Origin of the sequence: Micromonospora sp. NPDC048830, assembly GCF_043198215.1 — a bacterium.
GTDB lineage: Bacteria > Actinomycetota > Actinomycetes > Mycobacteriales > Micromonosporaceae > Micromonospora.
Genome location: NZ_JBICUP010000024.1, coordinates 1 through 56,866, shown reverse-complemented (window position 1 = coordinate 56,866; position 56,866 = coordinate 1). Strand labels below are relative to the sequence as shown.

The window sequence follows — 56,866 nt, the reverse complement described above, 5'->3', positions numbered from 1 at the left end:
CTGCGACACCCGCAACCGCGCCGCGATCTCCGGCACCGACACCCCCTCGGCGAACCACCCAGCCGCCCGCCGCCGCACCGCCTCACGCTTCGTCCGCCCCCGCGCCGACAGACCACCACCATCGGGATACCTCATACCAACGGGCACTACCCCAGATCGGCGTGACCACGCATCACAGTGGACCAAGCTGACCATTCAAGATCTGTAGCCGCAACACACTGTGATCAGCGGACAGGGAATACAGGACAGTCGGGCTACCGCACCCTGCCAGTCGGACAGGCCAGTTGGCCCGCCGCGGTGGCGATAGGTTGGCGGGTAAAGGACTGGACGGGATGATGCTCAGGCTTGTAGCTTGCAGTTGCCCGTGACGCCGCCCGAGGAGGTGAGACCCATGAACGCTGGATCGATGTGGGTGCTCCCCCTTCCCGTCACGGTCGGGCGACTGACGTAGGTGTCGCCGGGAGCGCCTCGCCAACAAGGCACTCCCGAAAGGCAACACCTGTGCACTCTCTACAGTTCACCGCCGAGCCGTCGTCGACCGAGACGGCCGAGCGCGACTTCACCGCGGGCGACGTCCCCGGACTCCCATCGCCGGCCTCCGGCGCCGACCGTGCGCCCCTCATGTTCGACGTGATCATTGCCGGGTGCGGGCCGACCGGTGCGATGCTGGCCGCCGAACTGCGGCTGCACGATGTGCGGGTACTCGTCCTGGAGAAGGAAACCGAGCCCGCATCGTTCGTCCGCATCGTCGGCCTGCATGTTCGCAGCATCGAGCTGATGGCAATGCGCGGGCTGCTGGAGCGCATTCGCGAACGCGCAAGACAGCGTCCGGCCGGCGGCTTCTTCGCCGCCATCGACAAACCCGCGCCCGGGGGCCTGGACTCCGCGCACGCCTATCTGCTGGGCATCCCGCAGCCGGTCATCGTTCACCTGCTCGAAGAACATGCGGTCGAACTGGGTGCGCAGGTCCGGCGCGGTTGTGCGGTGGCCGGCTTCGAGCAGGACGACGACGGTGTGACCGTCGAGCTGGCCGACGGGGAACAGCTGCGTTCACGCTATCTCGTCGGCTGCGACGGCGGGCGCAGTACGGTGCGCAAACTGCTCGGCGTCGGCTTCCCCGGCGAGCCCTCGCGGACCGAGACGCTGATGGGCGAGATGGAAGTGGGTGTGCCGCAGGAGGAGATCGCCGCCAAGGTGACCGAGATTCGCGAGACCCATAAGCGATTCTGGCTCCGGCCCTTCGGCGCAGGGGTCTACAGCGTCGTGGTCCCCGCCGCGGGGGTCAGCGATCGCACGGAGCCGCCCACCCTGGAGGATTTCAGACGACAGTTGCGCGCCATCGCCGGAACGGATTTCGGCGTGCACTCCCCGCGCTGGTTGTCCCGCTTCGGGGACGCCACCCGGCTGGCCGAGCGTTACCGGGTCGGGCGGGTGCTGCTGGCCGGCGATGCGGCGCACATCCATCCGCCCGCCGGCGGTCAGGGCCTCAACCTGGGCGTCCAGGACGCGTTCAACCTCGGCTGGAAACTGGCCGCACAGATCCGCGGTTGGGCGCCGGAAACACTGCTGGACACCTACCAGGCCGAACGTCGCCCGGTCGCCGAGGACGTGCTGGACAACACCCGCGCCCAGATGGAACTGTCGTCCCCCGAACCGGGCCCGCAGGCCGTGCGCAGGCTCCTCACCGAACTGATGGACTTCGACGAGGTGAACCGCTATCTGATCAAGAAGATCACCGCGATCGGCATCCGCTACGACTTCGGCGCAGGCCCCGACCTGCTCGGCCGGCGCCTGCGTGACATCGACGTGGAACAGGGCCGCCTGTACGGTCTGCTGCACCGCGGCCGCGGCCTGCTGCTGGACCGCACCCAACGCCTGACCGTCGGCGGCTGGTCGGACCGGGTCGACTACCTCGGGGATCCCACGGCGGCACTGGATGTTCCGTGCGTCCTGCTTCGCCCCGACGGCCACGTCGCCTGGATCGGCGACGATCAGCAGGACCTGGACGACCACCTCTCCCGCTGGTTCGGCAAACCCAACTAGCCCATCGCGGCCCCTGGGCACGCCCGTGCGGTGGGCGGCCAGAGCGGTAGGTTTGCGAGTGGGCAGCGTGGCCGGGTCCCGAGGGGCGGGCGTGGTAGCGGCTGCGGCGATCGTGGAAGCGGAGGGACGCGTTGACGGGGCTCGCGCAGGACGGCACCGAGATGTCACGCGGTGCACGCCTGGCCAGGTACAGCGAGGCGTGCACCGCGTTGGCGCTACCGAGCGACCGCCGGCTCGGACCAACTCGTGGACGGTGCCCGCATCGTCGGGTCCGGTACAACGATGAGTTGCGTGAGCGTGCGACTCGGTTGGCCGTCGAGGCTCGCCGGGATCCAGCCAGCGCGGTCGGAGCGATCCGGCGGATCGCCGTTCAGCTCTGGCGGACCGATGTGACCCTCGACAAGTCCCATCATCCCAGCCCAGAGGGCACTTTCACGTTCACGCCTCGCCACCACAGCTAGCCCTCGTGAAGGCGCGAGGTTAGTGAGCCAATTGACGGTCACTCACCTTCGATCCGTCCGAGTGGGGCCAACGGCTTGTGGACAACCATGCCCCTCCTGAGTTGGCCGGGGAGAGGCTGTTCGCTGGCCCAACTGCCGGCCTGCATGGCGTTGTCGTCTTCGGTCGTGGTGGTCAGTTGCGAGTACTGCTGCATGCTCTGGTTGAGCTTGTCCAGGCCCTGCTGGACCTTCCGGAAGCCGGCCAGCCACTGCTGGACGGCCTCAAGGAACCGCGGCGCGGCCGTGTCGCTCGACCACGAGCGGATCAGCGCCTCGGTTGCGGCCACGACGTTCCGGTGGCTGTCCCTGGCCTAGATCTGGGCCTGAGCGAACGCCACGACCATGCCGGTGATGGTCGCCTCGCCGGCCATCAGGCCGAACTCGCCACCCACGACCCCTCTGTTGGGTGCTGCCATAATGACTCTCTCCTTGTCTGTCATCCGGCGGCTGTCGCGCCGGAAGGTCCGTAACGTGGTCGCGCCCGCCACGTCCGTCCGGTGGGTCGGGCCGCGGCGGCAGCAGCCGGGCCGGGACTCCGGGTCGGGGTACCGCCAGGCCAGCGCGTCCTGCTGTTCCGCCGCGTGCTGGCGGATCTGCCCCCTGGTCTGGGACAGGTAGCGGAAGTAGTCGCGCCGGTCGCCGTTGATCTGCTGGTTGCGGTTGCCGTTGTTCATCGTCATCTGGAACACGGCCATACGCGGCATGCCGCCGCCCATCTCGACCAGCATGACCATGCCCATCAGGCCTCTGAGCGAGTTGCTCATCATCATGAACGTGAACCCGCCGGTCATCAGCAGACTCGGCAGGATCATCCCGAGCGAGCGGAACCCGGCGGGCTGGACCGCCGGAACGACCGGCGGCTCCCGCAGGGTGATCTCGCCGTGCGGCAGCTCGGGCCCGTTGCGGCGGGCCGGCCGCCGGATAGTCTGGTGCTCACATCCCTTACACGGCTGCGAGCCGGAAAGGGTTCACCGGTGAGCGTACCCTCCGAGCCGCGCTCGCCGAGTTCATCCGCGAGCTCATCGTCGCGGGGACGAACGGGGGCCTGGCCGCCGCCCGCGCCCGGACCGGCGGGCGCCCCTCGGGCATCACGCCCGAGCTCTTGTGCGCGGCCCGCGACATGCTCCCCAACCCGGAGAGCAGCATCGAGTCCATCGCGAAACTCCTCGGCGTTTCCGCCGGCACCCTCTACAACCACATCCCCGACCTGCGTGAACTACGCGCCTCCCGCGTTCCGCGCCAACTCGAAGGCAGTACCTCGCAGCTCACGGCGGAGCCGTTGTGGCCTTTGGCCTCACCTTGGCTGGACTATGGTGCAGGGCCGCCAGCGGCCGTTGTCAGTGACCGGGTCTACCGTGGGGCCTGTCGATCGCCCACGTCGCGGGCGGGTTCATCAGAGGAGCGCTGACCTGGGGTCGGCGTGGGTCCGAGGAAGGGGCGGCCGTGCGGCGCTGGGAGTTGGCTGACGGGGGAGAAAACAGTCCGACCATGTTCTGGGAGGTTGGGTCGGACGGCGCGATGGTGATTGTCCGTCACGGAGAGGCCGGTGCACCGGGGCGTACGCGGGTCGAGGACTGCGGCTCGGCGACGGCCGCGGAGGCGTACGTGGCCGAGGCCGTGCGAGAGAAGGAACGCGAGGGGTACGCGCCCGTGGGCGCCGGCCACACGCCGGACGCCGGGGGCACCGGAAACGCCGAAGATGCTGCGACGACACCCGACGAGGACTCCTTCGTGATGCCCGTCGCCTGGCGGCACAGGGTCCGCCCGCGCTGGGGCGGCATCGAGCGGTTCACGCACGTCCCCCATGGGGCGGCTCTCGACCACTGGGACAGGCGGCTCGCGGCGGCGAAGGAGGAGTGGACCGGCACGGTCCTCGACGGGGACGTCCCGGGCGTCGACCCTGAGCTGGCAGCCGCCGCACGCCGCTACTTGAAGGGGACGGCGGATCCGGTCGGCGCCGCGGTCCTGGCCGTGATCACCGACCGCGGGAAGTTGCTGTACGAAGAGGTCGTCGACGCCTGGGATCTGCGGCACGGGCTGGTCTTCGCGGCCCGTGCCACGGTGGAGCTGTTCGAGCTCGACCACGAGAGCGGCCAGGACCGGACCACCAGGCTGGCCGTCCTGCCCGAGGGCGACTCGCCGCCGCGGCAACGGCTGTGGTTGCGCCGGAGCGCCGCCGACCGGGTGCGGACGCTGCTGTCGATGGCCGGTGAGGACCAGTACCGCGAGGTGGTGGCGGCTCTGGCCGCGCACCGCGGCGGTGCGCGGCGCCGAATTGTGGTGTCGTATCTGGTCCCGGGCGAGACCGACTGGGTCGCGGAGTGCTGCGCCGACCCGGGGGAGAGCGGCCGGGAAGATCATGTCGTACGCGCCATGCTGTTCGAGTCGCTGAACGACGAGGAGCAGCTGCGTGCTCTGCTGCGGGCGGGCGGCGTGCCCGCCTACGACGGCAGGCTCTCCACCGCGGCCACCGTCGCCGAGGGCGTCGGCCCGGCCGTCGCCGCGCTGATCGCGGAGATCTGGCAGCACCGTACGCCTTCCTACGGGGCATCGGCGGAAGAACAGGCGGGCATCTTGGCGGAGCTGCCGACGGACGAGGCGTTCGAGCTGCTGATGTCCCACGCGGACGACAAACAGGTGCGTCCGGCGCTGCTGGAGGCGGTGCGCCGGTATCCGGTGCGCGCGGCCCGCCTGCTGGCCGGCCGGGCGGCGCCCGCCCCGGGCCGCAACTCCTTCCTGCTGGGCCAGTTGCTGACCGCGCATGTGGCCACGCACGGTGAGCTGCTGAAGTCGCGGATCGCACAGTTCCCGCCCAAGGCCGCCGAGGTGGTGCGGGAGCTGCTGCACCCGGCCGCCGCCGACGCCCCCGCCGCCGCGCTGCCCGAGCTGCTGGTGAGCCCGCCGTGGACAGGCAGGCGGACGGCGCCGAAGCCGAGAATCGTCAAGGGGCTCGTCGCCGGGGAGGAGACCCGCATGCTGTGGCAGCCCGGCGAGCGCGAGGCATGGGCTGCCGCCGTCGAGGAGCCCACGCGGCGGGTGCGGCGCCGGCAGAACGAGCCGTATCCCGACGTCCGAACCCTGTGGGAGCAGTTCACGGACCTCGACAACTATCGTCTGGCCGCCCTGTTCGCCGACGGCCCGGATACGTACCGCCCGCTGCTGGCGCAGTGGACTCCCCAGCACATGTGGGAGCTCGTCAAGGAGCTGAAGCCGGTGGCCGCCCGATGGGAGGAGGACGCGCTGCCGCCGCTGCTGCACGCCGCGTCGCGGCAGCCCGCTGTGGCCGGCGGGCTGCTCCTGCCCTATCGGCAGCTGGAGGTCGCGCGGCTGATGGCCGACTGGTTCGTGCGGCTGAAGTCCGTCGCGGCCACGACCCGCGCCTGGTTCGCCCGGCACGGCGCGGACGCCGCCGCGCTGCTGGTGCCCGACGCGGCCGGTCCGGCGGGCGCCGCCCGCCACAGCGCCGAGCACGCGCTGCGGGCCATCGCCGCCACGCACGGCAAGGACGCCGTGCTCGACGCGGCGGCCGGTCACGGCCCCAAGGCGGTCGACGCTGTCCGGGACCTGCTGTCGGCCGACGGTCTGGAGCTGGCGCTGCCGTCGAAGATGCCGCGGCCCGCCGCCTGGGCGGACCCCCGGCTGCTGCCGCGCGTGCTGCTGCGTGGCCGGGCCTCGGCGCTGCCGGCCGAGTCCGTGCGCCATCTGCTGAGCATGCTGGCGATCTCCCGGCCGGGCGCGGTCTATACGGGCGTGGAGATGGTGAAGGAGGCGTGCGATTCCGAGTCGCTGGCCGCCTTCGCCTGGTCCCTGTTCGAGCAGTGGCGGCTGTCCGGGATGCCGGCCAAGGAAAGCTGGGCGCTGCATGCCCTGGGGTGGCTCGGCGACGACGACACGGTGCGCCGGCTGGCGCCGATCCTGCGGAACTGGCCCGGCGAGGGAGCGCACCAGCGGGCCGTGGAGGGCCTGGACGTGCTGGCGGCCATCGGCAGCGACGTGGCCCTGATGCATTTGCACGGGGTGTCCCAGCGCGTGAAATTCAAGGCGCTCAGGACGCGCGCCATGGAGAAGATCGAGCAGGTGGCGGCCGATCTGGGGCTCTCCGGCGAGGAACTCGCCGACCGGCTGGTGCCGGACTTCGGGCTGGACGCCGACGGCTCGACCGTCGTGGACTACGGGCCCCGGCGCTTCACCGTGGGCTTCGACGAGCAATTGCGGCCGTACGTCCTGGACCAGGACGGCAAGCGGCGCAAGGACCTGCCCAAACCGGGTGCCCGCGACGACGCCGAGTTGGCGCTGACGGAACGCAAGCGGTTCATGGCGCTGAAGAAAGACGTGCGGACGGTGGCCTCGGACCAGGTGCGCCGGCTGGAGGGCGCGATGGTCGCGGGCCGCAGCTGGACGACCGGTGAGTTCCGCGAGCTGTTCGTCACCCATCCCCTGCTGTGGCATCTGGTGCGGCGGCTGGTGTGGCTGTGCGTCCCGGCCGGGGCTTCGGAGAGGGCTCTGTACGGGACCCCGGCCATCAGCGGCGCTGGTGCGGTGACGGCGTTCCGGGTAGCGGAGGACCGCACCTTCGCCGACGTACGGGATGAGGAGTTCACGTTGCCGGAGGACGCCTCGGTGCGGCTGGCGCACCCGCTTCACCTCGGCGAGGAGCTGACGGAGTGGAAGGAGTTGTTCGCCGACCACGAGATCCTGCAGCCTTTCCCACAGCTCGGCCGCGCCGTGCACCGGCTCACGGACGACGAGGCGGCCGGCGACCGGTTGGAGCGGTTCGAGAACATCACCGTGCCGACAGCCAAACTGCTCGGCCTGGAACGGCGCGGCTGGAAACGCGACGAGCCGATGTTCGCGGGTGTGCAGTGCTGGCTGTCCAAGCGGGTCGCGAAGGACCGCTGGATCATCGTCAGTCCGTCGGAGGGGTTCACGATCGGCGCCGTCGACGTCTCCACCGAGCAGTCGCTGGAATTCGTAGGGCTGTCCGAGCAGCCCAGTGCGTGGAACCCGCCCGGGGAGCCGTCCACGCTCGCCTTCGCCGAACTCGACCCGGTGACCGCGTCCGAGCTGCTCGCCGATCTCACGGAGCTGGTGGCGCGGTGACGACCGACGCACCACACTGCGCGGGCACAGCTCGGGGACGGCGCCGCGGCACGCGACACCACGGCCGGCACGACGCAGGAGGAGTCATCCGCACCGCCCGCGACCTGCGGCCCACCCCGGCCGCCCGATCACCTCGAACGGACCTGACACGAAGTGCCTTTCCGGCAGTGGAGACGGACAAATTTTTCGGGCCGGCGGACGACTCGCGGTCGCGGGGAGCAGCGCGGCGGCTGAGGCAACGCGGGCGCCGGTGCGCGAGGATGCGGGGATGGGTGGGGCGCAGGCGGCGGGGATGGGTGGGGCGCAGGTCCGGGAGGCGGTCGCCGAGATGATCGGCGTGCTCGGGCCGCACACGGGGCGGGACTGGACGGTGCCGGCCGGCGACCTGGACTGGAGTTGCTGGACGACGGCCGCGCACGTGGCGCACGACCTGCTCGCGTACGCCGGGCAGTTGGCCGGCCGGCCGGCTGACCGCTACCTGCCGTTCGACCTGGCCGTGTCCCCCACCGCGACCCCCGCGCAGGTGCTGACCGTCGTCGCCGCCTGCGGTGCCCTGCTCGCCGCCGCCCTCGACACCGCCGACCCCGCCCTGCGGGCCTGGCACTTCGGCCCCTGCGACCCGACCGGGTTCGCGGCCATGGGGGTCGCCGAGGCGCTGCTGCACACGGTGGACGTCACCCGGGGCCTGGGCGTTGCCTGGCAGCCGCCCGCCGCGCTCGGCGCCGGCGTGCTGGCCCGGCTGTTTCCCGACGCCCCGCCGGGGCCGCCCGCCGAGGTGCTGCTGTGGATGACCGGGCGGGGCGAGTTCGACGGGCGGCCCCGGCGCACGTCGTGGACGTGGCGTGCCGCCCTACCCGGATGAGGGACGCACAACGGGCCTACCCGCGGGGGATGACTGCGCCCGCATCTGGCCTGCCTCCGTTCGGCAGGCGAGGTAGGCGTCCAACGCGGCGGCGCCGGCGAGCATGGCGTGGCCGCGGGCCGAGAGGCGGGCGCGCCAGTCGCGCAGCATCGACTCGAGCGGGGCGACGCCCCCGGCGCAGCGGACCTGGGCGATCAGCGGGGCGATCTGTTCCAGCAGGTAGCCGCCGCGTCTGAGCTGATGGGCCAGTAGCGCGTCGCGCACGTCGGCCGCGGTGTAGACGCGGTAGCCCGTCCGCGGGTCGCGGCGTGGCTGGACCAGGCCGGCGCGTTCCCATTTGCGCAGGGTGGCCGGGCGGATGCCGAGCCTTCTCGACAGGGGGCCGACGAAGGTGTCGCCGCGTTCGGGTGGCACGGGCTCGAGGTCGCGGAGCGCGGCTTCGACGGCCTGGAGGGTGCGGCGGTCGTCGAGCAGTTGGGCGTGACTCTCGTCGATGAGCCGAAGCGCGTCCTCGGTCGCGTCCCGGTTGACCGCCTGCATGATCGACGTGGCCATCTGGTGGCCGTGTCCGGTCACGAGGGCGAGGAACGCGTTCAGGGCGCTCGCGTGCAGCGGTGTGTAGGTGCGGTAGCCGTGGGAGGTCCGCCCGGCCTCCGGGAGGATACCGGCCGCCTCGTAGTTCCTGACCGCCTGCGTGGACAGGCCGTACCCGCGCGCCAGGTCGATCGGCCTCAGCCGGTGCCCCTCTTGAAGGTTTCGCCTCACTGCCCCGCCATAACTTACGTAAAAGTCTCCACCGTTGGTTCAACGATACCGTTTACGGTATGACTGCTGGCATCACAGAAATCGCCTGTGCCGTTGACGCTGCCGCCGTCACGAGGTTGCTCCCGGCCCGGCCGCGCCTGCTCGCCGTGGGTGAGCCCACGCACGGCGAGGACGTCCTGCTCGAGGTGCGCAACGATCTGTTCCGGCAACTCGTCGAGCGGGAGGGCTACCGGACAATCACCATCGAGAGCGACTGCATGATGGGCCTGGTCGTGGACGACTACGTCGGATCGGGTACGGGCACCCTCGACGAGGTCATGGGGCGCGGCTTCAGCCACGGGTTCGGCGCGTCTGCGGCCAACCGCGAGCTGGTGCGCTGGATGCGTGCGTACAACGACGGCCGGCCCGCGTCGGCGCGGCTGCGCTTCGCCGGTTTCGACGGCCCACTGGAGATCACCGGCGCCGCGAGCCCTCGGCAGGCCCTCACCGCACTCCACGCCTACCTCGCCGCCCGGGTCGACGTCGACCTGCTCCCCTGCACCGCGGAAACGCTCGACCGCCTGCTCGGCGCCGACGACCGGTGGACCGATCCCGCCGCGATGACGGATCCGTCCCGGTCCGTGGGGCGGACGCCCGAGGCCAGGCGGTTGCGGCTGCTCGCCGACGACCTGGTGGCCCTGTTCGACACGCAGACGCCACACCTGATCGCGGCGTCCTCGCGGGACGAGTGGGACCGGGCACGCCTGTACGGCCGTACCGCCACCGGGCTGCTGCGGTACCACTTCTGGATGGCCGACACGTCACCGGGCCGCATGGCGCGGCTGCTGGGAGCCCGGGCGTCGATGATGGCCGCCAACCTGCTCGCCGTCGCCGAACGGGAGCCGGCTCTGGTGTACGCCCACAACGCGCACCTCCAGCGGGACAAGAGCAGGATGCAGATGTGGGAGGGGCCGGTGGAGTGGTGGAGCGCCGGGGCGATCGTCAGCGCCCATCTCGGCGAGGGGTACGCCTTCCTGGCCACGGCCGTCGGCACGATCCGCCACCACGGCGTGCAGACCCCACCCGCGGACACCGTCGAAGGGCTCCTGTACGCGCTCCCGGAGGACCGGTACGTCGTCGACGCCCGCCGACTGGCCGCCGTCCTCGGCGACGTGCCGCCCGCTGCCCGGGTCTCCCCCTGGTTCGGCTACGCCCCGCTGGACCCGGCGCACCTGGCCAGAACGGACGGGGTCGTGTTCGTCAGGGACGCCCCGCCCCGCTGAGCACGCCCGCGTCCTGCACCGGTCCTCCCCCGCCCCCGGTGTTCCTCCGGCGGCCGCGCCAGGGCAGCCGCCAGCGCCAACGCGCACGCCGAGGGGCGGTGGCCTCGGGCCGGGGCGTCGTCGCGGCGGCGGCGCGGGCCTCCCGGTCGGCGCGCCACCGGCGTACGGCGTCGTCGGCGTTGACGGGCCGCACGGCGACCCGCGGGCCGGTCGGGCTGCGCAGCCAGGCCATGACCTGGGCGTTGAGGTCGCCCACGTACGCCCGCACCGCCTGCTCGGTGGGCAGGTCGCGTACCTCGTCGGGGACCTGCTCGATCTTCTTGCGCAGCAGCAGCGGGGTGGGCAGCAGCAGGTCGGTGGGCAGGTCTTCCCGCTGCAGGAAGCTCTTGATCCACCACGACTCGTCGTAGGGCAGGTTCCGTCCGGGGATCGGCTTGCCCATACCGGGCAGGTTGTCGAATTCGCCGCGTTCCTGGGCGGTGCGGATCTCCGCCTCGGCCTTCGCTTCCCATCCACCGGTCACCGTCGCCACCCCCTCCGGCCCCCACCGTAACGTGCCTTCCGACTGGGCAGCGCCGTCGGCGGGGCGGGCATTCCCGGGTGGGCGGTGGGCGACCGTGGGCGCCGGGGCATAGATTGCCCCGGGGCGCGGCGCGCCCCGGTCGGCGTACGCGGCAGGGGAAGGACCACGGCGGATGCGTGACTGGCTGATCGGCCTGGCGGTGGCGGTGGGCTGCCTGCTGGCCAGTTGGGCGGTGTTGGTGCTGCTGGCCCGGCGGCTGCCGCCGGGCATCCTGCGGGACCTGGCCGCGTTCATCCCGGACTGCCTCACCACGGTGCGCCGGCTGCGCGCCGACCCGCGGGTGCCCCGCCGGGCGAAGATCGCCGTCGTGGTGGCCGGGTTGTGGGTGGCCAGCCCGATCGACCTGATCCCGGAGTTCCTGCCGGTGATCGGCCCGCTCGACGACATCGTCGTGGTCGCGCTGGCGCTGCGCTACGCCGGGCGGCAGGTCCCCCGGGAGGTGCTGCTGGCGGCGTGGCCCGGGGAACCTCGACTGCTCAACCGGCTCCTCGGCCCGCCGGGCGGGCAGGGCGCGTAGCACGACGCGCGGCCCCTCGCGTCGTCGCCGCGGGGGGCCGCGCGTCGGGTGCTCGACCCGCCGTCGGCGGTCAGTCGGTGCCGGACTCCATCGCCACGCGGTCGAGCAGTTCGTCGCCGGGGACCTCCCCGCGGGAGGCGATCGCCTCGGCGCCGCCCTCGGGCAGCGCGCCGATCAGCCCGGTCGAGGCCGGCTGCGCGGCGCCGATCAGCCGCGGGTGCCCGTTGCCGCCGAGGATCCCCAACCCGGCGTACTGCTCCAGCTTGGCCCGGGAGTCGGCGATGTCGAGGTTGCGCATGGTCAGCTGGCCGATGCGGTCGACCGGCCCGAACGCGGAGTCCTCGGTCCGCTCCATCGACAGCTTGTCGGGGTGGTAGCTGAACGTCGGCCCGGTGGTGTCCAGGACCGAGTAGTCCTCGCCGCGGCGCAGGCGCAGGGTCACCTCGCCGGTGACGGCGGAACCGACCCAGCGTTGCAGCGACTCGCGCAGCATCAGCGCCTGCGGGTCCAGCCAGCGGCCCTCGTACAGCAGCCGGCCCAGTCGCCGCCCCTCGGTGTGGTAGCTGGCCAGGGTGTCCTCGTTGTGGATGGCGTTGACCAGCCGCTCGTACGCCGCGTGCAGCAGCGCCATGCCCGGCGCCTCGTAGATGCCGCGGCTCTTGGCCTCGATGATCCGGTTCTCGATCTGGTCGGACATGCCCAGGCCGTGGCGGCCGCCGATGGCGTTGGCCTCCAGCACCAGGTCGACGGCGGAGCCGAACTCCTTGCCGTTGATCGTCACCGGGCGGCCCTGCGCGAAGCCGATCGTGACGTCCTCGGCGGCGATCTCGACGGCCGGGTCCCAGAACCGCACACCCATGATCGGCTCGACGATCTCGATGCCCGCGTCGAGGTGTTCGAGGGCCTTCGCCTCGTGGGTCGCGCCCCAGATGTTCGCGTCGGTGGAGTAGGCCTTCTCCGTGCTGTCCCGGTAGGGCAGGTCGCGGGCGAGCAGCCACTCGGACATCTCCTTGCGGCCGCCGAGCTCGCTGACGAAGTCGGCGTCCAGCCAGGGCTTGTAGATCCGCAGGGACGGGTTGGCGAGCAGGCCGTAGCGGTAGAACCGCTCGATGTCGTTGCCCTTGAAGGTGGAGCCGTCGCCCCAGACCTGCACGTCGTCCTCGAGCATCGCGCGCACCAGCAGGGTGCCGGTGACGGCGCGGCCGAGCGGGGTGGTGTTGAAGTAGGTACGGCCGCCGGAGCGGATGTGGAACGCCCCGCACGCCAGGGCCGCCAGCCCCTCCTCCACCAGTGCGGCCCGGCAGTCGACCAGGCGGGCGACCTCGGCGCCGTAGGCGGTGGCGCGTCCGGGCACGGAGGCGATGTCGAGTTCGTCGTACTGGCCGATGTCGGCGGTGTAGGTGCAGGGCACCGCGCCCTTCTCGCGCATCCACGCGACAGCTACGGAGGTGTCGAGGCCTCCGGAGAAGGCAATTCCGACACGTTCGCCGACAGGCAGGGAGGTGAGCACCTTGGACACGAGTAAGAGTATATGCACACGACTGCATGACCATGCAAGCCGGGTGGTGTTCCACCTACCTGTGACTGGTGACGTGGGCCACTTCGGTCGGTCGGCCTCGACAGGCCGTAGGGTCTGCCGCGGAGGGCGGCGAGGAACGGGGGCGGGACGTGGTCGAGGCGGCGGCGGTGCTGGGAGTCGCGCTGGTGGCGTTGGGGCTGGTGCTCACGCCCGGGCCGAACATGCTCTACCTGGTGTCGCGGTCGGTGACGCAGGGCCGCCGGGCCGGGCTGGTGTCGCTGGCCGGGGTGGCCGTCGGGTTCGGCGTGTACCTGGCCGCCGCGGTCGCCGGCATCGCCACGGTGTTCGTGCTGGTGCCGACGCTGTACGCGACGGTGAAGCTGGCCGGGGCGGCGTACCTGCTGTGGCTGGCCTGGCAGGCGGTGCGCCCGGGCGGCCGGTCGGCGTTCGCGCCGGCGCCGCTGCCCCCGGACCCGCCCCGGCGGCTGTTCACCATGGGACTGGTCACCAACCTGCTCAACCCGAAGATCGCGATCCTGTACGTGTCGCTGCTGCCGCAGTTCGTCGACCCCCAGCGCGGGCACGTGGCGACGCAGAGCCTGCTGCTGGGGCTGGTGCAGATCGCCATCGCGTTGACCGTCAACGCGCTGATCGTGCTCACCGCCGGGTCGATCGCGTCGTTCCTGGCCCGCCGCCCGACGTGGCTGCGCGTGCAGCGGTACGTGATGGGCACGGTGCTGGCCGCGCTGGCCGTACGCATCGCCGCGGACCGTTCCCGCGCCGCGGTGACCGCCGGCTGACGGCCCGAGCGCCGGCGGCGGACCCGCCACGGCACGCCGATAGACTCCCCGGTCGATGGACGCCGAGGCACCGCTGACCGAGACCCGTCCCTGCGCGCACTGCGGACGCCCGGTGCCGCAGCGGGCCGGCGCCGGCCGGCCGTTCCGCTACTGCCGGGACAACGACGGCGCCTGCCAGCGGGCCTCCCGCAACGGCCGGATGCGCCACCGCAACGCCCCCGGCCTGCCCGGCCAGGTGGCCCGCACCTGGGAGGCGGTGGACCGACTCGACCAGATCGTGCAGACCCTGACGGAGGCGCTGCACGCCGAGTTGTCCCCCGACGGCGTCGAGCGGCAGCTGGCGCAGCTGCGCGCGGAGACGGCGGCGCAGGTGGCGCGGGCGCACACCGACCGCGACGAGGCCCGCCGCGAGGCCGAGGACGCCGCCGCGACCGCGGCCCGGGCCCGGCAGGAGGCCCAGCAGGCGTACGCGCAGCGCGCCGCCGCCGAGCAGCGCGCCGCCCGGGCCGAGCAGGAGTCGGCGCAGGCCGTACAGCGCGCCGACGCCGCGGAGGCGGCGCGTGACGCCGCGCGCGGGGAGGCGGGCGCGGCGCAGGCGCTGCGAACGCAGGCCGAACGGGACCGTGACGCGGCCCGCGACGAACTACGCGCCGTACGCCAGGAGCGCGACGCGCAGCGGCGGCGGGCCGAGGACCTGGCCGCGCAGCGCGACGCCGCCCGCACCGACGCGCAGCGCACCGCCCGGGCGGCCGAGGAGGCGCGGCAGCGCGCGGAGCGGGCCGACACCGAGGCGGAACGGGCCCGCGCCGACGCCCGGCGGGCCCGCGAGCAGGCTGACGCCGCGCTCGCCGAGGCCGGCCAGGCCCGCGAGCTGGCCGAGCGGCTGCGCGTCGAGGCGACCGACGCGCGGCGGGCCGCCGACGGGGAGCAGGCGTCGGCGCGGGCGGCCCGCCAGGAGACGGCGGCGGCGTCGGCGCGGGCAGCCGAGGCGCTCGCCGCGCGCGACGCGCTTGCCGCCGAGCTGACCGCCGCCCGGCAGGCCGCCGCGGCCGTGCAGGGCCGCCTCGGTGAACTGGAGGTACGGCTGCGCGCCGCCGAGGCCGAGCGGGACGCGGCGCAGCGGCGCGCGGCGCAGCTGGTGGACCAGGTCAGCGACCTGGCGGCGGCGTTGGCCCGGCTGGGCGCCCCGACGAACCCGCCCCGCTGACCGGGCCGGCCGTACCCGCCAGGCATCGCGCCCGTTCGACGGGCGACGGCGCCAGGTTCCGTGGTACGACCATGGTCATCGCCCGCCCGAGGAAGGGGAATTAGCCTCCGCGTGGTTGGCTCACGCCGAGAATGTTGCCTTCGCTGTCCTTGAACCAGGCGCCGCGCATCGTCGCGAACTCTGCCACGCCGTTGACTGTTTTGAGACCAGGCAGGTCGTACTCCTCGAACGTCACGCCGCGCCCCCGGAGGTCCGTCATCTCGGCGTCGAGGTCGGCGACCACCCAGGCCGCCAGCGTGTGGGGCGCCTGCCCGGCATTGGAGGTGGGATAGATGAAGAACTGGGTTCCACCGGACTCAAGATGGACTGCGTCCTCGGCCTCCCTGGAGATCGTCAGGCCCAGGGTGTCGCGATAGAAGCGCTTGGCCCGCTCCATGTCGCTCGCTGGAATAGCCGCCTGCGCCGGTGCGTCTGTCAACATGATGGCTCACCTCCTGCGACAGCGTAACCAGCAGCAGGCCGGCAAGGTTCCGCTTTATCCCACTTCCGGTGTCGCCGAAACCGACCTGGATCTTGCCGCGCCAGCCGCCCCTTCCAGCGGTGATCTACAACGCCGGGCCGTGAGACGTGGCGAGCAGCCGCCGTGGGGCTGGTCGGTCGCCGCTGCGCGCGGGGTTTCGATCGGGATCCGTGGGCACTACCGCAGTTGGCCGCGGCGGCGGGTCAGGTAGGCGGTCTCGGCGGTGTTGCCCGCCAGCTCGAGGGCTTTGTCGTAGGCCGCAAGCGACTGCTGACCGCGGCCCAGCCGGCGCAGCAGGTCGGCGCGGGTGGCGTGGTAGGCGTGATATCCGGCCAACCTGTGCTCAAGGCGGTCGACGGCAGCCAGTGCCACCTCCGGGCCGTCGAGCTCGGCGACCGCGACGGCCCGATTGAGGGCGATGACCGGCGAGGGGTCGAGGCGGACGAGCTGGTCGTAGAGGGCGAGGATCTGTGACCAGTCGGTGTCGCGTACGTCGCGGGCGCAGGTGTGCACGGCGTTGATCGCCGCGAGGATCTGGTAGCGACCCGGAGCCACCCCGGCCGCCAGGCGCTCGCGCACCAGCCGATGACCCTCGGCGATCAGCGCCTTGTCCCAGGCGCCACGGTCCTGCTCGTCGAGGGCGACCAGTTCGCCGCCGGCCGAGACCCGGGCGGTGCGGCGGGCCTCGATCAGAAGCATCAGCGCCAGCAGCCCGGCCACCTCACCGTCCTCGGGCAGGAGGGCACGGATCAGGCGAGTGAGCCGGATCGCCTCGGCGGTCAGGTCGTGCCGTACGGGGTCGGTGTCGGAGCCGGTCGCCAGGTAGCCCTCGTTGAAGACGAGAAAGAGGACGCCGAGCACGCCGGTGACGCGGGCCGGGAGATCCTCGGCGGACGGCATCCGATAGGGGATGCGCGCCGCCTTGATCTTGGCCTTCGCGCGGGTGATCCGCTGCCCCATGGCACTCTCGGCGACCAGGAAGGCGCGGGCGATCTCGGGCACGGTCAGACCGCCGACCATGCGCAGCGTCAGCGCCAGGCGGGCTTCCATCGCCAGCGCCGGGTGACAGCAGGTGAAGATCAGCCGCAGCCGGTCGTCGTCGATGGCGCCGAGAGGCTCGGGTGGGGTGCTGTCGTACACCATCTGAGCCTCCTTGTGCTTGTCGTCGCGCTTGCTCTCACGCCGGATCCGGTCGATGGCCTTGCGAACGGCGGTGGTGGTCAGCCAGGCGCCGGGGTTGGGCGGCACGCCGTCGGCCGGCCACCGCTCCACGGCGGTCGCGAACGCCTCGGCCGCCGCCTCCTCGGCGATGTCAAGGTCACCGAAACGCCTGGTCAGGGCGGCCACCACCCGGGCCCACTCGTCGTGGTGGGCCCGGGTGACCGCCGTCTCTACGTCGTTCACCGGAACGGCCGCACCTCGATCTTCCGATCGCAGATTCTCGACGCCTCGGTGGCGAGCTTGAGCGCCACATCCAGATCGGGGACCTCCCACACCCAGACGCCGGCGAGGTACTCCTTCGACTCCACGAAAGGCCCGTCGCTGATTACGGCCTGCTCGCCCCGGTTGTCGACGACCGTGGCCGTGTCGGTGTCCGCGAGTCCGCCCGCGAAAACCCAGTAGCCCTCGGCGATCAGTCGTTCGTTGAACGCGCTGATGGCTGGCTGCCTGTCCGTGCTGCCGGGATTGCTCCTGTCATCGATCACGGAAACCAGGTATCGCATCTGAAGATCATCTCCTCTGGGGTCAAGACAGCGTGCTTCGGTGGTCAGGGACGTCACGCCGTTGCATACCGCGGGCGCCCGGCCGGCCGGTAGACCTGGATCGTCACGCCCTTCGAGTCGACCCGCGACTGGACCAGGTCGAGCGCAAGATCCGGACCGGTCGCCGGGAACAGTCTCGCGCCCTGGCCGAGGATCACCGGGATCACGATCAGAGTCATCTCGTCGACCAGATCGTTCTCCAGCAGCCACCGGGTCAGGGCGCCGCTGCCGTGCACCTGCAGCTCACCCCCGGGCTTGGCCTTCAGCTCACTGACGGCCGCCGCGAGGTCACCGCGGAGAACGGTCGTGTCCTCCCAGCGCGGCGCGGTGAGCGTGGTCGAGGCAACGTACTTGGGGGCCTCGGTCAGGGCCACGCCGATGGGATGTGCGCGCATCTGGTCGATCGATCCCCAGGAGCCGGCGAACAACTCGTAGGTACGCCGGCCGAACAGGAACGCCTCGGCGCGCTGGTAGGTCTGCGTGATGAACGTCCTGGTCTCGTCGTCACCCGCCCCCCGGGCCCAGCCGCCGCGCTCGAATCCGTTCCTGCGGTCCTCATCCGACGCGGCGCCGTTTCCCTGCATCACCCCGTCGAGGGTGACCTGGGTCATGGTCGTCAGCTTCATGGTCGCGGTTCCTTCACCCCGGCGCCGCCCCCTGCGGGCGGCCTCACCCCTGCTACGAACACCACCGCCCCGATCCGACACCGCCACCCGGATTCTTGACGGACTTTCCGCGACGCCGGTCGTCAGCGCACGACAGTTTCGCCCGCAACGGCTTGCGGCCGCGCCGGAGGGGCCACTGAACCGACACGCCGGACGACCCCGTCGGGTGCCTGACCCGGCCGGTTACCCTTGCCGGGGGCATCGGCCGCGCCGCGTCCCGCCGACGCGGAGACCGGGCGGCGGGAATGGCCCGGCCGGCGTGGACCGTTACACCGAGAAGACCAGCACCACCATCCAACGAGGGGAAGTCGATCATGGGCGAGCGTATGCTGCGCGGAAGCCGTCTGGGCGCGGTCAGCTACGAATCCGACCGGAACACGGAGCTCGCGCCGCGTCAGTCCCGCGAGTACCTGTGCGCCAAGGGCCACCAGTTCGAGGTGCCGTTCGCCGTCGACGCGGAGGTCCCCACCACCTGGGAGTGCAGGTTCGACGGCAGCGTCGCCCGGCTGGTCGACGGCAGCGAGCCGGAGCAGAAGAAGGCCAAGCCGCCGCGCACGCACTGGGACATGCTGCTGGAGCGGCGTTCCATCGCCGAGCTGGAGGACATCCTCGCCGAGCGGCTGCAGGAGGTCCGCACCCGCCGCGGCCGCGCCTGAGCCTGACGTCACGAAACGCCCCCGGGAGGCATCCCGGGGGCGTTTTCCGTCGGCTTCCAGAACCGTCAGCGGCCCGGTTCGACGATCTCCCCCTCGATGGCCCGGCCGCCGTCGACCACCGTCGGCTGCTGCTGCTGCTGCTGCTGCTGCGGCGGCGGCGGCGGGGTGGGCTGCGGCTCGCCGCGGCGCACCCGCACCCGGCGCGGCCCGAACAGGTCACCGGCGACCATCGACGACACCCGCCGCTCGGCGACCCGGCGCAGCCCGACCCGGGCCGCACCCCGCAGCGGCGGCACCAGCAGCAGCACCCCGAACAGGCCGCTGACCAGCCCGGGCGTGGCCAGCAGCAGCGCCCCCGCCAGACCGACCAGGCCGTCGGTGACCTGCGGGCCGGGCGGCTGGCCCGACGCCGCGGCGGCCCGGAACCCACGCCAGGCACGCATGCCCTCCCGGCGCAGCAGCACCAGACCGACCAGCGACGCGGCGAACACCAGCAGCACCGCCACGCCGAACCCGACGGCCCGGCCCACGCCGACGAACACCGCCAACTCCAGCAGCACCGCCACCAGCAGGGCCAACGGTACGAGTCTCAGTCCTCGGCGCATCTCACCCCATCGCGTCGCTCCCGGCCGGATTCCAGCATGACACGCCGACGCGTCACGGCCACCGCACCTGGCCGTCGGGGGTGCCGTGCAGGGCACGCCGCCACGCCGTACGCCGGTCCTGCACCCCCCACACGGTGATCCGCCACAGCGCCTCCGCCACGATCAGCGGGCTCATCTTGCTCGCCCCACGTTCCCGCTCCGCGAAGGTGATCGGCACCTCCACGATCCGCGCCCCCGCCCGATGCGCCAGCCGCGACAACTCCACCTGGAACGAGTAGCCCTGCGAGCACACCGACTCCAGGTCCACGGCGTCCAGCACGCCCAACCGGTACACCCGGTACCCGCCGGTGGCATCCGCCACCGGCATGCCCAACGCCAGCCGCGCGTACAGGTTCCCGCACCGCGACAGCAGCAGCCGCCGCAGCGGCCAGTTCACCACCCGCGCCCCACGCGTCCACCGGGACCCGATCACCACGTCGGCGTCGCCGGCGGCGGCCAGCAGCCGCGGCAGGTCCTCCGGGGCGTGCGAGCCGTCGGCGTCCATCTCCACCACCGCGTCGTAGCCGCGGTCGCGGGCCCACGCGAACCCCGCCAGGTACGCCGCGCCGAGGCCCTGCTTACCGGGGCGGTGCAGCACGTGCACCCGCCGGTCGGTGCCGGCCATCGCCTCGGCGATCGTCCCGGTGCCGTCGGGGCTGTTGTCGTCGGCGATCAACACGTCCACCTCGGGGGCGGCGCGGCGGACCCGCTCCACGACCGTGGTGACGTTGTCGGCCTCGTTGAAGGTGGGAATGACCACCAGCACCCGCCGCAACGCCGGCCGGCTCTCGGCCGCCGTGCCGGTGGTGCCGACCGTTCCGCTCACCGCATCCTCCGCCCCCGCGCGGCGTGCGCGCGCCTCCGCTACCCGGGCAGCCGCCGGCGGCGCACCACCACCGACGCGGCCAGGGCCGCGACGGCGAGGCCGGCCAGCACCACCTCCGGCCACACCCCGACGCGGGTGGCCAGGGTGCGCCCGTCACCGAGGCGCAGCTCACGCAGCACCACGGCGCGGGTGTTGAACCCGGTGGCGTCGGATACCCGCCCGTCCGGGGCGACGAACCCGGACACCCCGACCGTGGAGGCCATCAACGACGCACGGCCGTGCTCCACGGCCCGCAGCCGCACCATCGCCAACTGCTGGCGGGCCTCGGCCACGTCGAACGTGGCGTTGTTGGTCTGCACGACCAGCAGCTGCGCCCCGCCGGTGACGGTGTCGCGGACGAGACCGTCGTAGGCCACCTCGAAGCAGATCACCTCGCCGAGCACCGCCGGACCGGCGTCGACGACGCCCACCCGGTCGCCGGCCACGAAGTCGTTGCGGATCCGGTCGACCTGCTTGCTGACCATGCGGGCGACGCCGCGCAGCGGCACGTACTCGGCGAACGGCACCGGGTGCCGCTTGACGTACAGCTGCTCCAGGTCCGGGCCGGCGCCGGGCCGCCACAGGATGCCGGCGTTGCGGACGTGCTCACCGGGGCCCAGCAGCAGCGCCCCGACGAGGATGGGCGCGCGCACCGCGTCGGCGGCCCGGCTGATCGACTCCCCGGCCACCGGGTCGCGCAGCGGGTCGATGTCGCTGGCGTTCTCCGGCCACACCACCAGGTCCGGCTGGGGTCGGGAGCCCGCGGCGACCTGCGCCGCCAGGTCGAGGGTGGCCCGCACATGGTTGTCGAGCACCGCCCGCCGCTGGGCGTTGAAGTCCAGGCCGAGGCGCGGCACGTTGCCCTGCACCACGGCGACGGTGACACCACGGCCGGAGCCGCCGGCGACACCGACGGGCACCAGCAGCCCGACGGCGAACACGGCCACCACGCCCACCGCGGGCGCCACCGCCCACACCCGGCCGGCGCCGCGCCAGGGCCGCCACGCGGCGGTCACCAGCAGCCCACCGGCCACGGCGACGGCGAACGTCACCAGCGGCGCCCCACCGACCGCGGCCAGCCGCAGCGCCGGCGACTCGTCCTGGCTGAACGCCAGCCGCCCCCACGGGAACCCACCGAACGGGGTGCGCGACCGCAGCGCCTCCTGCCCCACCCACAGCAGCCCCGTCACCACCGGCCACGACCACCGCCACCGGTCGACAAGCGGCGAGCCGTACGCCGCCGCGGCCCCCAGCAGCGCCAGATACCCCGCCTGCGACAACGACAACAGCACCCACGGCAGGTAGCCGGTGTGCAGGTTCGTCCAGGCCAGCAGCGGCGCGAACACCGCCACCCCGGCCAGGAACCCCAACCCGGCGCCGGCGCGCAACCGACGCCGGTGCACGGCCGCGGCCAGCAACGCCACCCCGACCGCCGCGCCGGGCCACACCCCGTACGGGGGGAACGCGACCAGCAGCGCCAGCCCGGCCGCCACGGCCAGCGGCACGGCCACCCGCAGCGGCAGCGGACGCGGCCCCACCGGGGACGCGGCGGCCTCGCGCGCCGGATTCTGCTCGACGGTCGTCACCGGCACCTCACCTACGATCACACCGCCGAAGGCTACCCGGCCACGGCCGTTGCGGGCAGCCGCCGCCCGGGCCGCGCCCACGGTCCGTCGCACGCGCGGACGGATGCCGCGGCGTCGCCACCGCCCACCCCACCGTCCATCGGTACGGTCGTACCCATGACGCCCGAGCTGGACGGCCGCTCCATGCGCGAGCGGATGCTCGCCGGGGACCCGTACCTCGCCGACGACCCGGAACTGGTCGAGCTGCACCTGCGCGCCATGGACCTGACCGAGGCGTTCAACGCCACGTCGGCCCGGGATCCGCAACGGCGGCACCGGCTGCTCACCCACCTGCTCGGCGCGATCGGCGCGGACACCGAGATCCGGCCGCCGCTGCGGGTCGACTACGGCAGCCACATCCGCATCGGCGCCCGGTCGTTCGTCAACTTCGGTCTCGTCGCCCTCGACGTCGCGCCGATCACCATCGGCGACGACGTGCAGATCGGCACGAACGTGCAACTGCTCACCCCGACGCACCCGGTGGACCCCGAGTCCCGCCGGGCGAAATGGGAGGCCGCGAAACCGATCACCGTCGGCGACAACGTGTGGCTGGGCAGCGGGACGATCGTCCTGGCCGGCGTCACCATCGGGAACAACACCGTCGTCGGCGCCGGCGCGGTGGTCACCCGGGACCTCCCGGCGAACGTCGTCGCCGTCGGCAACCCCGCCAGCGTGGCCCGCACGACCGCACCGGACGCGACATGAACGGACCCACCGGCCGGGCCGGCCCCTGGACGAAAATCGGGGCACGGCGTACGCCGTGCCCCGATGCTCCCAGGCCCTCCCCGGCCGGTGGGGCGAGGATCAGGCACGCCGACCTTCGGACCGACCTGACGGTGGACTGGCTGCCCCCGCCCGGCCGTTGTCTACTGGCCGTGCACCTCACCCTGCCCGTACACCGGTAACCGTGGCCGGTTCGCGCCGCCCCGCCGACCCCCGCCCGCTGGACCTGGCCGCCGTAACCCGACAAAAAGGTCACTCGGCCAGCGGACGAAGGGACGAAGCGAACAACAGCCACTTCCCGTAGTAGGACTCAAAGACGGTACGCGCTGCACCGGGGGCCCTGTCAACCCGCCCCCGGCCTGTCGCCCAACCCCGCACGGCGTGTCGCGTCGGCGTGTCTCACCCCGCCAGCAGGTGCCGGCGCAGCAGCGCCCCCGCCGCCCGCGGCTGCTCCGCCGCCAGCAAACCCCCAGCGGCCAGCACATAGTCCACGTCCACCACCGCGCGGGCGTCCCGGGGCACCGGCCACCCCCCGGCGTGGTCGGTCAACACCGCCTCCAGCACCACCGCCGCGTCCACGCTCGGAGCGTGACGCAGCACACCCCCCGACCCGACGAGCAGCCGCACGTCCCGCAGATCCCGGCCGTCCCGCTCCCCCGTCGCCCCGCCCCGGGCATGCCGGCGCACCGCCACCGTCGCCGCGAGCGCGGCGATCCGCCCGTCCACCGCCCGACCGGCCGCATCCACCGGCAGGAACCCCGGATCCGCGGCCCGCACCGCCGCCGCCGCACCCAGAATGTCCTGCTCACCCGCCGCCAGCAGCCGCTCCTCGACCGCCGCCCGCACCACCCCCGGGGCGCTCCACCGCATCCCCAGATCCCCCTCCACCGTGCGCGCCCGCCACAGCGACCCCGCCACCTGCCGACCCGGGCCGCTGTCCCGCTCGTCCGGCGTCAGCACCGAGTACACGTCCGTGGTCGCCCCACCCACGTCCACCACCACCAGGTCACCGCCGACCACATCCGCCAGGACCTCCACCCCCGTCAGCACCGCGTCCGGGGTCGCCGCCCGCACCAGCCGCGCGAACCGCGACCCCCGCGACAACCGCTTCCCGCCGATCACATGCCGCAGGAACACCTCCCGGATCGCCGCCCGCGCCGACGCCGGCGCCAGCACCCCGATACGCGGCAGCACATTGTCCGCCGCCGTCACCGGCACCCCCGCACCCGCCAGCACCGCGTGCAGCTCGTCGCGGACGTCGACGTTGCCCGCCAGGACCACCGGCACCCGCCACCGCGCCCGCGCCAACCGCGTCGCGTTGTGCGTCAGCACCTCGGCGTCCCCACCGTCGGTGCCGCCCACCAGCAGCACCACGTCCGGGCGGGCCGCCCGCAACGCCGCCACGTCCGCCCCGGCCAGCCTGCCCGCGGCCACGTGCACCACGTTCGCCCCCGCCGACAACCCCACCCGCCGGCCCGCCTGCGCCGTCACCAGCTGCTCGTAGCCGACCACCGCCAGCCGCAGCCCCCCACCCGCCGACGAACACACGTACCACGGCACGTCACGCACCCCCAGCCCCGCGGTCGCCGCCGCGACCGCCGCGTCCAGGCCGTGCAGCACGTCCGTGCCCACCGTCGTCGGCGCCGACGCCGCCGCCACCAGCCGGCCCCCGTCCAGGTCCACCACCGCCGCCTTCGTGTACGTCGACCCGACGTCCGCGCAGACCGCGACGCTCACGCCCGAGCCGGCACGACCACCGTGCCCGTCGCCGTCACCGCCACGACCGGCTCCGCGAGCACCTCCGCCGCCGACTCACCCTTGTCCGGGCGACCCCGGCACACCACCCGCGCCACGAAGTCGATCGTGCGACTACGGGTGCCCACCCGCGTCACCGTCGCCGTCACCTCCAGCACGTCACCCGCCCGCATCGGCGCCCGGAACTGCACATCCGAGTACGACGCGAACAACCCCTCGTCCCCGTCGGTACGGATACACACCTCCGTCGCCACGTCCCCGAACAACCCCAACGCGTACGCCCCATCCACCAGGTTCCCCGCGTAATGCGCATGCGAGTACGGCACATACCGCCGGTGGACGACCGTCAAACCGACCCGGGAATCACTCATGCCTTCGCCCTCTTGCTCGTGATCAACGCGTGCACCAGGAAGCTGGCCACCTCACCCGGGGTGGTGCCCCGACCGAAGATCCGATCCACCCCCAACTCCGCCGCCATCGTCTCGTCGAACCGCGGCCCACCCACGATCAACAACGGCCGCCTACCGGCCGGCAACGCCTCCCGGAACGCCGCCGACATCTCCCGCGTGTTGTGCAGATGCGCGTCCCGCTGCGTCACCACCTGCGACACCAACACCGCGTCCGCCCGCTCCACCCGGGCCGCCTCCACCAGATCCGGCACACTCACCTGCGCCCCCAGATTGGTGACCTTCAACTCCCGGTAGTACTCCAGGCCCTTCTCCCCGGCGATGCCCTTCACGTTCAGGATCGCGTCGATGCCCACCGTGTGCGCGTCCGTGCCGATACACGCCCCCACCACCGACAACTTCCGCCGCAACCGCTGCCGCACCACCGCGTTGACCTCCTTGGCCGACAGCAACGGAAAATCCCGCTCCACCACCTGCACCGCGGAAAGGTCCACCAGATGGTTCACCCGCCCGTACACCACGAAGAACGTGAACCCGTCACCCATCTGCTTCGCGTGCACCAGCATCGCCGGATCGATGCCCATCCTGTTCGCCAACTGCACCGCCGCACCCTCGGCCCGCTTGTCGTGCGGCACCGGCAGCGTGAACGACACCTGCACCATCCCGTCACCGGTGGTGTCCCCGTACGGCCGGACGATCTTCTTCTCCACCCCCGCCGTCACGCCCGAGCCACCCCTTCGCTCACGACCGCGGCACCCGCACCCGCCGGCACCGCCTCCAGGATCTCCGTCGCCGGGTTGTAGTAGTCCGCCTCGTGCCGCGCCACCCCGTCCAAGCCCTTACCCCGATCCGCCGGCCGCCGCATGATCCCGAACGTGCCCTCCGCGATCGCCGTCAACAACGACTGCTCACCGATACGCTCCAGCAACTCCACCGCCTCACCGAGCACCCGGTGCGCCCGCTGCTGGATGAACCCGCCCGGCGCCGGCACGAAATCCTCGTGCAACCCACCCGCCGCACCCAACACGTACCGCACGTTCTGCAACGCGATGTCCCGGTCCGACAACCACGGCGTCACCACCGCCTCGGTCATCATCCCCACCAGCAGGATCCCCTGCCCCGTCATCGTGCCCACCAGATTGAAGAACCCATCCAGCAGGTTCCCCCGGAACACATCCCCCGTCATGTGCTTCGTCGGCGGCATCCACTTCAACGGCGCCTCCGGAAACAACTCCCGCGCCAACAACGCATGCGCCAACTCCAGACGGAACGACTCCGGCACATCCGGATTGATCTCGAACGCGTGCCCCAACCCCAACTGCCAGTCCGCCAACCCCGCCTCATGGGCGAAGAACTCGTTCAACAGCTGCGACACCGTCACCGTGTGCGCCTCGTCCACCGCATCCGCAGTGGTCAGATAATTGTCCTCACCCGTGTTGATGATGATCCCCGCCCGCGCGTGCACCTGCCGCGAGAACCGCTGATCCACGAACGTACGGATCGGATTGATGTCCCGGAACAAAATCCCGTACATCGAATCGTTGAGCATCATGTCCAACCGCTCCAGACCCGCCAGCGTCGCCATCTCCGGCATGCACAACCCCGACGCGTAGTTCGTCAACCGCACATACCGGCCCAACTCCCGCGACGAGGAATCCAACGCCGCCCGCATCAACCGGAAGTTCTCCTGCGTCGCGTACGTCCCCGCGAACCCCTCCCGCGTCGCCCCCTCCGGCACATAGTCCAACAACGACTGCCCCGTCGACCGGATCACCGCGATCACATCCGCACCCGCCCGCGCCGCCGCCTGCGCCTGCGGAATGTCCTCATAGATGTCACCCGTCGCCACGATCAGATAGATCCACGGCCGCTGCCGCGGATCCCCGTACCGCCGCACCAGCCGCTCCCGCTCCACCCGGCGCCGGTCGATCACCCGCACACCCGCGGCGACCGCCCTCCGCGCGGCCCTGCGCGCCGCCGTCGCCGCCCTCCCCGACGGCACCTCGAACCGCACCGAACCCGCCGCCGCCTTCTGCGCCAGCAACGACACATCCGTCAGGCCCTCCCGGGCCAGCGCGTCGAACACCGGCGCCGCCACCCCGTGCCCCAACCCGACGTCCGCCACCACCGCGTCCACCAGCCGGTTCACCCACGGAATCCCATCCGGATCCGCGCCGGTCACCCCCGCCAGCCGCAGCACCGCCCGCTCCACCGACACCGTCGTGTGGCTACGCGCCAGATCCACCACCGGCCGCCCCGCGCGGCGCGCCAACTCCCGCGCCCGCGCCACCAGCGCCGGATCCAGGTCAAGCTTGCCCGTCAAAGCCGTCACAGACCTTCCTCGTAGATCACGTCACCCCGCAGCACCGTCGCCCGGCACACCGGCAACGGCGTCGGATCCTCCGCACCCCGCAACTCCGGGTCGTCGGCCTGCAACACCGGCAAACCCCGCTGCACCCCCGCCGGCGTCGACCACACCGCGAACGTCGCCGCCGCCCCCAACGCCAACACACCCTCACCGTCACGGTGCACCGCCCGCCACCCACCCCGGGTGTGCGCCGCGAACGCCGCCCGCTCACTCATCCGCTGCACCGGATTGTGATGCGCCGCCGCCGCCCGCACCGAACCCCACGGATCCAACGGCGTCACCGGCGAATCCGACCCGAACGCCAACGTCACCCCCACCGAGTGCATCGCACCCATCGGATTCGACTCCAACGACCGCGCCAACCCCAACCGCGACTCGTACATCCGACCCGCCCCACCCCACAACCGGTCGAACGCCGGCTGCATCGACGCCACGACCCCGAACTCAACGAACCCCGCGATCAACCGCCGGCTCATGATCTCCGCGTGCTCCACCCGGTGCCGCGCCGCCCGCAACCGGTCCAGACCCACCCGCTCCGCCGCCGCCGCAAGCCCCTCCAACACCGTGGAGATCGCCGCGTCACCAATCGCGTGGAACCCGCCCTGCATCCCGTGCGCCGCGCAGTCCACCAGATGATCACGCACCTGCTCCGCCGACAGATAGCCGTGCCCGCACACCCCCGGCTCGCCATCCAGGTACGCCCCCGACACGTGCGCCGTCCGCGACCCCAACGCCCCGTCCGCGAACAGGTCACCACCCGCCCCGACCGCACCCAACTCCCGGGCCCGCGCCGCGCCCCCCAACTCACCCCAGTACCCGTATACCTCCGGCACCCCGTCCCCCGAGACACCCAACAGATCCGTGAAATCCTCCTCGTCGGAGATCCCCGGCCCACCACACTCGTGCACCGCCGCGATCCCCAACGACGCCGCCTGCTCCAGGGCCCGCCGCTGCGCCGCGACCCGCTGCGCCCGCGTCACCGACGCGAACGCCACCGCACGCACCACGTGGTGCGCGTCCCGCCGCAACCAACCCGACCCGTCGAACCCGGCCGCCGCCGCCGCGTCCGGACACGCCGCCAACAACGCCCCCGACACCAACGCCGAATGGATCGACGCCTGCGACAGATACACCCGCCGCCCACCGGCCGCCCGATCCAACTCCTCCGCCCCCGGCGGCACCGGCCGCGACCACGTCGAATCGTCCCAACCGTGCCCCAACACCACCGCATCCGCCGGCAGCCCCGCCGCGAACGCCGCCACCGCGTCCAACAACTCCCCGGCCGACCGCACCCCCGACAGGTCCAACCCCGACAGAGCCAGACCCGTGTCCGTCGCGTGCACATGCGCGTCCACGAACGCCGGCGTCACCAGCGCCCCACCCAACTCCACCACCCGATCGGCGACCGGCGCATCCGCGTTCGACCCCAACCAGGCGATCCGACCATCCCGCACCAGCAGGGCCGTCGCACTCGGATCAGCAGGACAGTGCAGCACGCCACCGCGATACAGGACCGCCGGACGCGTCGTCGAGGGATTCGTCATGACACTCAGTCTGCCGCCAGCCGCGCCTCGAACAACGCACGCACCCCCGGCTCGCCGCGCAGCAACTCCAACGCCAACTCCGCGTGCCCCGGCACGTACCCGTTACCCACCAGCATCGTCACGTCCGCCGCCAGACCCTCCGCGCCCAACGCCGCCGCCGCGAAACTCGTCGCCATCGAGAAGAAGACCACCGTGCCGCCGTCCGCCGTCGCCAGCACCGCCCCGTGCTCACAACCCGGCACGTCCACGCACACCACCGTCACATCCGCCGGCGCCCCCAACGCCGACGTCACCGCCGACGACAACGCCACCGGATCACGCGCGTCCGCCAACGCCACCTGCGACGCCAACCCAGCCGCCACCAGCGCATCCCGCTCCGCCGCCACCGGCACCACCCCGACCGTACGACCCGCGCCCGCCCGCCGCGCCGCCGCCAATGACAACGACCCGCTCTTACCCGCCCCGCCGATCACCGCCACCGTCACCGGCCGCGGATCGCCAGCCCGCTCCCGCCGCGCCACATGCTCCGCCACCACCCGCGCCGTCAACGCCGGCGCCCCGCACACGTCCAGCACCGCCAGGGACAACTCCGGGTGCAGGTCCGCCGGCAGCACCGCCGCGATCGACCGCGCGAACAAGATCGCGTACCCGTCGCACGGCACCTGCTCGCTGCGCCCGTCCCAGCGCGCCAGGCCGTCGGTGATCGTCAGCGGCGTCAACGTCAGCGACACCAGCGTCGCCACCCGATCCCCGGGCCGCAGCCCCAGCGGGGACTGCCGGCCCGCCTCGTCGACCGTGCCGATCAGCATCCCGCCCGAGCCGGTAACCGGGTTCTGCATCTTCCCCCGCGTGGAGACGATCTCCAGGACCTCGGCGCGGACCTTCTCGCCGTCCCCGCCGTGCTTCTCCGACAACTGTCGGAAACTCGCCGCGTCCAGGTTCAGCCGCTCCACCCGGATGCGCACCTCGTTCGGCGCGATCGCCGGGTCGGCATCCAGCCGCCAAGCCGCCTGCGGCAGCACCCCCGCCGGTTCCACGACGCGGTGCAGACCCACCGGTGACGTCACGCCGACCTCCCCTGTCCAGCCGCCCGAAGCCCTGGCCAGGGCTCGCATCGCGGGAAAACTTCCGGCAGACTAATTTTTTCACCGGATATTTTCCAGTAGCCTACGGGCCGCCGATCACAAGCACACGCACCGAGGAGGGGCCGTGACCCAGACCCGACCGGCTGAGACCATGCCTCAGCCCCGTCACGCCCCGGCCGCCGCGGCGACCGCCGGGCAGCCGTACGAGTACCACCGCAGCCCCCTGGTCGAACCCGACTGGACCCGCTTCCCCGGCTGGCGCCACGTCACCCGCGAGCAGTGGGAGAACGCCCAGTGGCAGCGCGCCAACTGCGTCAAGAACATCAAGCAGCTGCGCACCGTCCTCGGCGACGGAGTGGACGAGACCTTCTACGCCGACCTCGAGGCCGACCAGAAGGCCCTGGCCACCATGTCCATGCTGGTGCCCCCACAGATGCTCAACACCATGGTCCCGTTCGAACCCATGAGCACCGAGGCGTTCCTCGCCGACCCCGTGCGGCGCTACATGATCCCCGTCGCCTCCGACCGGCGCACCGACTGGCCCTCCCACCCGTACGCCAGCCGCGACTCCCTCCACGAGCACGACATGTGGGTCGCCGAGGGCCTCACCCACCGCTACCCCACCAAGGTCCTCGCCGAACTGCTGTCCACCTGCCCGCAGTACTGCGGCCACTGCACCCGCATGGACCTCGTCGGCAACTCCACCCCCGCCGTCGACAAGCTCAAGCTCACGCTCAAGCCCGTCGACCGCTACGACGCCCACATCAGCTACCTCAGGGCCCACCCCGGCGTCCGCGACATCGTCGTCTCCGGCGGCGACGTGGCCAACGTCCCGTGGAAGAACCTCGAGTCGTACCTGATGCGGCTGCTGGAGATCGAGACCATCCGCGACATCCGGCTCGCCACCAAGGCCCTCATGGGCCTACCCCAGCACTGGCTGCAGCCCGACGTCGTCGAGGGCCTGGAGCGCGTCGCCCGCACCGCCGCCCGCCGCGGCGTCAACCTGGCCATCCACACCCACGTCAACCACCGGCAGTCGATCACCCCGCTGGTCGCCCGGGCCGCCCAGACCGCCCTCGACGTCGGCGTCCGCGACGTACGCAACCAGGGCGTGCTCATGCGCGGCGTCAACGCCACCAGCGCCGACCTGCTCGACCTGTGCTTCGCGCTGCAGGGCGAGGCGGGAATCCTGCCGTACTACTTCTACATGTGCGACATGATCCCCAACGCCGAGCACTGGCGCGTCCCCGTCTGGCACGCCCAGCAGCTCCAGCACGACATCATGGGCTACCTGCCCGGCTACGCCACCCCGCGCATCGTCTGCGACGTGCCCTTCGTCGGCAAGCGCTGGGTGCACATGCTCACCGAGTACGACCGGGAGCTGGGCATCTCGTACTGGACGAAGAACTACCGCACCTCCATCGAGTCCGCCGACCTGGCGGCGCTCGACAAGCGTTACGCCTACTACGACCCGATCGACACCCTCCCCGAGACCGGCCAGAAGTGGTGGCACGAGCACCGCAACGACTGACCGTCTCGACGTCGTCGAAGGGCCCTGGGTTTGGCGGGGCCCTTCTTCGTGGGTGGCTTTCGGGTGGGTGTCGGGGCCCACGTCCCGTAATCCGTCCTAGGACACTAGGGGTGGACCGATGGTCGGAAACCTTCAACCTCGGGCATGAACATGAAGGGTCCGACATAGAAGGTCATGACCGTATAGCGTGCCCGTCAACCTCGGTCGCCCGAGCTGGGCACGACCGACGTACGTCGTTGTGAGGAGCGCTGTGACCACTCCCCGATCCCCCCGCCTGCGGCGCCGAGGACTGCTCGGCATCCCGGCCCTGCTGGCCGCCGCCTTCACCGTCACCGCCCGCCCCGCACCGGCAGCCGCCGCCAAGCGGGTCGAGTGCCTCGCCGACCTCATCCAGGAGTCCTGATGGCCACCATCCCCTGGCTGGCCGACGTGCTGCGCGCCGCCGGCGTCCAAGTCGTCGAGGAGGGCGACTGGCGCAACCGGATGCGCCCCGGCGACTTCAACCCCATCGGCGTCCTGTGGCACCACACCGCCGCGACCTCCAGCGCCACCAACCCGCACCCGGCCCTCAACATCTGCATCAACGGCCGCTCCGACCTGCCCGGCCCGCTCTGCCAGGCCCTGGTCGACTACCACGGCGTCTTCCACATCATCTCCGCCGGCCGCGCCAACCACGCCGGTACCGCCCGCGCCAGCGGGCCCATCCCCGCCGGCGACGGCAACACCATGCTGATCGGCTGGGAGATCGACTACAACGGCGTCAGCCAGGAGATGACCGCCGCCCAGTACAACGCCTCCATCGCCGCGACCGCCGCCGTGCTCAAGCAGCTCGGCAAGGACTCCAGCTACGCCCGCGGCCACCGTGAGACCAGCACCACCGGCAAGATCGACCCGTCCTTCATCGACCTGAACGTCATGCGCGCCGACGTCGCGGCCAAGATGTCCGGCGGCACCGCCTGGAGCACCATCGTCGACAACACCACCGCCGGGCGGTTCACCGCCAGCGCCAACTGGGGCGTGTCCTCGTACTCCAGCCAGCGCTACGGCGCCGACTACCGCTACGCCGACCCCGTGGCGGCCAGCGACGCCGCCTGGTACAAGGTCAACATCCCGGCCACCGGCAACTACCGGGTGGACGCCTGGTGGCCCGCCAACGCCGGCTACAACAGCTCCGCCCCGTACGTCATCGCCACCTCCACGGGCAACGTGACCGTGAACGTCGACCAGCGGGCGACCGGCGGACAGTGGCGCAGCCTCGGCACGTTCAACCTGCCCGGCGGCGACGCCAACCGCGTCGGAGTCAGCCGGTGGACCAGCGGCACCGGCCTGATCATCGCCGACGCCATCCGGATCACCCGGGTCTCCTGACCCGAGCTCGGCCGGGGCGGATGCGCGTTCCGCGCCCCGCCCCGGCCGCAGCCCAGCGAGGGGGCCGAGCCGTGAGGGTTGGCAGCTCAGCTACCCGACGCGCCGGGAAAGGTGCCGCTGAGCCGTCAACGATCATGGGCGTTTCGCTCGGTGGCACAACGCCCTCCTGGGCTCACTCGGCGCGTTCTCCGACACGGAGGACGCTCAGGTAGCGGCGGGAAGCGCGGTCGCCCATCCGGGTACGAATGCGCTCGGCGACGGCGTCGAGCAGGGGCTCCCGGACATCGAGAGCGAGCCTGCGGTACGGCGACGTCGAGCGAAGAAGATCGGCGAAGCCGTCCCCGTCGAACCACTGGACGGTCGGGTACCAACGCACGATCGTCGGGCCGAACAAGCTGCCGGGAGCGTCGACCAGTCCCCAGCCCTCGCCGGTGGCGCGCACCTCGTCCTCAAGCGGCGGGTGACCCCAGTCGGGATTTCCGGGAGAGAACCGCTCGTGCAGGTCGGCGGTCTCGGCGTACACCTCCGGCTCCCCCGGCCGGCGGACAACCACGTTGCCGAGCAGCGCCAGCCAGCCTCCGGGACGGAGGACGTCGTGCGCCCGCGGCCAGCCGATCGACGGGTCGACCCAGTGCCACGCCGAGGCAGCCATGAGGACATCGAAGCGCCTGCCACGGTCGTCCCACTCCTCGAACGTCGACGTCTCGATGGTGACGTCGCCGAAGGTGGCAAGCCGTTGGCGAGCGAGTGCGGCCATGTTCGCACCCGGTTCGACGGCGGTCACCGAGCACCCGAGGGTCGCCAGCGGGCGCGTCGCCTGACCGGTGCCGCAGCCCACCTCGAGTACCGACGATCTTCCGTTCATCCCGGTGATGGTGACGAGGTCCGCGAACAGCTCGTCGGGATATCCCGGCCGGACCCGGTCGTAGAGCTCCGGCACCTCGTCGAACACCCGACCGAGGTCACGCCGATCCGGGCCTGCCATCGCACCATTCTGCCGAGACTGTCGCCGAACGCGCCGATCCCGGGCAAGGATACGGACGGTCCGTCGGCACACGCCCCAAGGCGGCCACCCTGACCGATCCCCACCCCATGACCGGGGCCTCCGCCGGCCGGCCCCGGCGCGGACGGCTCGGGCGGGTCCGGGGACTCCCCGGACCCGCCCCTGCTCACCGCGTCACTTCGAGAACTTCTGCCGAGCCTCCTGGCCGGCGCGCTCCGCCGCCTCCCGGCCCCGGGCCTCCTGCTGCTGGGCGGCACCCTCGGCCCGCATCCGCTCGTTGTCGGTGGCGTCGCCGATCCGCTCCTTGGCGGCGCCGGCCATCTGCTGGGCCTTGCTCTTCGCCTTGTCGGTGAAGCTCATCTCGACTCCTCTGCTCCGGCGGTTCCGGGGGCCAACGCCCCTCCCCACCCGCATGCCCGCCCGCTGGGACCGGAAACGCACGCCATGTCGGCGAGATGGCGCCATGCATGCGGCCGGAACATCGCCGTTTCGCCGACATGGCGGGCATACTCCCTACGGCGTCCTAGGAGGCTAGCGGCCCTGACCGGCCGGCGATTCGTCCGGGCGCTGGCCAGCCCGCGCCGGCGGGCGCTGCGCACCGCGCAGCTGGCCGGGGTGGCCGGGGTGACGACCGATCCCGACCTGGCCGAGTGGAACTACGGCGAGTACGAGGGCCGCACCACCGCCGAGGTGCACGAGGACCGCCCGGACTGGAACCTGTGGACCGACGGCTGCCCCGGCGGCGAGTCACCGACCGAGGTGGGCGAGCGGCTCGACCGGGTGCTCGCCCAGGTCACGCCCCTGCTCGCCCGCGGCGACGTCGCCCTCGTCGGCCACGCACACGCCCTACGGGTGCTCGGGGCCCGGTGGATCGGCCTGCCGCCGTCGGCGGGCGGCCGCCTGCGCCTGGACACCGCCACCGTCAGCGTCCTCGGTCACGAGCACGGCCGGCAGGTCATCCTGCGGTGGAACCAGCCGGCTCCCCCGGCGCCCGCGGCCGCCCCCGGGCCGACCGCTCGCCATTGATCTTCGGCGGCCGGTTCTCGTACGGCGTGGACAGCACCACGGTGGTGCGGGTGGTGACGCTCGCGGCGGTGCGGATCTCCTGGAGCAGCCGCTCCAGGTCCGCCGGGCTGGCCACCCGCACCAGCAGCAGGTAGAAGTCCTCCCCCGCCACCGAGTAGCAGGAGTCGATCTCTGGCAGGTGGGCCAGCCGCTCCGGGGCGTCGTCCGGCTGCGACGGGTCGAACGGCCGGATCGCCACGAACGCGGTCAGCGGCAGGTCCAGCGCCTCGAAGGAGACCCGGGCGCCGTACCCCCTGATCACCCCGCGCTGCTCCAGCCGGCGGACCCGCTGGTGCACCGCGGACACCGACAGACCCACCTTCTCCGCCAGATCCGTGTACGACAGCCGCCCGTCGGCAGTCAGCGCCGCGACGATGGCCCGGTCGATCTCCTCCACGGCGTGCAACCTACCGGGAAACACGCCGTTACGCGACGACCGGTCCACCCGGCGTGACGCTCGGCGGACCGCGCGGTCACGCACCGCGCCGCCTCAGCCCGTGGCCAGGGCGCGGGAGATGACCAGCCGCTGGATCTGGTTGGTGCCCTCGACGATCTGCAGCACCTTGGCCTCGCGCATGTACCGCTCCACCGGGTGGTCGGCCACGTAGCCGGCGCCGCCGAGCACCTGCACCGCGTCGGTGGTCACCCGCATCGCCACGTCGGTGGCGAACAGCTTCGCCTTCGCCGCCTCGGTCGAGTACGGCCGGCCGGCGTCGCGCAGCCGGGCCGCGTGCAGGGTCAGGGCCCGGGCGGCGGCGATCTGGGTGGCCGCGTCGGCGAGGGTGAAGCCGAGCCCCTGGAAGTCGATGATCGCGTGCCCGAACTGCCGCCGCTCGCGGGCGTAGCCGACGGCGTAGTCCAGGGCCGCCTGCGCCAGGCCCACGGCGCACGCGGCGATGCCGAGCCGACCGGAGTCCAGGGCGGACATCGCGATGGTGAAGCCCCGCCCCTCCCCGCCGACGAGCCGGTCGGCCGGTACGCGGGCGTCGTCGAAGGCGATCTGGGCCACCGGGGAGGCGTGCAGGCCCATGGTGCGCTCGGCGGCCTGCGGAAGGATGCCGGGGGTGGCCCGGTCGGCCAGCAGGCAGGAGATGCCCTTCGGCCCGGGCTCGCCGGTGCGGCAGAAGATGTTGTAGAAGTCGGCGACCCGGGCGTGGGTGATCCATGCCTTGGTGCCGGTGACCACGTAGGAGTCGCCGTCGCGGACGGCCCGCGTGGTCAGCGCGGCCGCGTCCGAGCCGCCCTGGGGCTCGGAGAGGCAGTACGCCCCGAGCAGCTCGCCGCCGATCATGTCGGGCAGCAGCTTGCGCTGCTCGTCGGTGCCGAACTGGGCCAGCGGGTAGCAGGACAGGGTGTGCACGCTGACCGCCTCGGCGACGGCGAGCCACCGGCTGGCGAGGATCTCCAGCACCTGCAGGTAGACCTCGTACGGCTGGGCGGCGCCGCCGTACTCCTCCGGGTACGGCAGGCCGAGCAGGCCGGCGCGGCCGAGGGTGCGCAGCACCTCGCGGGGGAACTCGGCGCGCTGCTCGAACCCGGCGGCGCGGGGGGCCAGTTCCCGGTCGGCCAGTTCGGTGGCGAGGTCGAGCAGGTCGTGGGCCTCGTCGGTGGGCAGGATCCGGTCGACGTTCATAGCGCGATGAGCTCCGTGGGGGTGGTGTTGAGTCGGGTGACGCCGTCCGTCGTGCAGACGACGATGTCCTCGATGCGGGCGCCGTGTCGGCCCGCGAGGTAGATGCCCGGCTCGATCGAGAACGCCATGCCGGGTTCGAGGGGCCGAAAGTTGCCGGCGACCACGTACGGGTCCTCGTGGCCGTCCAGGCCGATGCCGTGGCCGGTGCGGTGCAGGAACGCCGGACCGTACCCGGCGCCGGCGATCAGGTCGCGGGCGGCGGCGTCGACGGCCTCGGCGGGAACGCCGGGGCGGACCGCGGCGACGGCGGACCGCTGGGCGGCGTGCAGGACCGCGTAGTAGTCGGCAAACTCGGCCGGGGCGGGGCCGCCGGCGACGTAGGTGCGGGTGCTGTCGGAGCGGTAGCCCGACGGCATGGTGCCGCCGATGTCGACCACCACCGGCTCGCCGGCGCCGATCGGGCGGTCGGAGGTGCCGTGGTGCGGGCTGGCGCCGTTGGGACCGGCGGCGACGATGACGAAGTCGACGGTGACGTGGCCGGCGGCGCGGATCGCGCCGGCGATGTCGGTGGCCACCTCCGCCTCGGTGCGGCCGGGGCGCAGCCACTCGCCCATCCGGGCGTGCACGGCGTCGATGGCGGCACCGGCCTCGGCGAGCGCGGCGACCTCGGCCGGCGACTTGCGGATCCGCAGCTCGCGCAGGACGTCGCCGGCCAGGCGCTGGGCCGCCCCGGCCAGCAGGGCACGCAGGGCGAGAACCTGCTCGGCCCACATCCGGTCGGCCAGGCCGACCGCGGCGACCGGCCCGCCGAGGGCGGCGCGCACGAGCGGGTACGGGTCGGTGCCGTCGGCGTGGTCGACGATGCGCACGCCGGTGGCCGGCGCCGGGGACGCCTCCGCGGCGGGACGTTCCAGGGCGGGGACGACGAGGGTGGGCTCGCCGTCGGCGGGCAGCACGAGGCAGGTCAGCCGCTCGCCGGCGTGCGCGTCGTAGCCGGTGAGGTAGCGCAGGTCGGAGCCGGGGGTGAGCAGCAGCGCGTCGAGGCCGGCCGCGGCGGTGGCACGCCGGGCGGCGGCCAGCCGGCCGGCGGGGTGCAACTCGTCGGTTCCCACCCGGTCAGCTTAACGGTCGTTCGGGTCGCGCCGTACCCCGGTTGCGGTTCGGCGCGGCGGGGCACCGCCGCCCGGCCTGGCGTCCCCGCTCATGCACTGGATGGCGCGGCAGCGCGGTTGGCCGGACCGTTCAGGAAAGCGAGGCACCGCGCGGGGACGTCGCGGCAGGAGGAAGCCCAGAGTTGTACCTCCATCGTCGGCGGACCGCGATGGTTGACCGACGGCGCGTGTGGACGGAACAGCCACCGAGTGCGCCGCGCACCGCCAGAGTGAGCGACGTACCTGCGGCGGGCGCACGCATCATGCGGTCGGCCGCTTCGGGCCAGCTCGCCATGCGTTGACTCAGAACCGCGAGCGCCCATCCGGGCTCCGTCAACTCGTCGAGCGCGCGAACCTACGGTGGCGGGCGGTGGACGCGGCGGGAGTCGCGCAGCCCGATCGCGAGTTGTCGGCGCCCTGGCGTCGCCGGGAGCGACGCCGTGAGCCGTCCGGTCACCTGTCGAGGGCCTGGTCAGCGGGTCTGCATCGCCTGCGCGAGTTGTGTCGTGCTGGCGGAGAGAAGCCCGTAGGCGCCCTCGCTGACCTTGCCCTCCCGGCGGAGATCGGCCAGCTTGCCGGCAAACTCGCGCAGTTCCTCCCGCGCCTTGTCCAGGTCACCGTCAGCGACCCTCTGCCCAACGTCCCGCAGACGTCTGTCCAGCTCACGACCGGTCTTACGGGGTAGTTTGCCCTGCCGCACCAGCCCGTCGACGGTCGTTCGAAGCTGCGTCACGAGCTCGGCCGGACGCGGCGCCCGACGCGCCGGGGACGGGGATGTCGAGGGGGTGGCGGAGGGCTCGTCGGTCACCGTCTCCTCCGTGGGGACCGGCTCCTGCGCGGCGGTGGTGGCGACGGCCGCCGACGGACCGGACCCGGCCTCGCCGTCGTCTCCGGCGACGGCGACCGTCACCCCTGCGACAACGAGAGCGACGGCGGCACCCGTCACGGCGAACCACATCGTCCGGCGGCCGTCGTCGACCGGGCGGTGCCGGCCCCGACCGGTCGTCGGAAAAGCACGCTCGAGCGGCTGATGCGGGTCGGGCGGGACGGACACGGCCGACATCATGCCAGAGGGCACGCCCGCAGGCGGGAGCCGCTGCCCGTGCAAGCCGTCCGACCACCGTTTCCCCAGGCGGCCGTCGACCCAACGCGGTCACCTCGCCTCACCGCCGCGCTCGTCGCGTCCCTCGCGGACGGTATGCCTCGGCCAGCGCTCGGGCGAACCTACGGTGGTGGCCGGCGGACGGGGTGGGAGTTGCGCAGCACGATGGCGAGGTTGTCGCCGATCTCACGGGTGAGCGGGTCGTCCGGCCCGAAGCTGCGCACCGCCGCCTGGTGGGCCGGTTCGAGGATCTCCAGGGCCGCCGGCGCGTCCCCCGCCATGAACAGCGAGGCGCCGAGGGTCTTGGCGGTGTCGAGGGTCTCCGGGTGGGTCGCGCCGAACCGGCGCCGCTTCCGGCGCAGGGTGTCCCGCAGCACCGGCAGCCCTTCGGCCCACTGGTGTGTCACGGCCAGCGCGCAGCCGAGATTGTGGGCGAAGGTCAGCGTCGCCGGGTGGTTGCGGCCGAAGGTGTTAACCGCCCGCCGGTGCGCCTCGCGGTGCCGGTCGGCCGACTCGACGAGGTGCCGCAGGCGGAACAGCGCGGACCCGAGGCGGTCGAGGGTGACGACCGTCTCCGGGTGCTCCGGGCCGAGTTCCCGCTCGCAGTCGGCCAGCAGCCGCTGCCACGCCCGTTCCGCCGGCGCGTACTGGCCCGCGTCGAACAGGGCCAGGGCCGCCCGCGAGCGTCGCTCCAGGTCGGCCGGCAGCGGAGCCGGCCTGCGCCAACGGAATCCCACGTGGTCTCCCCCTACCCGTGTGCTACGTCGGGCCCGACTTGCCCAGCCGGTCGTCGAGCGCGCGCCCCTCCGACGCGCTCACCTCGGCCCCGGCCAGCGGCAGGCCGAGGGCCGCGGCCAGGTCGCGCAGGCGCAGGTCGATGGCCGACTCGATCAGCTCGGCCAGTTCGCCCAGCGTGTCGCGCAGGCGCCGCCAGGCGGTCAGCAGCACGCCGGCGCCGACGAGCAGCGCCGGCCACCACCGCAGGCCCAGCGCGAGGTAGAGCAACCCCCAGCCCACCAGCGCGACGGCCTCGCCGTACCGGGTCCGCGCGTCGGTGACGGGCTGCCGCGCGTCCTCGTCGAGGAGCAGCCACAGCCGCGGCCACACGAGCGCCGCGCTGACGTGGTACTGCGCCCGTACCCGGGCCTCGACCAGCCGGGCCCGGTCGCCGAGCCAGGTCGGCCGCTGGGGCAGGTACGCGGCGACGGTGGGCGTCCCCGTCCGGCGGGCGGCGGCGAGCGTACGCGAGCGCCTCGACCACCGCGAGCGGGTGATCAGGCCGCCGGTGAGGAACCACTCGCGCAGCCACCACCACTGCGCCAGCAGCCCCAGGCCGCGCGCGGCCGTGCCCGCCAGCCCCGCCCCGACTCCGACGGCGGACACGACGACCACCAGCCGCCCCGGACGGGCCGCCAGGTCCCGGCCCGCGCGCTCGGCCGCCGCGGCGAGGTGCTCCAGGTCGAACGGTCGGGTGTGACCGAGCGCCACGGCGACCGCGCCGACGGCGACCAGGAGGACGCCCGGCAGGAGGACCGCCGTCATCCAGCGGCCACTGACCCGCTTGCCGACCTCGGTGAGCAGCCCGATCATGCGGGCCGCATGGGCGTGTCGAAGGCCGTGCACCGGGGCAGGTGGCCGTGCTCGTCGCGGTGGGCCCGGCGGGCGCAGCGGTCGCGCGGACAGACGTACTCGGCCGAACCCGCGCCCGGCGGCCGTCCCCCGCCCGGCAGTACGGCCAGTCCCACCGTCGTGCGGTCGGACCAGCTGCGCTGGTTGCCGACGGAGTCGCGGGGCCCCCACTTGCGCAGCGCCCGCTGCGCGGACCCGCCCTCCCGGACCCGCTCGGCGTCGCGGTCGAGCCGGTCGAGCACCCCGTTGCTGCGGGCCTGCTCGCGCAGGGTCGGCAGCAGAGCGCACCAGTCGGCCAGGGCATCGGCTTCGGACTGCACCCGCGCCGCCTTTCGATCCTCGATGGACAATCCCCCCGAGTCTATCGACCTTCCTCTACCCTGGGTTCCTGGCCAGCACGGGGAGGTGTCGCGGTGTTCGGGCGACGGAGCCGGCCACGGCACACGGGCGACGAGATCGGCGCCGCCCTGCGGGAGGCCCGGGAGTGCCTGGCGGATTTCGAGGGCTCGGGCCAGGTCGCCGACCTCGACGCGGCGATCGCCGCCGGCGACCACGCGCTGTCCCTGTGCGCCTCCGACGCGCCCGAGCGGTTCGCGGTCCTGCTCCTGCTCGGCCAGGCGCGGGCGCTGCGCTCCGAGGCCGCCGACTCGCACCGGGACCTCGCGGACGCCGTGGAGACCTACCGGGAGCTCTGCCGGCTGGCGCCGACCGAGCAGCCCGACACGACCGGTTTCGTGCTGCGCGCCTTCGCCGGCCTGTCGCTGCGGCTCGGCCTGCTCACGGGCGCCCAGCGGCAGGTGGAGGAGGCCGCGCTCGCCGGCCGGGAGATGGACCATCTGGCGTTGTCGACCGGGCACGCCGAGCTGCACGCCGCCGCCGCCGAGATCCTGCAGCACGTGCTGTTCGTGCTGCCACCCGACCATCCCGACCGGGCCGCGTTGGGCGCCGTGCGCGGGGCCGCCCTGATCCGGTGGACGCTGCGCACGGGCGACCTGTCGCGGCTGGACGAGGCGACCGAGGAGGTGGAGGGGGCGGTACGCCGCTGCCCGGCCGACGACCCCAACCGCCTGCCCTTCCTGGCGCTGCTCAGCGACGTACGCCAGCTCCGCTACGAACGCGACGGCACGCCCGAGGCGCTCGACGCGATGCTGGCCGTCTCCCGCGAGGTGCTCGACCTCTACCCGGTCGGGCATCCCGTGTCGACGGCCATGCTGCGCAACCTCGGGCTGCTGCACCGCGACCGTCACTGGCTGACCGGCGAGGTGGCCGACCTCGACACCGCGGCGCACTACCTGCGGCTGGCCGTCGACCGCGCTGCGGACCCGGCGGCCCGGGCCGCCGCCGAGGACGCCCTGGCGCAGGTCGTCGACCTGCGTGGCCCGTTGCCCGCGGTCCGCGTCCCGCCCGGTGCCACCCTCGCCGCCGGACCCGGCATGACACCGCACCGCCCGCCGGCCGAGGTCGGCGACGACCTCGATGACCTGGCGCGACACGGCGCCACGCTGTCGGACCTGCTGGGCGAGTACGAACGCACCGGGGACCCGGCGCTGCTGGAGCGCATCCGCGACGACGGCCACACGCTGCTGGCGCCGCTGCCCCCGGGCCACCCCGGCCGCTGGCTCATCGGCATGCCGCTCGGCCCCGCGCTGATGCGCCGGTTCGAGACGCACGGCGAGGCGGCCGACCTGGACGAGGCGGTCGAGCTGCTGCGGGAGACGCTCGAGTGCCCGGTGCCCAGCCCGGCCCACCGGGTCGGCGACCTGACGAACCTCGCCGCCGCGCTGATCAACCGGTTCCTGCGCGACCGCACCGGCGCCGACCTCGACGAGGCGATCGCGCACTGCCGCCGCGCGGTCGAACTGACGGAACCGACCGACTCCCGCCGCGTCGGCTACCTGCTCACCCTCGGCACCGCGCTGGTCTACCGCTTCGAGCACACCGGGCGGCGGTTCGACCTGGACGAGGCGATCGAGCTCGGGCAGGCGGCGCTCAGCGCGGCCGGCACGGCGGAGCACGCCGCCCTCGCCCGGGCGAACCTCGGCAATCGCCTGCGGCAGCGGTTCCTCGTCGGCCACGACCCGGCCGACATCGAGGCGGCCGTGGCCCACCTGCGCGCGGCCGTGGCGGCGCAGGACAACCCTCAGGTCCGGCTCAACCTCGCCCTGTCGCTGCGCAACCGCGGGGCGGGGTCCGGCCGCGAGGACGACCTGCACGACGCGGTCGAGCAGTTCCGGTCCGTCCTCGCCGTGGCGCCGGGGCGGTCGCCGATCCGCGTGACCGCCCTGCTGGGCCTGGCCCAGGTGCTCGGGGACCTCGGCCGCGCCGAGGAGGCCGCCGCGGTGCTCGACGGGGTGGCCGAGAGCGGAGCGGGCCGTTCCTTCGAGCGGATGGACGCGTTGACGATGCTCGCGGGGCTGCGCGCCGAACTTGCCGCCGAGGGCCGCGCCGGCTGGCGCGACGCGGCCCGGGCCTACGCGGACGCGGTGCAGCAGCTGCACCTCACCGTGTGGCGGGGGCTCGACGCCGCCGACCGGGACCGGCTGGTCACGCGGTGGCCGACCGTGGCGTGCGACGCCGCCGCGGCGGCCGTGGCCGCCGGCCTGCCGCAGCAGGCCGTCGAACTGCTCGATCACGGCCGGTCCCTGTGGTGGGGGCAGGTGCTGGACACCCGCAGCGACCTGTCCGCGCTGCGGCAGGCACACCCGGACCTCGCGGAGCGGCTGACCGCGCTGCGCACCGAGTCCGACCGGCAGGCGGGCTCGGACGAGCCGGGCGCCGCCGAGCGCCGGCGGCGGCTGGCGGAGGACTGGGACGACACCGTCGCGGCCGTCCGCGCCCGGCCCGGGTTCGCGCGCTTCCTGCTGCCCACGCCGTTCGCCGAACTGGCGGCCGCGGCGGCGGACGGCCCCGTGGTGCTGGTGAACGTCAGCCGTCACCGGTGCGACGCGCTCGTCCTGACCGGCGGGGACGTACGGGTCGTTCCCCTGCCCGAGCTGACCGCCGAGCAGGCCCGCGAACGCACCCGCCGGTATCTCGACGTCGTGGCCCGGGTCGGCACGGGCGGCACGTCGTCCGGGCCGCGCGAGCAGGTGCTCCTGGCGTACCTGGAATGGCTGTGGGACGTGCTGGCCGCGCCCGTGCTCGCCGCGCTCCCGGCCCCGGCCGGCGCGCGGCTGTGGTGGTGCCCGACCGGGCCGCTCGCGCTGGCGCCGCTGCACGCGGCCGGCTACCACGACCCGGACGACGCGCCCAGCGGGCGCAGCGTGCTCGACCGCGTCGTGTCGTCGACGACCCCGACGCTGCGGGCCCTGCGGCACGCCCGCCGCCCCTCGGCGGTGCGGGCGCACCGCCTGCTGGTGGCGGCGTACGACGAGCGGCCGGGCTACGTGACGGGGCTGCCCGAACTGCCCTCCGCCGCCCGGGAGGCCCAGCTGCTGCGGGCGCGGTTCCCCGCCACCGCGCTGACCGGGCCGGCGGCCACCAGGGCGCGGGTGATGGCGGCACTGGCCGGCCACAGCTGCGCGCACTTCGCCTGCCACGGCGAGACCGACGCGGAGGGCCGGGCGGCGCTGTTCCTCGCCGACGCCCCGCTGACCATGGGCGACATCGCGCACCTCGACCTCGACGGCGCGCACCTGGCGGTGCTGTCCGCCTGCCACACGGCCATGGGTGCGGCCGACCTGCCGGACGAGGCCGGTCACCTGGCCGCCGCCCTGCAGGTCGCCGGTTTCCGCCACGTCGTGTCGACCCTGTGGGCGATCGCCGACGACACCGCGGTCGCCGTCACCGAGGACCTGTACGGTGGCCTGGCCGGGCCCGGCGGGGCGGTCGAGCCGGCGCGCTCCGCGGGCGCGCTGCACGCCGTGGTCAGGAAGCTTCGGGAGCAGGACCCCTACCAGCCCAGCCGGTGGGCGCCGTTCGTGCACCACGGACGGTGACCGTTTCCCGGTCAGGGCGGCAGGAGCGCCGTGCAGACCCGGCGGGTCCGGTCGGGGTGGGTGAGCACGTCGGCGCTGTGCACGTACTGGTCGACGGCGCCGAACGGCGGGCGTGCCCGGAGGGTCGGGTCGGTGATCGCGGCGCGTAGCGCGGCGGCGAACCGGCCGGCGTGCAGCACCAGGAACGGCCGCCGGTGGAAGGGCCGCACGGCCGGGTCGACCGGGATGGCCAGCCCGGTGTCGTTGGTCCACGCGGCCAGGGTTTCCAGGGCCCGGGCCAGCCCGGCCTGCCGGGCGGCCCAGGCGTCGGAGGCCAGGGCGTCGGTCAGCGCCGCGACCACGGGCGCCGCCGGTGGCAGCCGGGCGAAGAGGGTCCCGAGCCACTTGTCGTACGGGGGCCAGCGGCGGTGCAGCAGCAGACCGAGCCGCATGAGATCGTGCGCCAGGACGGCGGTCACCACCCGGCTGCCCAGCTCGTCGCCGACCTCCGCGCAGCGGCCCGGCAGGTGCTCGGCCTGGGCGACGCGCGTCCAGGCGGCCGCCAGTACGTGCCGCCACACGTCGTCCGGATACCAGGACAGCGCCGCGCGGGCGGCGGTCAGCGCGCCGTCCAGTCCGTCGTGGAACACGGCCCCGCCGGTGACCTCGGCCAGCCGCTGCGTCGGCGTCGCCAGCCAGTCCCCGACGGCGACGCCCCGGGTCGGGTCGAAACCCAGCCGGTCCCGCAGCCAGCCACCCACCTCGTCGACAGTCACGCCGTGCCGGTCGCCGTTGGCGTCGACGACCCCGAGGCGGGCGTCGCCGTGCCCGACGTACCGGGTCGGCCAGCCGAGAAACTCGGCGGGCAGGCCGGCGTCGAGGGCGGCCCGGACCTCGGGGATCCGATCGGCGTCGCGGGCCGCCACGAACAGCTGGGCGCGGGGACCCCAGTCGTGGTCGGTGGAGCGGGCGGTGTCCAGGCCCAGCAGCTCGGAGCCGCCGTCGAGCAGCGCCGCCGCGTACCGCAGTCCTGGACAGCGGTCGGCCAGCAGGGGGGCGAGCACCTCGTGGTGGAAGCGCCGGCAGAGCGTCAGGCCGGGTACGAACGCCATGCCAGGCAGTCTGCCCGCCGCGCGGCCCCGCCTCGACGCTTTTCGCCGGCATCCGGGCCACAGCGGCGGGGGCTCGCCCGGCCGGGCCGCCCGTGTGGCGGAACCGTCGGTGCGCTGTGTCAGGCTGTCCGGCGTGGCACACCGACCCCCGATCATGCTGATCGACGCTCCCAGCCTCTACTTCCGGGCCTACTTCGGCGTCCCCGAGTCGGCGGCACGGGCCGAGGACGGTTCCCCGGTCAACGCCGTACGCGGCTTCCTCGACATGCTCGCCACGCTGGTACGTACCCGCCGGCCGGACCGGATGGTCTGCGCCCTGGACCACGACTGGCGGCCGGACTGGCGGGTGGCGCTGCTGCCGTCGTACAAGGCGCACCGGGTGGCGCCGGAGGGCGGCGAGGTGGTGCCTGACACGCTGTCCCCGCAGGTGCCGGTGATCCTGGAGGTCCTGGCGGCGCTCGGCATCACCGCCGTCGGCGCCGCCGGGTACGAGGCGGACGACGTACTGGGCACCCTGTCGACGACGCAGCCGGGCCCCGTGGAGGTGGTGTCCGGCGACCGGGACCTGTTCCAGCTCGTCGACGACGCGCGCGGGGTGCGGCTGCTCTACGTGGGGCGCGGGGTGGCGAAGCTGGAGGACTGCGACGACGCGGCGGTGCGGGGCCGCTACGGGGTTCCCGCCGAGCGGTACGCCGACTTCGCCGCCCTGCGCGGCGATCCCAGCGACGGGCTGCCCGGCGTGCCGGGGGTCGGGGAGAAGACCGCGGCCCGGCTCGTCGACCGGTACGGCGGCATCGACGCGATCCTCGCCGCGCTGGACGACCCGGCCTCCGGTTTCGCCCCCGGCCTGCGGGCCAAGCTCGACGCCGCCCGCGACTACCTGGCCGTCGCCCCGAAGGTGGTGCGCGTGGCGCTGGACGTGCCGCTGCCGGCCCTGCCCACCACGCTGCCGCAGGCGCCGGCGGACCCGGACCGGCTGCTGGAGCTGGCCCAGCGGTGGAACCTGGCGGGCTCCTGCCGCCGCCTGGTCGACGCCCTGACCACCACCGCCTAACCCGCGCCGCCCGCGCTCCGCGCTCCGCCCTCCGCCCTCCGCCGCGATCTTGCACTTTCGCCCCCGGCAGAACGGTAATCGGCTCATTTCGTGGGCCGAAAGTGCAAGATCGGCGCGCGCTGGCCCCGGGCCGGCCAGCGTGGTGCCGGCCAGTACCGGGGCGCTCAGCCGGCGGCGTGGTAGGCGAGCACGCCACGGTTGACCGCGGCGATCGCCTGCCGGGCCGTGCTGCGCAGGTCGGCCGACGCGCCGCCGGAGTCGGCGAGCTGGCCGAGCAGGTCGACGACCTGCCGGGCCCACCGGACGAAGTCCCCGGCGGGCATCTCGCCGTCGAGCTGGTGGCCGCTGGCCAGCACCTTGGCCAGGGCCTCGCCGCGCGCCCACCGGTAGATGGGCCAGGCGAAGCCGAGGTCCGGCTCGCGGGTGACGGCCAGCCCCCGGCCGGCCTCGTCGGCCTCGATCTCGCCCCACAGCTTGAGGGTCTCCTCGACGGCGTCGGCCACGGGCCCGCGCGGCAGCGACGCCCGCTCGTCCAGGTCGCGGCGGGCCTCGAAGACCACCACGGACACGGCGGCGGCCAGTTCGGCCGGGGACAGCCCGTCCCACACGCCCCGGCGCAGGCACTCGGCGACCAGCAGGTCGGCCTCGGTCCAGATCCGGCCGAGCATCCGCCCGGCGTCGGTGACCGCCCCGTCGGCGGCCAGGTAGCCGCGCGCGGTGAGCAGGGCGACGATCCGGTCGAAGGTGCGGGCGAGCGAGCCCGTGCGGCCGGCGACCCGCTGGCGCAGTTCCTCGGTGTCGCGGTCGAGCCGGCGGCGCCGCTCCGCCCAGCGGGCGTGCTCCTCCCGGTCCGGGCAGGCGTGGCATGGGTGCCGGCGCAACTCGTCGCGCAACTGGGTGAGGGCGTGGTCCTCGGCGCCCGGCCGCCGGGACCGGCCGCCGCGGCGGCCGGCGTGCCGGTCCAAGCCGGTGCCGGTCACCTGGGCGGCCAGGTCGCGGCGGGCCGCCGGCGAGCGGTGGTTGAAGTGCTTGGGCACCCGGATGCGGGCGAGGACCTCGGCGGGGGTGGTGAAGTCGCCGGCGCTGACCCGGCCGGCCCAGCGGTCCTGGGTGAGCACCAGCGGGCGGGGCTCGCCGAACCCGCCGGTGGCCGGGTCCAGCACGACCGCGAGGCCGGCGCGGCGGCCCGAGGGCACCCGGATCACGTCGCCCACGCGCAGCCGCTCCAGCGACGCCACCGCGGCGGCCTTGCGCTGGTGCTGGCCCTGCCGGGCGAGGGCACGTTCCCGGTCGCCGATGGCCACCCGCAGCGCGAAGTACTCGTCGAAGTCGCCGTGGTGGCAGGCGGCCTCCGCGCCGTACGCCTCGATGGTCTCGGTGTTGCGCTGCACCTGCCGGGCCAGGCCGACCACCGACCGGTCCGCCTGGAACTGGGCGAAGGAGGACTCCAGCAGGGCGCGGGCCGGCTGGGCGCCGACGCTGCCGACGAGGTTGACGGCCATGTTGTACGACGGCCGGAAGCTGGAGCGCAGCGGGTAGGTGCGGGTGGAGGCCAGTCCGGCCACGTGCCGGGGGTCGGTCTCCGGCGACCAGACGACGACGGCGTGCCCCTCGACGTCGATGCCCCGACGCCCGGCGCGGCCGGTGAGCTGGGTGTACTCGCCCGGGGTCAGGTCGACGTGGGCCTCGCCGTTGAACTTCACGAGGCGTTCCAGCACGACGCAGCGGGCCGGCATGTTGATGCCCAGCGCGAGGGTCTCGGTGGCGAAGACCGCCTTGACCAGGCCCCGGACGAACAGCTCCTCCACGACCTCCTTGAACACCGGGAGCATGCCGGCGTGATGGGCGGCGAGGCCCCGCTCGAGGCCGTCGAGCCACTCCCAGTAGCCGAGCACCGTCAGGTCCTCGCCGGGGATGGCGGTGACCCGGGACTCGACGACCCGGCGGATCTCCGCCCGCTCCTCCGGGGAGGTCAGGCGCAGGCCGGCGGCGAGGCACTGCTGCACGGCGGCGGCGCAGCCGGCGCGGCTGAAGATGAACAGGATCGCCGGGAGCAGCCCCTCCCGGTCGAGGCGGTCGACGATGTCGGGGCGCAGCGGGCCGCGCCAGCGCGGGCCGCGGCGGCCGCCGCCGGGAAAGGCGCTGCGCCCCTCCCCCAGCTCCAGGCGGCGCATGGTGTCGCGGGTGTAGCGCAGCAGTTCCGGATGCACGTCGTGCTTGCGGGCGGCGTCGGCGTCGTGGAACAGGTCGAACATCCGCCGGCCGACCAGCATGTGCTGCCACAGCGGCACCGGCCGGTGCTCGCTGACCACCACGGCGGTCTCGCCGCGGACGGTGACCAGCCAGTCGGCGAACTCCTCGGCGTTGGAGACCGTGGCCGACAGCGAGACCAGGGTGACCGACGCGGGCAGGTGGATGATCACCTCCTCCCAGACCCCGCCGCGGAACCGGTCGGCGAGGTAGTGCACCTCGTCCATCACCACGTACGCCAGGCCGTCGAGGGTGGCCGAGCCGGCGTAGAGCATGTTGCGCAGCACCTCGGTGGTCATGACCACCACGGGCGCGTCGCCGTTGATCGCGTTGTCGCCGGTGAGCAGCCCGACCTGGTCGGCGCCGTGGCGGTCGACCAGGTCGTGGTACTTCTGGTTCGACAGCGCCTTGATCGGCGTGGTGTAGAAGCACTTGCGCCGGGCGGTGGCCGCCTCGGCGTCGCCGGCGGGCGCCGGCCGGCCGGGTGTGCCGCGCAGCGCCAGGTGTACGGCGAACTCGCCGACCACGGTCTTGCCGGCGCCGGTGGGGGCGCAGACCAGCACGCCGCTGCCCCGTTCGAGGGCCTGGCACGCCTCCCGCTGGAAGTCGTCGAGATCGAACCCCAGGTCGAGGGCGAACTCGTCCAACGCCGGAAACTGTGCGGCCTGCGCGGCCCGGCGGCGCGCCGCGGCGTACCGCTCGGCGGGACTCGACATGTCCTCAAGATTAGTGCGTGCGTCGGCGGGCCACCGGCCAAGGCCATCCGACAGGGGCACCAAAGGCGGTCGGTAGGGTGCACGGCGTGCCGGACCATGCCGAACCACCCCGTCCGATTGCCCGCGGTGCCGTGGAGGACGCGACCCGGGCGTCACGCCGGCCCGTCGAGGCCGTGCTGTTCGACTTCCACGGCACCCTGGCCCAGGTCGAGGAGCCGCACGAGTGGGTGCTCGCGGCGGCGCGGGCCTGCGGGGTGACCCTGGAACGGGTCCGGGCCACGGCGCTGGCCGACCGGCTCGTGACCGCGGGCCGGGCGGGCGGGCCGCTGCCGGCCCGGGTGCCGCCGGCGCTGGCCGAGCTGTGGGCCGACCGGGATCTGTACCCGCACGCGCACCGGGGCGCGTACACGGGGCTGGCCGAGACGGTGGACGCCGGCATCCACGGTCTCGCCGACGCGCTGTACGAGCGGCTGCTGGTCCCGGACGGGTGGGTGCCGTACCCGGACACCGCCGCGACCCTGACGACGCTGCGGCGGGGCGGGGTGAAGGTGGCGGTGGTGAGCAACATCGGTTTCGACATCCGGCCGCTGTTCGCCGCCTGGGGGCTCGACGGGCTGGTCGACGCCTACGCCCTGTCCTACGAGGTGGGGCGGTGCAAGCCGGACCCGGCGATCTTCTGGCGGGCGTGCGGGATGCTCGGGGTGGATCCGGAGCGGGCGCTGATGGTCGGCGACACGGCCGCTGACGCCGGCGCGGTACGGGCCGGCTGCGCGGTGCTGGTGCTGCCGGAGGCCGAGCCGGGCCGGGCGAACGGGCTGGGTTCGGTGCTCGACCTGGCGCTGGACGGCTGAGCTGCCGCACGCCGGGCGGGAGTTCGTCCCGCCGCCGCACGCCGGGCGGCAGTTCGTTGCGCCGCCGCTCGCGTCGGCGGTGCCAGCTGAGTGGCACTGTTCACGCCTCCATTGACCGATGTTTGTAAATGTGCTAACGAACGCCCCATTCGTGTGTGCGAAAAGCGACGAGAAGGGTTCCTTCCTCGCAGTCTGGACAGGGATAACATGGGCGTGACTTATTGCCGAGCGTCGTTGGAAATGTCCGCCGCGATGATCCTCGCTGACATCGCAAGTCGGGTTCAGCTCCCTCGACACTCACCGAAAGGGACAATTCGTGAAGCGGGACTACTCACCTGTGCTGCCGGGCAACGGCGATACGGACTACGCGCGATACATGCGTACGGACGAGTTGCTCGACCTGCAACGGCGCCCGGAGGACATGATTCACCGGGACGAACTGCTCTTTCAGGTGGTGCACCAGTCCGCTGAGCTGTGGCTCAAGCTCGCGGCGGCCGACCTGGCCCAGGCGACCGCCCACGTCGAGGACGACGAGCTGTCCGCGGCCGAACTGATGCTGACCCGGGCGACGCTCGGCGTACGGTTCCTCACCGACCAGCTGGAGATGTTCCGGTACCTGAACCCGGTCGACTTCCAGGCCATGCAACCCGCGTTCGGCAACGGCTCCGGCGCCGAGTCGCCCGGCTGGAAGCAGGTCCAGACCGTGAGTCGCGGGCTCGGCCGGGCGTTCGCGGACCTGCTCGCCGCACGCCAGGTGGATCTCGCGAAGCTCTACCTCGGCGACCCGGCGGACCGCGTCTACCGACTCGCGGAAGCGATGACGGAGTGGGACGAGCGGGTCCTGCTCTGGCGGGAGCGCCACTACAAGGTCGCCCTCCGCATCGGCGGGCACGCGCCCGCGGGGGTCAAGGACAGCAAGGCGAACATGCTCGCCAAGCTGATGGAGTACCGGTTCTTCCCGGAACTGTGGCAGGTCCGCGTAGGCCTCGGCCGCACCTCGGAAGGCGACCTTCCCGGCGAAGAAATCAGCACCCCCGAGGTTCGCGAACCGTAGAGGACGCCACCGTCCGGCTTGACGACATCCTCATGAATTCAGGTACGGCTGGTGCGCGCCCCGACGACGCGGCTGTCGGGCACGGCTGATCCCGACATTGTTCCCCATGCGGCCGGGGTGGTGGAGTTCCACCGGACCGACAGATATTTGCGCCGGCAGGGCACTCCTCGCCCTGTCGGACGGGATCCGGGCGCACGTCGGCCCGGACGGGCCGGGCGCCGCGGCCGGCCCGTCCGGGTTGCCGCGCCGGTTCCTCGACGTCGTGCTCCACAAACGGGACGCCGGCCACCGTCCCTGCCCGTCGTTCCCACCCATGTGACTGGAGGCTGCCCCGCGTGAGCGCACCCGCCCTGGAATCCACCGCTGACGTGGCCCGGCCGCTCGACGCCGGCCCGCACGCCGCGTTGCGCGCCCAGTTCCCCCTGCTGGAAAGCTGCGTCTACCTCAACAGCAACTCCACCGGCGCGGTGCCCGGGGACGTGGAACACGTCCTGGCCCGCTACTGGGAGACTCTGCGCACCTGGCGGGACGACGTCTGGCAGGGCTGGATCGAGAGCCTCGCCCGGTACGCCGACTCCGTGGCCGCGCTGATCGGCGCGCCCCCGGGCAGCGTGGTCACCGACGCGAACCTGAGCACCCTGCTGGCGCGGGTCGCCTCCTGCTTCGACTACCGCCCGCCCCGCAACCGGGTCGTCACCACCGACCTGGAGTTCCCGACCGTGCCGTTCATCTGGAACGCGTTCCGCCGCTACGGCGCGCACCTCGACGTGGTCCGCTCCGGTGGGCCGCGGTTCGACGAGGACGCCCTCGAACGGCACGTCGACGAGCGGACCCTGCTGGTGTGCGTGCCGCACGCCAGCTACAGCTCCGGGGCCACCCTGGACCTGGCGCGCCTGGTCCGACGCGCCCACGACGTCGGCGCCCTGGTGGTCGTGGACGCCTTCCAGACCGTCGGGGTGATGCCGCTGGACGTGACCGCGCTCGGCGTCGACGTCGTCCTCGGCGGGTCGCACAAGTGGCTGTGCGGGGTCGGCACCGCCTTCCTCTACGTGCGCCCCGACCTGGTGGGCGACCTGCAGCCGGCGGCGACGGGCTGGCAGGCCGGCGACCGGGCGATGACGTTCCAGCCGTCGACGGGCTGGGCGGCCGGGGCCCAGCGGTTCGCCGGCGGGACGCCGTACCCGCTGACCTCGCTGGCCTCCCAGGTCGGCCTGGACCTGCTGGCCGGCGTCGGCATGCCGGCGATCCGGGCGCACTCGCTGGCCTGCACCCAGCGGGTCATCGACCGGGCTGCGGCGGCCGGCATCCCGGTGGTCAGCCCGACCGAGCCGCACCGGCGCGGCGGCGTGGTGTGCCTGGACGTCCCCGACGGGGAGGCGGTCAAGAAGCGGCTGGCCGAGCGGAACCTGATCTGCAGCTGGCGCGGCTACCTGCGGGTCGGCCCGCACGTCTACAACACCCTGGAAGAGATCGACGAGTTCATGGACGCGCTGGAACTCCAGTGCCGAGGGAGCAACCGATGAGCGTCACCCTGTCCCCCCGGGCGCTGATGAGCCTGCTCGTCAACGGGCCCAAGGCCGTGGACGTGCTGGAGACCGCGCTCGCCGTCGGGCTGCTCGACGCCCTGGAGGCCGGGCCGGGCCGCCTCGGCGAGCTGGCCGAGCGCCTCGGGGCTCGGCCGCTGCGGCTGTACAAGTTCCTCGACTGCCTGGAGACCCTCGGCGTCGTCGAGCGCGACGAGCCCGGCGGCGACATCGCGCAGGCGGTGTACCGGGCCGTACCCGGGCTGAAGGAGGCGGTGCTGGCCGTCGTCGGGCCGGAGGCGATCGAGCGCGACCGGGACCGGTACCCGTGGCGGCGGCTGCACGGCCGGCTGGCCGAGAGCCTGCGCGGCGAGGTCGGCATGACCGAGGACGACTTCGTGTGGCCGCCGAAGACCGACGAGCAGACCGCCGCGTTCGAGCGGAGTATGTCCGCGGGCGTCGGGCCGGCCGTCGAGACGATCCACCGGCACGCCGACCGGCTGTGGTCGGGCCGGCGGCGGTTCCTCGACGTCGGCGGCGGCGACGGCACGCTGGCCGCGCGGGTCCTCGACGACGCCCCGGCCCTGGGCGCCGACGTGTACAACCTGCCGGCCGTGGCTCCGCTGGTGGAACAGACGAGGGCCCGGTGCGGGCACCCGGACCGGCTGGGGTTCGTCGGCGGGGACTTCTTCGCCGGGCCGCTGCCGTCCGGGTACGACGCGCTGGCGTTCGTCCGGGTGCTGCACGACTGGCCCAACGACGTCGCCCGGCGGCTGGTCGAGAAGGCGTACGCGGCGCTGGAGCCGGGCGGGCTGCTGCTGATCTGCGAGGAGTTCCGCACCCCGGACCGCCTGGCGATCCAGTTCTTCTGGAGCTACTTCCTCATCGGCGTCGACAGCGCCTTCAGTCGGCTGCGGGAGGCGGAGTGGTACACCGGCCTGCTCAAGGAGGTGGGCTTCGAGCGCATCGAGGTGCTGCCGGGCGGGTGGGAGCTGGTCACGGCGTACAAGCCGGCGACAGGTGCGTGAGCGCGAGGAGTGAGCCGGGTTTGCGAGCCCCGCAGTCGCGAACTGAGACGGACGCGTGACCCGGGGCGGCCCGCCCGCTGACGGCCCTCCCATGGCCTACCGGTCCGGGTCCGCGGCGCGGGCCATCACCGCGCCCAACTCGGCGACGGCGGCCGGGTGCGCAAGAACGGTTACCAGACGACGGGCAGGTGGCGGAGGCCGCGAAAGAGAGCACCGCCGGCGTCCTGTGGGGTGAAGCCGTCGGCGAGGCGCAGGCCCGGCATCCGATCGAGCAGCCGCTCCAAAATCGAGGTGATCTCGATCTGGGACAGCTCGCTGCCCAGGCACAGGTGGATGCCATGCCCGAACGCGAAATGCTTGCGGGAATTTCCCCTGTGCAGGTCGAATTCAGCCGCGTCGGATCCGAATTCCGTCTCGTCAAGGTTCGCCGATTCGAGGCTGATGACAACGCGGCTGCCGGCCGGCACGGCGACCCCGTCGATGGTGGTGTCGGCGACCGCTTTGCGCATGACCCACTGAATCGCGGTGCAATGGCGCAGGCCCTCGTTCCGGGCCGACGCGATGAGCGAGCCATCGGCCAGGAGTTCTTCCCACCGAGCCCGCTGGACGAGCAGGTGGTAGACGGTCCACCCGATGGTGTACGCGGTACTTTCCAGGCCAGCCACAACGACCTGGAAGATGTGGAACGCGACCTCGCGGTCGGTGAGCCCGCGGCCGTTGTCCTCGGCCGTGACGAGCCGGGTCAGGATGTCGTCTGCTTTGTCGGGCTGGGTGCGGCGAGCAATGGTCAGCCGGGTCAGATATCCCTCGAGCTCGGTCCACGTGGGAATGGCGAAGATGTCGCCCGGGACTTGCGCCGACAAGTCCAGGCACAGGCGGGACACATATGACCAGTCAGCCTCGGGTATGCCGACGAGGCGACCGATGACTGAGGACGTGAGCGGCATGGCAAGGTCGGTGACTATGTCCGCCGGTCCACCGGCCGGAAGCCGGTCGATAAGCGCATCCGCAAGTTCGCCGATCCAGGGCAGGGCGTTCACCATTGCCTTTCGCTGGAACGCCGGACGCAGGACGCCACGCAGGAACGTGTGCTCAGGCGGGTCGCTCTGCGAGATGAGGGATGGCAGGGCCTCGCTGCCAGTGTGCAGGATGAAGTTCCCCGCGCTGCTCAGAGACGCATGGTCGAGCAGCGCCTGCCGGGTCGCCTCATGGGTGGTGACCAGCATCAGTCCGGGAGCCATCTCGGACACTGGGCAACCGGTGGCTCGGGTGGCGGCGAGACCAGCTCGCGCCTGTACGTACGTGTCATCGGTCAGAGGATTATACGTTTCGGTGACCATCGCAGCTCCAACCGAGAGTCGACGGGTAACCCAGAAATGGCGCTGGGGACGGGGTTCATAGGTGACGCAGGAGGCACGACCGCTGTTGATCCAGGGATGGATCGTAAATTCCGACACATCGTCCGTCAAGTGTCTGTCGCGCGTCGATCATGGATTTGTGGCGCCTGACAAATTGGGGCGTTCACCGTGTTTTCTGGCACCACAACCGAATGATCGGCAAGAGCGAACCCGGTCAATTCTGGTGGACGCCGCACCAACCGGACGGGTCAGCCGTCGAACCGCTCCCAGACAAAAATTCGAGTCGCGAAGCGGACGTGGCGCCGACCGATGGAGGCGCCCGATGCAGTGAAGAAACTGCAGCAGAAATGCGCTCTGCGGCGCACGCTCCTGTTCTGCGTCGAGTCCGTCGTACTGGACTGTCGGGTCGGCTGACCGTGCGGAGCGACCGCCGGTCCATGTCCGCCGCTCGACCGCGCCGCCGGCTACCGATGCCGGGACGTTCTCGTTCCGCTCGGCGACGATGACACACGGTCGGATGGTCGCGTACGGCGCCGGCGGGCGGCCGCTGGCCACGTACGACGAGGAACTGGCGACGGCCTTCCACACCGGCGGCGGGTAACCGCCCAAGCGCGCCGGCCGCCGGCATGCCCGCGCCGGGGCCGGACGCCGCCGCCCGGGATCCCGTACGGCTGCGGCTTTTACCGGTCCCCGGGGACGGCCATCTCCCCCAGCAGCGACCAGTCGTCCTGCGGGACCGTGACGTTGACGATCCGGGGCGTCTCGGCGAGGTGGGGCGGCAGCGTCTGCTGCGCCTTCCTGAAGTGCTCGGACCGCACGTGCGCCGCCCCGGCGTCCCCGTCGCGGAACGCCTCCACCAGGACGTACTCGGTCGGGTCGTCGACGCTGCGGGCCCAGTCGAACCACAGGCAGCCGGGCTCGCTGCGGGTCGCCCGGGTGAACTCGTCGACGATGGCGGGCCACCGGTCGGCGTGCTCGGGCAGCACCCGGAACTTGGCGGTGATGAAGATCATCTGGTCTCCTCGGGCTCTGACGCGCGGGCTACGACTGGGCCCACCGTGCCGGTCGGGAACGACTCAGGCCCGGCCGCCCACCATATACGCGCTGGTGGACGCGAGGGCCGGCCGACGTCGTCAGGCGCCCAGCCGCTGCCGTGCCACGAACTTGGGCACGACCATCCGCCACGCCTCGATCACCAGTTCCGTCATGTGGTCGTGGTCGAGCCGGTCGAGGTGACAGCAGACCCAGTTGAAGCGCAGGTCGGACGTGGGAGGCAGGAAGAACAGGTCCGGCTCGCCGGCGATCAGCGCGTCCCGTTCCTCCTTCGGATACCCGAAGCCCATCGTCGTCTCGTCCCGGGAGAACGCGACGTACACGATGGAGCCGACCCGGAACTTCACCCGGTCGCGGATGAGGTGCTCGGTGCTGCGGGGCAGCGTCCGTGCCAGGGCCCGTACGTCCGCGACCGTCACCATGCCAGCGACCGTAACGGCGGCGGGTCCCGCCGTCGACCCCGCCGCGCCGAGTTCGGGTCTGACCGCTGCGGCCAGATCCGCCGTTCCCGGTGGGCCCGGGCTGCTGTTTCGGGCGGCGGCGCCACGGGTAGGTCGGGCCGGGGAAATACTTCGATAGCCGTGGAGGCCGCTCCCTTAACGATCCCCACGGATAAATCCGGGGGATTTTCCTCCGGGGCCAGGCCCTGGATTCCCAGCTCGGACCGCACCTGATCCACCGTCCCGGAAG

At 73.0% G+C, this 56,866-nt stretch carries 52 protein-coding genes (1 of these 52 cut by a window edge); 19 read left to right on the top strand and 33 right to left on the bottom strand.

Features of this window, described 5'->3' with window-relative positions; translation table 11 throughout:
* A protein-coding gene (locus ACGFIZ_RS20750) for a transposase (protein ID WP_393421495.1) crosses the window boundary here: on the bottom strand, positions 1–135 show its beginning. The gene continues 285 nt to the left of window position 1, outside the view; 135 of the gene's 420 nt are visible here — the first part of the coding sequence; it begins with the start codon at positions 133–135; its stop codon lies off the left edge, out of view.
* A 486-nt stretch (positions 136–621) separates the two neighbouring features.
* Here ACGFIZ_RS20750 and rox point away from each other — a divergent pair, with 486 nt between their 5' ends.
* Complete coding sequence (gene rox, locus ACGFIZ_RS20745; protein ID WP_393421579.1) at positions 622–2,043, top strand: rifampin monooxygenase; 1,422 nt, start codon at positions 622–624, stop codon at positions 2,041–2,043.
* 499 nt (positions 2,044–2,542) lie between these two features.
* Here the strand turns inward: rox and ACGFIZ_RS20740 are convergent, their stop codons facing one another.
* Positions 2,543–2,830 carry a WXG100 family type VII secretion target gene (locus ACGFIZ_RS20740; RefSeq protein WP_393421493.1) on the bottom strand — a complete coding sequence of 96 codons (288 nt, stop codon included), beginning with the start codon at positions 2,828–2,830 and terminating at the stop codon, positions 2,543–2,545.
* Positions 2,831–2,854: 24 nt separating this feature from the next.
* Positions 2,855–3,355, bottom strand: a complete 501-nt coding sequence (locus ACGFIZ_RS20735) for a hypothetical protein (protein WP_393421491.1) — start codon at positions 3,353–3,355, stop codon at positions 2,855–2,857.
* A gap of 676 nt (positions 3,356–4,031) precedes the next feature.
* On the opposite strand from ACGFIZ_RS20735, the gene ACGFIZ_RS20730 reads away from it, so the two are divergent.
* Both ACGFIZ_RS20730 and ACGFIZ_RS20725 read left to right on the top strand, forming a co-directional pair.
* Positions 4,032–7,643: a DUF4132 domain-containing protein gene (locus ACGFIZ_RS20730; protein ID WP_393421489.1), complete on the top strand. Its 3,612-nt coding sequence runs from the start codon at positions 4,032–4,034 to the stop codon at positions 7,641–7,643.
* Between the two features lie 292 nt (positions 7,644–7,935).
* Positions 7,936–8,505: a maleylpyruvate isomerase N-terminal domain-containing protein gene (locus tag ACGFIZ_RS20725; RefSeq protein WP_393421577.1), complete on the top strand. Its 570-nt coding sequence runs from the start codon at positions 7,936–7,938 to the stop codon at positions 8,503–8,505.
* Here the strand turns inward: ACGFIZ_RS20725 and ACGFIZ_RS20720 are convergent.
* A complete protein-coding gene (locus ACGFIZ_RS20720; protein WP_393421487.1) occupies positions 8,494–9,270 on the bottom strand; it encodes a TioE family transcriptional regulator in 777 nt (258 codons plus the stop codon). The two genes, ACGFIZ_RS20725 and ACGFIZ_RS20720, sit on opposite strands and share 12 nt — an antisense overlap.
* 59 nt (positions 9,271–9,329) lie before the next feature.
* On the opposite strand from ACGFIZ_RS20720, the gene ACGFIZ_RS20715 reads away from it, so the two are divergent.
* Positions 9,330–10,532 (top strand): erythromycin esterase family protein, encoded by a 1,203-nt coding sequence (locus ACGFIZ_RS20715; protein ID WP_393421485.1) that lies wholly within the window; start codon positions 9,330–9,332, stop codon positions 10,530–10,532.
* On the opposite strand, the gene ACGFIZ_RS20710 is transcribed toward ACGFIZ_RS20715, so the two are convergent.
* Positions 10,510–11,055, bottom strand: coding sequence for a DUF1992 domain-containing protein (locus ACGFIZ_RS20710; RefSeq protein WP_393421483.1), 546 nt, complete (start codon positions 11,053–11,055; stop codon positions 10,510–10,512). The genes ACGFIZ_RS20715 and ACGFIZ_RS20710 overlap by 23 nt on opposite strands.
* A 172-nt stretch (positions 11,056–11,227) precedes the next feature.
* Here ACGFIZ_RS20710 and ACGFIZ_RS20705 point away from each other — a divergent pair, with 172 nt between their 5' ends.
* Positions 11,228–11,632: a YkvA family protein gene (locus ACGFIZ_RS20705; RefSeq protein ID WP_393421481.1), complete on the top strand. Its 405-nt coding sequence runs from the start codon at positions 11,228–11,230 to the stop codon at positions 11,630–11,632.
* A gap of 70 nt (positions 11,633–11,702) precedes the next feature.
* On the opposite strand, the gene argG is transcribed toward ACGFIZ_RS20705, so the two are convergent.
* Positions 11,703–13,151, bottom strand: a complete 1,449-nt coding sequence (argG, locus tag ACGFIZ_RS20700; RefSeq protein ID WP_393421479.1) for an argininosuccinate synthase — start codon at positions 13,149–13,151, stop codon at positions 11,703–11,705.
* 149 nt (positions 13,152–13,300) lie between these two features.
* Between argG and ACGFIZ_RS20695 the strand changes: the two genes are divergently transcribed.
* Positions 13,301–13,951 (top strand): LysE family translocator, encoded by a 651-nt coding sequence (locus tag ACGFIZ_RS20695; RefSeq protein WP_393421477.1) that lies wholly within the window; start codon positions 13,301–13,303, stop codon positions 13,949–13,951.
* Positions 13,952–14,006: 55 nt separating this feature from the next.
* Complete coding sequence (locus tag ACGFIZ_RS20690) at positions 14,007–15,158, top strand: hypothetical protein (protein ID WP_393421476.1); 1,152 nt, start codon at positions 14,007–14,009, stop codon at positions 15,156–15,158.
* Between the two features lie 100 nt (positions 15,159–15,258).
* Here ACGFIZ_RS20690 and ACGFIZ_RS20685 read toward each other — a convergent pair whose 3' ends face one another.
* The 4 genes from ACGFIZ_RS20685 to ACGFIZ_RS20670 all read right to left on the bottom strand — a co-directional run bounded on the left by ACGFIZ_RS20685 (position 15,259) and on the right by ACGFIZ_RS20670 (position 18,067).
* A complete protein-coding gene (locus ACGFIZ_RS20685) occupies positions 15,259–15,639 on the bottom strand; it encodes a VOC family protein (protein WP_393421474.1) in 381 nt (126 codons plus the stop codon).
* A gap of 216 nt (positions 15,640–15,855) precedes the next feature.
* A complete protein-coding gene (locus tag ACGFIZ_RS20680; protein ID WP_393421472.1) occupies positions 15,856–17,082 on the bottom strand; it encodes an RNA polymerase sigma factor in 1,227 nt (408 codons plus the stop codon).
* Positions 17,079–17,402, bottom strand: coding sequence for a YciI family protein (locus ACGFIZ_RS20675; protein ID WP_393421470.1), 324 nt, complete (start codon positions 17,400–17,402; stop codon positions 17,079–17,081). The genes ACGFIZ_RS20680 and ACGFIZ_RS20675 overlap by 4 nt, the downstream gene beginning before the upstream one ends.
* A gap of 53 nt (positions 17,403–17,455) precedes the next feature.
* Positions 17,456–18,067 (bottom strand): dihydrofolate reductase family protein, encoded by a 612-nt coding sequence (locus ACGFIZ_RS20670; RefSeq protein ID WP_393421468.1) that lies wholly within the window; start codon positions 18,065–18,067, stop codon positions 17,456–17,458.
* A 353-nt stretch (positions 18,068–18,420) separates the two neighbouring features.
* Here ACGFIZ_RS20670 and ACGFIZ_RS20665 point away from each other — a divergent pair, with 353 nt between their 5' ends.
* Positions 18,421–18,762: an RNA polymerase-binding protein RbpA gene (locus tag ACGFIZ_RS20665; RefSeq protein ID WP_145777784.1), complete on the top strand. Its 342-nt coding sequence runs from the start codon at positions 18,421–18,423 to the stop codon at positions 18,760–18,762.
* A gap of 65 nt (positions 18,763–18,827) precedes the next feature.
* On the opposite strand, the gene ACGFIZ_RS20660 is transcribed toward ACGFIZ_RS20665, so the two are convergent.
* The 3 genes from ACGFIZ_RS20660 to lnt are packed head-to-tail and all read right to left on the bottom strand — an operon-like array spanning position 18,828 to position 21,938.
* Entirely contained in the window at positions 18,828–19,367 is a 540-nt protein-coding gene (locus ACGFIZ_RS20660; RefSeq protein WP_393421466.1) for an FxsA family protein, read from the bottom strand.
* 52 nt (positions 19,368–19,419) lie between these two features.
* Positions 19,420–20,232, bottom strand: coding sequence for a polyprenol monophosphomannose synthase (locus ACGFIZ_RS20655; RefSeq protein WP_393421464.1), 813 nt, complete (start codon positions 20,230–20,232; stop codon positions 19,420–19,422).
* Positions 20,233–20,270: 38 nt separating this feature from the next.
* Positions 20,271–21,938, bottom strand: a complete 1,668-nt coding sequence (gene lnt / locus ACGFIZ_RS20650) for an apolipoprotein N-acyltransferase (protein ID WP_393421575.1) — start codon at positions 21,936–21,938, stop codon at positions 20,271–20,273.
* A 75-nt stretch (positions 21,939–22,013) separates the two neighbouring features.
* Here lnt and ACGFIZ_RS20645 point away from each other — a divergent pair, with 75 nt between their 5' ends.
* Positions 22,014–22,601: a sugar O-acetyltransferase gene (locus ACGFIZ_RS20645; RefSeq protein WP_393421462.1), complete on the top strand. Its 588-nt coding sequence runs from the start codon at positions 22,014–22,016 to the stop codon at positions 22,599–22,601.
* A 417-nt stretch (positions 22,602–23,018) separates the two neighbouring features.
* On the opposite strand, the gene ACGFIZ_RS20640 is transcribed toward ACGFIZ_RS20645, so the two are convergent.
* The 6 genes from ACGFIZ_RS20640 to ACGFIZ_RS20615 are packed head-to-tail and all read right to left on the bottom strand — an operon-like array spanning position 23,019 to position 29,808.
* Positions 23,019–24,356, bottom strand: coding sequence for a glutamate mutase L (locus ACGFIZ_RS20640; RefSeq protein ID WP_393421460.1), 1,338 nt, complete (start codon positions 24,354–24,356; stop codon positions 23,019–23,021).
* A complete protein-coding gene (locus ACGFIZ_RS20635; protein WP_393421459.1) occupies positions 24,353–24,745 on the bottom strand; it encodes a hotdog domain-containing protein in 393 nt (130 codons plus the stop codon). The genes ACGFIZ_RS20640 and ACGFIZ_RS20635 overlap by 4 nt, the downstream gene beginning before the upstream one ends.
* On the bottom strand, positions 24,742–25,503 hold the full coding sequence (locus ACGFIZ_RS20630; RefSeq protein WP_393421457.1) for an OAM dimerization domain-containing protein: 762 nt from the start codon (positions 25,501–25,503) through the stop codon (positions 24,742–24,744). The genes ACGFIZ_RS20635 and ACGFIZ_RS20630 overlap by 4 nt, the downstream gene beginning before the upstream one ends.
* On the bottom strand, positions 25,500–27,104 hold the full coding sequence (locus tag ACGFIZ_RS20625) for a lysine 5,6-aminomutase subunit alpha (protein WP_393421573.1): 1,605 nt from the start codon (positions 27,102–27,104) through the stop codon (positions 25,500–25,502). Before ACGFIZ_RS20625 ends, ACGFIZ_RS20630 begins: the two co-directional genes overlap by 4 nt.
* Before the next feature lie 5 nt (positions 27,105–27,109).
* Complete coding sequence (locus ACGFIZ_RS20620) at positions 27,110–28,693, bottom strand: amidohydrolase (RefSeq protein WP_393421455.1); 1,584 nt, start codon at positions 28,691–28,693, stop codon at positions 27,110–27,112.
* A 5-nt stretch (positions 28,694–28,698) separates the two neighbouring features.
* Positions 28,699–29,808, bottom strand: coding sequence for a zinc-binding alcohol dehydrogenase (locus tag ACGFIZ_RS20615; protein WP_393421454.1), 1,110 nt, complete (start codon positions 29,806–29,808; stop codon positions 28,699–28,701).
* A 94-nt stretch (positions 29,809–29,902) separates the two neighbouring features.
* On the opposite strand from ACGFIZ_RS20615, the gene ACGFIZ_RS20610 reads away from it, so the two are divergent.
* From ACGFIZ_RS20610 to ACGFIZ_RS20600, 3 genes are all read left to right on the top strand, one after another.
* Entirely contained in the window at positions 29,903–31,309 is a 1,407-nt protein-coding gene (locus ACGFIZ_RS20610; RefSeq protein WP_393421452.1) for a KamA family radical SAM protein, read from the top strand.
* Between the two features lie 250 nt (positions 31,310–31,559).
* A complete protein-coding gene (locus ACGFIZ_RS20605) occupies positions 31,560–31,712 on the top strand; it encodes a hypothetical protein (RefSeq protein WP_393421450.1) in 153 nt (50 codons plus the stop codon).
* Positions 31,712–32,677: an N-acetylmuramoyl-L-alanine amidase gene (locus tag ACGFIZ_RS20600; RefSeq protein ID WP_393421448.1), complete on the top strand. Its 966-nt coding sequence runs from the start codon at positions 31,712–31,714 to the stop codon at positions 32,675–32,677. The genes ACGFIZ_RS20605 and ACGFIZ_RS20600 overlap by 1 nt, the downstream gene beginning before the upstream one ends.
* 172 nt (positions 32,678–32,849) lie before the next feature.
* Here ACGFIZ_RS20600 and ACGFIZ_RS20595 read toward each other — a convergent pair whose 3' ends face one another.
* Both ACGFIZ_RS20595 and ACGFIZ_RS20590 read right to left on the bottom strand, forming a co-directional pair.
* Positions 32,850–33,662: a class I SAM-dependent methyltransferase gene (locus ACGFIZ_RS20595; protein WP_393421446.1), complete on the bottom strand. Its 813-nt coding sequence runs from the start codon at positions 33,660–33,662 to the stop codon at positions 32,850–32,852.
* A gap of 192 nt (positions 33,663–33,854) precedes the next feature.
* A complete protein-coding gene (locus ACGFIZ_RS20590; RefSeq protein WP_347668932.1) occupies positions 33,855–34,040 on the bottom strand; it encodes a CsbD family protein in 186 nt (61 codons plus the stop codon).
* An 84-nt stretch (positions 34,041–34,124) separates the two neighbouring features.
* On the opposite strand from ACGFIZ_RS20590, the gene ACGFIZ_RS20585 reads away from it, so the two are divergent.
* Complete coding sequence (locus ACGFIZ_RS20585; RefSeq protein ID WP_393421444.1) at positions 34,125–34,706, top strand: histidine phosphatase family protein; 582 nt, start codon at positions 34,125–34,127, stop codon at positions 34,704–34,706.
* On the opposite strand, the gene ACGFIZ_RS20580 is transcribed toward ACGFIZ_RS20585, so the two are convergent.
* The 7 genes from ACGFIZ_RS20580 to ACGFIZ_RS20550 all read right to left on the bottom strand — a co-directional run bounded on the left by ACGFIZ_RS20580 (position 34,636) and on the right by ACGFIZ_RS20550 (position 40,580).
* A complete protein-coding gene (locus tag ACGFIZ_RS20580; protein ID WP_393421442.1) occupies positions 34,636–35,142 on the bottom strand; it encodes an Lrp/AsnC family transcriptional regulator in 507 nt (168 codons plus the stop codon). The two genes, ACGFIZ_RS20585 and ACGFIZ_RS20580, sit on opposite strands and share 71 nt — an antisense overlap.
* 93 nt (positions 35,143–35,235) lie before the next feature.
* Positions 35,236–36,378 carry an acyl-CoA dehydrogenase family protein gene (locus ACGFIZ_RS20575; protein WP_393421440.1) on the bottom strand — a complete coding sequence of 381 codons (1,143 nt, stop codon included), beginning with the start codon at positions 36,376–36,378 and terminating at the stop codon, positions 35,236–35,238.
* Entirely contained in the window at positions 36,375–37,490 is a 1,116-nt protein-coding gene (locus ACGFIZ_RS20570; RefSeq protein ID WP_393421438.1) for a M24 family metallopeptidase, read from the bottom strand. Before ACGFIZ_RS20570 ends, ACGFIZ_RS20575 begins: the two co-directional genes overlap by 4 nt.
* Positions 37,491–38,001: 511 nt before the next feature.
* Positions 38,002–38,583, bottom strand: coding sequence for an FIMAH domain-containing protein (locus ACGFIZ_RS20565; RefSeq protein WP_393421436.1), 582 nt, complete (start codon positions 38,581–38,583; stop codon positions 38,002–38,004).
* Between the two features lie 170 nt (positions 38,584–38,753).
* Positions 38,754–39,368: a tetratricopeptide repeat protein gene (locus ACGFIZ_RS20560; RefSeq protein WP_393421433.1), complete on the bottom strand. Its 615-nt coding sequence runs from the start codon at positions 39,366–39,368 to the stop codon at positions 38,754–38,756.
* A gap of 22 nt (positions 39,369–39,390) precedes the next feature.
* A complete protein-coding gene (locus tag ACGFIZ_RS20555) occupies positions 39,391–40,221 on the bottom strand; it encodes a hypothetical protein (protein WP_393421432.1) in 831 nt (276 codons plus the stop codon).
* Positions 40,218–40,580, bottom strand: a complete 363-nt coding sequence (locus ACGFIZ_RS20550; RefSeq protein ID WP_393421430.1) for a hypothetical protein — start codon at positions 40,578–40,580, stop codon at positions 40,218–40,220. The genes ACGFIZ_RS20555 and ACGFIZ_RS20550 overlap by 4 nt, the downstream gene beginning before the upstream one ends.
* 93 nt (positions 40,581–40,673) lie before the next feature.
* Here ACGFIZ_RS20550 and ACGFIZ_RS20545 point away from each other — a divergent pair, with 93 nt between their 5' ends.
* The gene (locus ACGFIZ_RS20545) at positions 40,674–44,198 is read left to right on the top strand and encodes a CHAT domain-containing protein (protein WP_393421428.1); all 3,525 of its coding nucleotides are present in this window, start codon (positions 40,674–40,676) and stop codon (positions 44,196–44,198) included.
* A gap of 11 nt (positions 44,199–44,209) precedes the next feature.
* On the opposite strand, the gene ACGFIZ_RS20540 is transcribed toward ACGFIZ_RS20545, so the two are convergent.
* The gene (locus tag ACGFIZ_RS20540; RefSeq protein ID WP_393421426.1) at positions 44,210–45,289 is read right to left on the bottom strand and encodes a DUF4037 domain-containing protein; all 1,080 of its coding nucleotides are present in this window, start codon (positions 45,287–45,289) and stop codon (positions 44,210–44,212) included.
* Positions 45,290–45,443: 154 nt separating this feature from the next.
* Between ACGFIZ_RS20540 and ACGFIZ_RS20535 the strand changes: the two genes are divergently transcribed.
* Complete coding sequence (locus ACGFIZ_RS20535) at positions 45,444–46,343, top strand: 5'-3' exonuclease H3TH domain-containing protein (protein ID WP_393421571.1); 900 nt, start codon at positions 45,444–45,446, stop codon at positions 46,341–46,343.
* A gap of 164 nt (positions 46,344–46,507) precedes the next feature.
* Here the strand turns inward: ACGFIZ_RS20535 and ACGFIZ_RS20530 are convergent, their stop codons facing one another.
* Complete coding sequence (locus ACGFIZ_RS20530) at positions 46,508–49,309, bottom strand: DEAD/DEAH box helicase (RefSeq protein ID WP_393421424.1); 2,802 nt, start codon at positions 49,307–49,309, stop codon at positions 46,508–46,510.
* Positions 49,310–49,440: 131 nt separating this feature from the next.
* Between ACGFIZ_RS20530 and ACGFIZ_RS20525 the strand changes: the two genes are divergently transcribed.
* From ACGFIZ_RS20525 to ACGFIZ_RS20510, 4 genes are all read left to right on the top strand, one after another.
* The gene (locus ACGFIZ_RS20525; protein ID WP_393421423.1) at positions 49,441–50,160 is read left to right on the top strand and encodes an HAD family hydrolase; all 720 of its coding nucleotides are present in this window, start codon (positions 49,441–49,443) and stop codon (positions 50,158–50,160) included.
* A gap of 316 nt (positions 50,161–50,476) precedes the next feature.
* Positions 50,477–51,214 carry a tryptophan 2,3-dioxygenase family protein gene (locus ACGFIZ_RS20520; RefSeq protein WP_393421421.1) on the top strand — a complete coding sequence of 246 codons (738 nt, stop codon included), beginning with the start codon at positions 50,477–50,479 and terminating at the stop codon, positions 51,212–51,214.
* Between the two features lie 335 nt (positions 51,215–51,549).
* Complete coding sequence (locus ACGFIZ_RS20515; RefSeq protein WP_393421419.1) at positions 51,550–52,737, top strand: aminotransferase class V-fold PLP-dependent enzyme; 1,188 nt, start codon at positions 51,550–51,552, stop codon at positions 52,735–52,737.
* Complete coding sequence (locus ACGFIZ_RS20510; protein WP_393421417.1) at positions 52,734–53,765, top strand: methyltransferase; 1,032 nt, start codon at positions 52,734–52,736, stop codon at positions 53,763–53,765. Before ACGFIZ_RS20515 ends, ACGFIZ_RS20510 begins: the two co-directional genes overlap by 4 nt.
* A gap of 170 nt (positions 53,766–53,935) precedes the next feature.
* Here the strand turns inward: ACGFIZ_RS20510 and ACGFIZ_RS20505 are convergent, their stop codons facing one another.
* The 3 genes from ACGFIZ_RS20505 to ACGFIZ_RS20495 form a co-directional block, all read right to left on the bottom strand.
* Positions 53,936–55,105: a cytochrome P450 gene (locus ACGFIZ_RS20505; protein ID WP_393421415.1), complete on the bottom strand. Its 1,170-nt coding sequence runs from the start codon at positions 55,103–55,105 to the stop codon at positions 53,936–53,938.
* Between the two features lie 698 nt (positions 55,106–55,803).
* Positions 55,804–56,136: a putative quinol monooxygenase gene (locus ACGFIZ_RS20500; RefSeq protein WP_393421413.1), complete on the bottom strand. Its 333-nt coding sequence runs from the start codon at positions 56,134–56,136 to the stop codon at positions 55,804–55,806.
* A 120-nt stretch (positions 56,137–56,256) separates the two neighbouring features.
* Positions 56,257–56,598, bottom strand: a complete 342-nt coding sequence (locus ACGFIZ_RS20495; protein WP_393421412.1) for an MmcQ/YjbR family DNA-binding protein — start codon at positions 56,596–56,598, stop codon at positions 56,257–56,259.
* Positions 56,599–56,866 lie beyond the last annotated feature (268 nt).

Coding starts and splice junctions, on each gene's coding strand:
- ACGFIZ_RS20555 (WP_393421432.1), bottom strand. CDS start 40,221: ATGATCGGGCTGCTCACCGAGGTCGGCAAGCGGGTCAGTGGCCGCTGG.
- ACGFIZ_RS20645 (WP_393421462.1), top strand. CDS start 22,014: ATGACGCCCGAGCTGGACGGCCGCTCCATGCGCGAGCGGATGCTCGCC.
- ACGFIZ_RS20510 (WP_393421417.1), top strand. CDS start 52,734: ATGAGCGTCACCCTGTCCCCCCGGGCGCTGATGAGCCTGCTCGTCAAC.
- ACGFIZ_RS20675 (WP_393421470.1), bottom strand. CDS start 17,402: ATGCGATACCTGGTTTCCGTGATCGATGACAGGAGCAATCCCGGCAGC.
- ACGFIZ_RS20730 (WP_393421489.1), top strand. CDS start 4,032: ATGTTCTGGGAGGTTGGGTCGGACGGCGCGATGGTGATTGTCCGTCAC.
- ACGFIZ_RS20735 (WP_393421491.1), bottom strand. CDS start 3,355: ATGATCCTGCCGAGTCTGCTGATGACCGGCGGGTTCACGTTCATGATG.
- ACGFIZ_RS20585 (WP_393421444.1), top strand. CDS start 34,125: ATGTCGGCGAGATGGCGCCATGCATGCGGCCGGAACATCGCCGTTTCG.
- ACGFIZ_RS20690 (WP_393421476.1), top strand. CDS start 14,007: ATGGACGCCGAGGCACCGCTGACCGAGACCCGTCCCTGCGCGCACTGC.
- ACGFIZ_RS20575 (WP_393421440.1), bottom strand. CDS start 36,378: ATGAACGTCGACCGGATCCTGCCCACCGACGAGGCCCACGACCTGCTC.
- ACGFIZ_RS20530 (WP_393421424.1), bottom strand. CDS start 49,309: ATGTCGAGTCCCGCCGAGCGGTACGCCGCGGCGCGCCGCCGGGCCGCG.
- ACGFIZ_RS20595 (WP_393421446.1), bottom strand. CDS start 33,662: ATGGCAGGCCCGGATCGGCGTGACCTCGGTCGGGTGTTCGACGAGGTG.
- ACGFIZ_RS20540 (WP_393421426.1), bottom strand. CDS start 45,289: ATGGCGTTCGTACCCGGCCTGACGCTCTGCCGGCGCTTCCACCACGAG.
- ACGFIZ_RS20620 (WP_393421455.1), bottom strand. CDS start 28,693: ATGACGAATCCCTCGACGACGCGTCCGGCGGTCCTGTATCGCGGTGGC.
- ACGFIZ_RS20615 (WP_393421454.1), bottom strand. CDS start 29,808: ATGCGAGCCCTGGCCAGGGCTTCGGGCGGCTGGACAGGGGAGGTCGGC.
- ACGFIZ_RS20715 (WP_393421485.1), top strand. CDS start 9,330: ATGACTGCTGGCATCACAGAAATCGCCTGTGCCGTTGACGCTGCCGCC.
- ACGFIZ_RS20495 (WP_393421412.1), bottom strand. CDS start 56,598: ATGGTGACGGTCGCGGACGTACGGGCCCTGGCACGGACGCTGCCCCGC.
- ACGFIZ_RS20665 (WP_145777784.1), top strand. CDS start 18,421: ATGGGCGAGCGTATGCTGCGCGGAAGCCGTCTGGGCGCGGTCAGCTAC.
- ACGFIZ_RS20725 (WP_393421577.1), top strand. CDS start 7,936: ATGGGTGGGGCGCAGGTCCGGGAGGCGGTCGCCGAGATGATCGGCGTG.
- ACGFIZ_RS20600 (WP_393421448.1), top strand. CDS start 31,712: ATGGCCACCATCCCCTGGCTGGCCGACGTGCTGCGCGCCGCCGGCGTC.
- ACGFIZ_RS20660 (WP_393421466.1), bottom strand. CDS start 19,367: ATGCGCCGAGGACTGAGACTCGTACCGTTGGCCCTGCTGGTGGCGGTG.
- ACGFIZ_RS20505 (WP_393421415.1), bottom strand. CDS start 55,105: ATGGTCACCGAAACGTATAATCCTCTGACCGATGACACGTACGTACAG.
- ACGFIZ_RS20670 (WP_393421468.1), bottom strand. CDS start 18,067: ATGAAGCTGACGACCATGACCCAGGTCACCCTCGACGGGGTGATGCAG.
- ACGFIZ_RS20705 (WP_393421481.1), top strand. CDS start 11,228: ATGCGTGACTGGCTGATCGGCCTGGCGGTGGCGGTGGGCTGCCTGCTG.
- ACGFIZ_RS20590 (WP_347668932.1), bottom strand. CDS start 34,040: ATGAGCTTCACCGACAAGGCGAAGAGCAAGGCCCAGCAGATGGCCGGC.
- ACGFIZ_RS20685 (WP_393421474.1), bottom strand. CDS start 15,639: ATGTTGACAGACGCACCGGCGCAGGCGGCTATTCCAGCGAGCGACATG.
- ACGFIZ_RS20635 (WP_393421459.1), bottom strand. CDS start 24,745: ATGAGTGATTCCCGGGTCGGTTTGACGGTCGTCCACCGGCGGTATGTG.
- rox (WP_393421579.1), top strand. CDS start 622: ATGTTCGACGTGATCATTGCCGGGTGCGGGCCGACCGGTGCGATGCTG.
- ACGFIZ_RS20500 (WP_393421413.1), bottom strand. CDS start 56,136: ATGATCTTCATCACCGCCAAGTTCCGGGTGCTGCCCGAGCACGCCGAC.
- ACGFIZ_RS20535 (WP_393421571.1), top strand. CDS start 45,444: ATGCTGATCGACGCTCCCAGCCTCTACTTCCGGGCCTACTTCGGCGTC.